We start from the raw sequence: 57,345 nt of genomic DNA, 5'->3' as shown, positions 1-57,345 counted from the left end.
CAGCGCGGGCGCGGCCAGCGCGACGGTCGCGGCGACGCCCGCCAGCAGCGCCACGAGCGGGCGGCGCACGACCGGGCGCAGCAGCGCCGCCCACACGCGCCCTTCGCCGCCCCCGCGACGGCGGCGGGCGAGCCGGCCGCCGTCCGTCCGGTGGCCGAGCGCGGCGAGCAGCGCGGGCAGTACGGTCAGCGAGCCACCGACCGCCACCAGCGTCACGAGGATGGCCCCCGTGGCGATCGACGAGAAGATCACGTCCCCGACGAGGTAGAGCCCCGCGAGGGAGAGCGCCACGGCGAACCCGGAGTCGACGACGGCGCGCCCCGAGGTCGCCGCGGCAAGCTCGACGGCCCGGGCGTGCGAGAGCGTGCCGCCGGAGCGCTCGCGCTCCTCACGGGCCCGCTTGAGATAGAAGAGCGAGTAGTCGACGCCGACCGCCATGCCCATCATGAAGATGACGCTGAGCGCCGCGCCGCCCGCGTCCGGGAAGACCCAGGAGGCGATCCCGTACAGACCGACCGCGCCGGCGAAGGAGAAGAGCGCGAGGAGGACGGGGATTGCGGCGGCGAGGACCGCGCCGAAGACGACCAGGAGGATGAGGAAGGTGGCCGGGAGGCTGATCATCTCGGTCCGCCGGAGCTCCTGGCCCTGCCGGTCGTTGACCGCGACGGACACGGAGGCGCTGCCGGTCTGTTCGATCGTCAGACCGGGGTGGTTGCGCCGGACCTCTGCGGTCTGTGCGAGGAGCGACTCGACGTCCTTCTTCGCGGTCTCCCGGTCGCCGCGCAGGGTGACCGCCACCCGTACCGCCTCGCCGCCGCGCGAGGCGACCGGCGCGTCGACCTTCTCGACGGCCGGGAGCGCCTCCATCCGCCGGCGGATCTCCCCGGCGGCGGCCGAGGGTTCGTCCCCGGCCGTCCGGGCCGTGCGCTCGATCAGCACCTGCTCGACCGGCGGCGGGGTCAGTCCGCTGCCCGAGGCCATCGCCTCCGCCCGGCCCGCCTCACCGATCCAGAAGTCGGCGAACGTCCCCTTGTTCGTGCCCACGACCGCCCCGGCGCCGATGCAGACGGCGAGGAGGAGCACCCAGCCGGCGATCGCCTTCCCCGGGTGCGTCGCACACCACCGGGCGGTCCGGACCGTGACCGGCACCGTGCCGCCCTGGGCCCTCGATGCTGTGGGGGGCTGCTGACCTGTTCTTCTCATGGTGGTCAGCCTCCCGTCGGAGGTGCCGTGCGGTCACTGGTGGACTCCGGTGGACCGCAGGGGGGTTAGCCCCACCCGTAGGGGAATTCCCCACGGACAGCGCGGAGTTCAGGGGCGGAGGAGGTCCGGACGGGCTGCGACCGTCAGCGCACGGAAAGCCGGAAGGACATCTGTCCGAAGCCGACCATGTCCCCGGCACGGACGGCCACCGCACCCGTGACCCGGCGTCCGTTCACGACGGTGCCGTTGGTCGAACCGAGGTCGCGAAGCACCCAGAACCCGTCCTGGAGGGAGAGTTCGGCGTGCATCCGGGAGACCGTCTCGTGGCTGAGCCGGAGCCCGTTCACCGGATCACGGCCGATCCGCAGCGGATACGGACCCGGCTCGGGCAGCAGCAGCTTCGGCAGCCGCTCGGCGTGCCAGGCCCGGCCGAGCCTGGCCGTGAACGCGGACATCTTCTCCACCGCGCCCACCACCCGCCGTGTCCAGCCGGACTCGGTCCTCAGATCGGCCGTGAGGAGGGCGAGTTCGTCCGGGCTCTGGGCGACGAGCGCCCGCTCCATACGGAACACGAAGGTGTCGTGCGAGATCCTGCCCTGGGCGGCACCCTCACGGAGCAGCACCAGCGCACGGTCCCGCTCGGCGTCGGAGAGCCGAGCGGGGTGCGTGGAGAACTCGAAAGGCGTCGTCACACCGTGATTGTCGGTCCGACGGGCCCGAAGTGTCCAGAACGAGGCCACAGCGGGCCGCGGAGGCCCCGCGGACACCCGCCCCACCACGTGTGACCTGGGCCGGACCCGCCCGGAGAAACCTCTTACCGGCCCGGCCGAGATCGCTGCTACGGTCTGCGGACTCGACTCCCGGGGGGAACCACGACGTGACCACGTCATCGACCCGCACGCCCGACGGCGTGACCCTGCGCCCGCTCTCCGGACCGGAGGAGCTGGACCTCTTCCGCCGGCTGAGCTACGTCCTCGACCACGAACTCGAGGACGACCTCGCCACCGGCCGCCGCCTGCCCTCGTGGATGTGGGTCGCCCTGCGCGGCGGCCGCGTCCTGGCCAGGATCGCCTGGTGGACGAAGCAGGAGGGCGGCGAACCTCTCTTCCTCGACTTCTTCGACCTCGACCCCGAGCTGCCCGAGCAGGAGCGCGCCGAGACCGGACTGCGCCTGCTGGAGGCGGCGACCGCGGCGGTCGTCCCGGCGGGGGCGGCCCGCCCGGAGTTCGGCCGTTTCCTGCCGGCGGACTGGCGCGAGGTTCCCGAGACCCGCGCCCGACTGGAGACGCTCTTCGGCGTCCTGGAGGCCTCGGGCGCCCGCCCGCTGGTCGAGCGGCTGCGCCTGGAGTGGCTCCCCGGCACGCCCGTGCCCGAGCAGACGGGCCGGCTGGAGTTCCGGCCGGTGCGGGACCGCGAGGACCTGGTCGCGCTGATGACCCCGGTCATGGAGGGCACGCTCGACGCGCATGGGCAGGCCGACCTCGCGTCCGGTCTCACGCCCCGCGAGGCTGCGGAGCAGCACTACGACGAGGAGTTCGCGCACTACGCCTCGCCCCGGGAGTGGTGGCAGGTCGCCCAGCTGCCGGAGACCGGCGAGCCGGTCGGTTTCGTGGTGCCCGCCCGGAACAACTACAACCACACGATCGCCTACATCGGTGTGCTCCCGGCGCACCGCGGCCAGGGCTACATCGACGACATCCTCGCCGAGGGCACGCGCATCCTGGCCGCCCAGGACGTGCCGCGCATCCGCGCGGCGACCGATCTGGGCAACGTACCCATGGCGAGGGCCTTCGCCCGGACGGGGTACGCGACCTTCCAGCGGGCGATCGACTTCGTCTGGGACACGCCGGGCGCGGCCCCCTCCTGACTGCCAGGATGGACGCCGTAGCCGCTGCGCCAGGGTCGCGGCTCACGTTGCGTGTGGTACCCATCGACGAGGGGATCGGCCGGTGCTGTTCGAGGTGTGGGCCCCAAGGGCCCGTGACCGGGTGACGCTGGAGCTGAACGGAACCGGACATCCGCTGGAGCGGGACGCCGAGCGGGACGGCTGGTGGACGGGAGTCGTAGCGGCCGGGGACGGCGACCGGTACGGCTACTCCCTGGACGGCGGGCCGGTACTCCCCGACCCCCGGTCCCGCCGTCAGCCGGACGGCCCGGACGGTCTCAGCGCGGTCGTCGACCACTCCGCGTACGTCTGGTTCAACGAGGCACCGAGGCTGCGGCTGCGCGCCGCCGTCCTGTACGAGCTGCACGTCGGGACCTTCACCCCGGACGGCACCCTCGACGCGGCGGCGGAGCGGCTCGGGGAGCTGGCGGGGCTGGGGATCACCCATGTGGAGCTGATGCCGCTCTGCCCGTTCCCGGGGCGGCACGGCTGGGGATACGACGGCGTGGCGCCGTGGGCGGTCCACGAACCGTACGGTGGGCCGACTGCGCTGAAGAGGTTCGTCGACACGGCGCACGGGCTCGGGATGTGCGTGCTCCTGGACGTGGTCCACAACCATCTCGGCCCGTCCGGGAACCATCTGCCGTCCTACGGACCGTACTTCACCGACACCCATCACACTCCGTGGGGCGCGGCGGTGAACCTGGACGCGCCGGGCTCGGACGAGGTCCGCCGCTATCTGCTGGACAGCGCGCTCGCCTGGCTCCAGGACTACCGGATCGACGGACTCCGCCTGGACGCCGTGCACGCGCTGGTCGACGACCGGGCGCTGACGTTCCTGGAGGAGCTGAGCGAGGCGGTGGACGAGCTGGCCCGCGAGCAGGGCCGCCAGCACTTCCTGATCGCCGAGTCGGACCTCGCCGACCCGCGGACGACGACCCCGCGCGTCGCGGGAGGGCTGGGCGTCCACGCCCAGTGGAACGACGACTTCCACCACGCGCTGCACACGGCGCTGACCGGCGAGGACCAGGGCTACTACGGCGACTTCGCGCGCGAACCGCTGGCCGCGCTCGCCAAGACGCTGACCCATGTCTTCTTCCACGACGGCACGTACTCGAGTTTCCGGGGCCGCCACCACGGGCGGCCGGTGGACCGGGTCCGCACTCCCGCGCACCGCTTCCTGGGCTACGCCCAGACGCACGACCAGATCGGCAACCGGGCGCAGGGCGACCGGCTCTCGGCGACCCTCTCCCCCGGGCTGCTCGCCTGCGCGGCGACGCTCGTCCTGACCGGGCCCTCGGTGCCGATGCTCTTCATGGGCGAGGAGTGGGGCGCGACCACGCCCTGGCAGTACTTCACCGACCACACCGACCCCGAGCTGGCGGAGGCCGTACGGCAGGGCAGGCGGCGGGAGTTCGCCGAGCACGGCTGGGCGGAGGAGGACATCCCCGACCCGCAGGACCCGGCCACCCGGGACCGCTCGGTCCTCGACCGTACGGAACGCGAGCGGGCGCCGCACAACCGGCTCGCGGCCTGGCACCGTGAGCTGATCGCGCTGCGCCGTACGCTGCCGGACCTGACCGACCCGGACCTGGCCGCGGTGCGGGTCGCCTTCGACGAGGAGGGACGCTGGCTGGCGTTCCGCCGCGGGGTGCTGCGGATCGCGGTCAACCTGGGCAAGGAGCCGGCGGAGATCCCGCTCGGCACGAACGGCCGCGACCGTGTCCTGGCCGCCTGGAGCCCGGTCGACGCCCCGGGCCCCGACGGCCTGCTGCGCCTCCCGGCGGAGTGCGCGGTGGTACTGACGGACGGCTGAGCGGGGGCGGGTGCGCCGGGCGGGGCGGAGACCTCGGCCGGGGGCCGTACTCCCGTGCGACGCAGGCGGTACGCGCACGACCTGACCGCCGGCCCGTGGGACTGGGGACGCGAGCGGTCAGCGCGGCTCCTGGCCGCCGTGTCCCGGCCCCTGGGCGATGAGGCGTTCGAGCAGTTCCTGGAAGTCCTCGCCGACGACGATCCGCAGCTCTCCGCCGTCCTCGTCGTGGTCGCTGAGCTGGGTGAGCCTGCCGCCGCGCCACCAGAAGACGTACGGGCTGATGGCGCCGGGGGTGTCCTCGTAGCCCGAGGCGGCGAACGAGGCCATGGCGCCGAGCGCGGGGACGATCGTGGTGTCCCGGATCGGGTGGAAGGCCAGCTGGTGCCGGAACGGGAGGGCGACCAGAGCTCCGTGCTCGCCGAGCGGCCGCCCGGTCACGCGCCGGACCACGGCATCCAGGTCGAGGACGCGGCTCGCGGTGTAGAAGGAGTCGCCGAGGATCACCTCGAAGCACATGCCGTCGGCGTCCCGTACCGTCTCGTGGCCCTCGACGGGCAGCCCGCGCAGGTTGGCGAGCGCCCGGTCGCGCAGCTCCCCGACATCGCCGAGCGGTTCGAGCGCCTCGTCCGTCAGCATCATGACGCTCTCGGGGAGGTCGAGGGCGAGGATCTCGTACAGTCCGGGCGCGACGCTGCGGGCGTACCCGAAGGTCCCCGGGTCGATGCCTTCGCCGCTGACCACCCGTGGGTACAGCTGGGCCCGGATCTGTTCCGGCCGGAGGGTGTCGAGCGCGGAGGGGCCGTCCATGGTGCGCAGCACCAGGCCGACATGGCGGCGGATCAGCGTGGGCCAGACGCGTGGTCCGCGCCGGTCGTTGTGGCAGACGGCGGCGAGGTTGCCGAGACCGAAGGCACGGCCGTCGGAGTCGCGCACCGAGTCGGCGTAGACGGTGACTTCGAGCCCGAGTTCGGCGAAGGCCTCGCGGACGCGGCTGCGGAAGAGAGCGGCCTCGCGCTGCGAGAAGTACGAGAACTCGGGGTCCCTGGGCGCCTCGTCACCGTCACGCCTGGGTCCTCGCCGGAACAGCCCCACGTCTGCCCGCCTTCCTGCTCGCCGTGGGTCCAGCCTAGGGGGTGTCCGCGGTCATGGGGCGAGCTGTCCGGCCAACTCGGCGGCCGGACCGAAGGGTTCGGGCCCGGTGTGGAGGAGTTCCACGCGGTGGACGAGACGCGGCGCGCTCAGTGGTACGGCGACGGCTCCGGCGATCGTCGCGGCGAGGGAGACGGGGAGCAGGGTCAGCCCGTGTCCGGCGGCGGCCAGCGCGCCGAGGAGTCGTGAGTCGACGCCCTCGTGGCGCAGGGCGGTGCGGAAGCCGTGGCCGGAGGGACCGCCGTGCGCGGAGCGCAGCCGGTCGAGCGGGAGACCCGCGTCGGGGGCGTCGAGCCAGCGGGCGTCGACGAGGTCGGCGAGCCGCAGGCCGGGGCGGCCGGCGAGCGGATGCCCGGCGGGCAGGACCACGGCGACCGGTTCCTCGGCGACGCGGACGGCGGTGAGCGGCGCGACGTCGGGCAGCCGCAACGGGTCGCTGGGGGCGGCGAGTCCGTCGACGAGGCCGAGGTCGGCCGCTCCGGTCGCTACGGCGACGGGCACCTCGTCGCGGGCCAGGGTGCGCAGGGTGACTCCGGCGGCGGGCAGAGCGGCGAGGGTACGGGGGTGCAGGGCGAGCGGGGAGGCGGTGAGGGTCAGCGTCTCGCGGGGCGCGGCGGCGAACCGGGCGAGGTCGGCACGGGCGGCGTCGAGCCGGAGGAGGAGCGAGCCGGCGTGTTCGAGCAGCCGCTCTCCCGCCGCCGTGGGAACGACGGGCCGGCGCCCGAGGAGCGGCCGGCCGAGGTCGTTCTCGAGGGCGGCGATGTGCTGGGAGACGGCGGACTGGGTGTAGCCGAGCGCGCGGGCGGCCTCGGAGAAGGAGGCGAGCCGGACGACGGTGACGAAGGTTCGGAGGTGGTGGGGGTCCATGGGGTTCCGAGCGTAGACGTGCCCGGCGCCGGGAGCCGAACCGCCGGCGGCCGCATCCGCACGCCGCCACCCCTCATAAGCGATCGCGATCGGGAGTGCAGGAATCATCGTTGGACGTGAACCCCCGGCTCCGACCAGCATGGTCGGCATGACGCACACCCCTTGCGTCGCCCTCGTCGGCGACCGTTCTCCCCATGTGAAGTCCCATGTCCGCATTCCCGCCCTGCTCGACGCGCTGGCCGAGCGGGACGGCCTCGTGCTCGACGCGTACTGGATCCCGACGGGCGACGCGGAGGCGCCGGGCGCGGTGAAGGACTTCGACGCGGTTTGGGTGCTGCCGGGGAGTCCGTACGCGAGTGAGGCGGGCGCGCTGGCGGCGATCCGCACCGCCCGTGAGGACGCCATCCCGTTCCTCGGCACCTGCGCCGGATTCCAGCACGCGCTCCTGGAGTTCGCCCGGGACGTCTGCGGTCTGACGGCCGCCGCGCACGCCGAGAACGATCCGGCGGCGGCGGGCGACGACCTGCTGATCGCGCCCCTCGCCTGTTCGCTGGTCGGCCACGAGGGGCCGGTGCGCGTGACGCCGGGATCGCTCGCGGAGTCGGTGCTCGGCGCCGAACGGACGACGGAGCGCTACCACTGCGACTACGGTCCGGACAGCCGGCATCTGCAGACCCTGCACGCCCATGGCCTGCGGTTCACGGGCGAGGACGAGGACGGCCAGGTCCGCATCGCGGAACTGCCCGGCCACCCCTTCTTCCTGGCCACGCTCTTCCAGCCGGAACTGGCGAGCGACGGGACGCAGCCGCACCCGATCGTTCGGGCACTGGCGAGGGCGGCCACGGACCACGCCCGCCGGTCTTCCCGCTAGCTCATGGGGACGAGAAGGTGGGCGCGGCCCCTGCCCCGGGCGACGAGACGGGCGTTTGACTCGTCGGAGTCGCGGACCCAGCGCTCGGCATGGGCGGGGTCCTTGCCGAAGCGGACGTGCCGTTCGACGAGCCGGGGAACCCGGCGGTCGTCGTCGAGCTCCAGGAACCAGGCCTCGTCGAGCAGGGGCAGCACACCGGCCCACGCCCCCTCGTCGTGGAGCAGGTAGTTCCCCTCGGTGACGACGAGCGGGACCTCCGGCGCGACCGGGATCGCTCCGGCGACCGGCTCCTCCAGGGCTCGGTCGAAGGCCGGGGCGTAGACCGTGGTGCCGCGCTCGGGGGTGCGCAGCCGGTGGAGCAGCGCGGCGTACCCGGCGGCGTCGAAGGTGTCCGGCGCCCCCTTGCGCTCCGCGCGGCCGAGCCGCTCCAACTCCCCCTGGGCCAGGTGGAAGCCGTCCATCGGCACGAGGGCGGCGAGCCCGTCGAGCCGGGCGACGAGCCGGGCCGCGAGCGTGGACTTCCCGGCTCCGGGCGCCCCGGCGAGCCCCAGGATCCGCCGCTCGCCGGGGACGGCGAGGAGCAGGGCGCGATCGGTGAGCTCGGCGAGCAGCTGGGCGTCCATGCGGTGCATTGTCGCACCGCGTGGCGCTCCGCTGGTCATACGTATAACCTTGAGGTATGTCCCTCATCGCTCTCGCCACCCTCGTCGTCCGTGACTACGACGAGGCCCTCGCCTTCTACACCGGCCCGCTCGGATTCGACCTCGTCGAGGACACCCCCCGCGACGACGGCTCCCGCTGGATCGTCGTCCGCCCCGCCGGAGCCGCCGCCGGCACGGGCCTGCTCCTGGCCCGCGCGAAGAGCGCGGAGGAGGAGTCCGCCGTGGGCCGCCAGGCGGGCGGCCGGGTCGGCTTCTTCCTCCACACCGACGACTTCGGCCGCGACCACACCCGCATGACCGCCGCCGGCGTCAGCTTCCTGGAGGAACCCCGCCACGAGCCGTACGGCACGGTGGCGGTCTTCGAAGACCTCTACGGCAACCGCTGGGACCTGCTGCAGCCGAAGGGCTGACGAAGCGGGGGGCCCGCCGACCAGGGCCCGCCGACCAGGGTCCGCCGTCCAAGGCCCGTCGGCTAGGCGTTCGTGCGGGCCTTGGTGAGCACCTCCGTCAGGGCCGCGATGCTGTGGTCGCCGTGGCCGGCCTCGACCGCCCGTGTCAGCAGGTCGTGGAAGGGCTTGTGCCACTCCACGTCGAGGCCCGCCTCCTCCCCGAACCGGGCGTCGTCGGCTGCTCCGGCGAGGAAGATGTTCACCGAGGACCCCGATGCCCCATAGTCGCCACGGTCGATCTCGTCGGCGAAGAGGGGCAGCACCGAATTGATCATCTCGAACCACTTGACGCTGAATCTCACCATCGAGGAGACCTCGAGCCCCCGCGCCCGGAGCGCGGCCGCGCCCTGGAAGAATCCGACGAGCGCGGGCAGGAGCGTGCCGCCCACCGCCATCTCGTACAGCGCGGCGAGGTCCGGCTCGGCGCCGAGGTAGACGGTGTCGCCGCCCAGCACCCGCAGGGTCGGCTCGAACTCCTTGAAGACACCGCTGTCGCCGCCGTAGTAGAGGAGGGTTCCCTCCGCCCCGACGGCCGACGGCACGTTCTTGATCGCCCCGTCGAGGTACCGCACCCTGTGGGCCTCGGCCCACGCCGCCGTCCGGCGGGCACCGGCGGGGGAGCCGCTGTTGAGGGTGACCAACGCCCGCCCCCCGAGGACGGCGGTGGCCGGCTCGAGGGCGGCGACGGTGTCCTCGTAGGTCGTCAGGCAGGCGACGACGAGCCGGCTCGCCGCGACCGCCTCCTCGACCGTCCGCGCGTGAACGGCCCCCTTGGCCACGAGCGGTGCGGCCTTCGACGCGGTCCTGTTCCACACGGTCGTCGGGTGCCCGGCATCGACGAACGCGTCGGCGAGCGCGCTGCCCATCGAGCCGAGCCCGACGACGGTCACGGAAGTGGGGTGGTGCTGCCCGGCCATGTGTCGCTCCTGTCCGCGGTGTCGGTGCGACCTCGGTGCGAGGTCCGCTCCATGCTGCGGGGGCGCGAACCGGCGGACAAGTACTGACAATTTTGTCAGGTACCCACAACTTTGTAAGGAACGGCCGCACGGCCGGGGGCGGCAGGAAAGGTCAGCGTCTGCCCCTCCGCAGCCAGTTCTGCACCTTGCCGGGCTCGGGAAGCACCTCGGGGAACCTCGCCGGGCCGCCTGCGCCGTACGACGGCCCGGCGCTGTGCGGCTCAAGATCCTTCAGGCGCGCCTGCCACGGACCGTCCGCCATCATCAGGTGGACGACGACCGGCCCCTCCGGCAGCGGCACCGTCTCCCGCCGCTTGCCGATCTCGTTGACGGAGGACCCCACGTCCGGAAGCGTGGTCGGGTCGTCGTGCCCGGCCAGTTCGTAGAGGTAGATGATGAGGTTCTCGCTGCCGCGGTAGCGGATGGCGAAATCGGCCGTCCCACCGGTGTGCAACAGGACGTCGGGGCCGAAGCCCTCCATGTCCGCCTCCGTCAGACGCCGGGCCGCCGCCAGCGGCTGCACCTGGAGCCGCCAGGGTCCGTCGGCCCTGAGCCTCAGTCTGAGCCGCCCGCTGTCGGGGACCATGGCGATCACCCGGCCCCGGAAGTTGTCCTCGGTGCTGTTGATGAGGCTCGATTCCTCCTTGTTGAACCGAGTGAGGGGCCACAGGCCGGTGTACGCGTCCTTCGCGTCGACGGCCAGGTCGACCACGACCGGGCCCGGCGGGAGCCCGTTCACCGTGATCACCTCGCCGTCCCGGCCGGTCTGCGTGTACGGCTCGAAGACGGGACCGAAGGTCCAGTCCGGCGCGGGAGGCTGAGCCGCGGGCTGCGGCACAGGCTGCGGCGCGGGCTGCGGAATCGCCGCAGCGGGTGCCGGTGCGGGCGCGGGAGGCGGCGTGAAGGCCGGCGGGGCCACGACGGGCGGCACGCCGACCGGCGGTTGGAACGGCACCGGCGCGGAGGGCCCCGGAGACCCAGGATCAGGGGCCTGGAAAGGCACGGGAGCCGGGGCCTGGAAGGGCACGGGAGCCGGGGCCCCCACCGGCGGCTGGAATGGCACCGGAGCCGGAGGGAACGCCTGCGGGGGCTGGGCCTGGGCCGGGGCCGCCGGGGCGTGGTCCGCGACGTCGACGCCGTGGTCCGTCGCCAGGCCCGCCAAACCGTTCACGTAACCCTGGCCCACCGCGCGGAACTTCCAGCCCCCCGCCCGCCGGTACAGCTCCCCCAGGACCATCGCCGTCTCACCGCCGGCGTCCGTCACCTCGTACCGCGCGACCGAGGTGCCGTCCGGAGCGAACGCCTCCACCGACAGCCCCGGCAGGTCCCGCATCGAACCGGTCTCCGTCGACCCGACCACCAGAACCCGGGTGATCTCCCCCTCGACCGCCGTGAGCCCGGCCTCCAGCCAGACCGTGCCGCTCTCCTCCCCCAACAGCCGCACCGCGCCCGAAGGATGGACCGGCGCCCCATGGAACACGATGTCGCCGTCCCCCCGGACCCGGCCCTGCTCCGTCAGCAGCAGGACCGCGACGTCGACCCCGTTCCGCACCGCGATCCGCAGCGGCACCGTCGGAACGAAGGCGTTGCCTCCCTTGATCATTTCCCCTCCCCAAAATGGATCACTCCTGGATCTTGCGGCCATCCTGGCCCACGGGACAAGGCCTGTGGAAAACTCACTGTGGCCGGGAACGCGCGATGTGCCACGATTCCCTGGCCATGGCCTTCCTACGACACGTCCAGTCCGCCGCGCCGGTCTCCGCCGTCGCCGCCGGCTTCCTCGCCGTACTCATCGGCGTCACCAGCTCCGTGGCCGTCGTCTTCACGGCGGCCAAGGCGGCCGGGGCGACGTCCGCCCAGCTCACCTCCTGGGTCTTCGCCCTCGGCATCGGCATGGGCGTCACCTGCATCGGTCTGTCCCTGCGCCATCGGGCTCCGGTCGTGACGGCGTGGTCCACCCCCGGCGCCGCCCTGCTCGCCACCGGGTTGCAGGGCGTGACGATGGCACAGGCGGTCGGGGCGTTCCTGCTGTCCGCCGTCCTCATCGTGATCAGCGGGGTCACCGGCTGGTTCGAGCGGATCATGAACCGGATTCCCGTGCCGCTCGCCTCGGCGCTGCTCGCCGGAGTCCTTCTCCAGTTCGGCACCGAGCTGTTCACGCAGATGGAGAAGGGCGGTGCCATCGCCGTCCCCATGTTCCTGGCGTATCTCGTCGGCCGGCGCTGGTTCCCCCGGTACGCGGTCGTCGCGGCGCTCGCCGCCGGTGTCGCCGCGACGGCGTGGCAGGGGTCCTGGAAGCTGGACGGCTTCGCCCTCACCCTGGCCGAACCGTCCTTCGTGCGCCCCGAGTTCGACTGGCAGGTCCTCGTCGGCGTGGGTCTGCCGCTCTACGCCGTGACGATGGCGTCGCAGAACCTGCCGGGGGTCGCGGTGCTGCGCAACGCCGGCTACTCCACGCCGGTCTCACCGCTGCTGACCTGGACGGGCGCGGTCAACACCGTTCTCGCGCCCTTCGGTTGCTTCGGCCTGAACCTGGCCGCGATCACCGCGGCGATCTGCAGCGGCGAGGCAGCTCACCCCGATCCGCGGAAGCGGTACGTCGCCGGTGTCTGGACGGGCGTCTTCTACCTGCTGGTCGGCCTCTTCGGCGGAACGGTCGGCTGGCTGCTGACCGCGATGCCGCCCGCCCTGGTCCTGGGGATCGCGGGCATCGGCCTGCTGGGCACGATCGGAGGCTCCCTCACCTCCGCCCTGAAGGACGACCGCCTCCGCGAGCCCGCCGTGGTCACCCTGCTCGCGACGGCCTCCGGGTTCACGCTCTTCGGTATCGGCTCGACGTTCTGGGGGCTTCTGGCGGGCGTCCTCACCCTCGCGGTGGCCGATCTCGCCCGGCGCGGGAAGCACCCCGAGGAGCCGCCGCCGGCTGCCGCCGAGGAGGTCGCCGCCACCGAAGAGGCGCCGACGACCGCCAAGACCCGCTGAGGGAGAGAAGGGCGGCGGCAAGGGCAGGATTCGAACCTACGTCCACCCGGAGATCGAGCCGGGCGCTCCTCCACAGAGCTTCCTCGCCGCCTGGGTCCATCCTCATCAGCCGGCACCGCACCGGTCAACTCGATTCCGGCGCCCCACTCCCCGGCCGTGGCCCACTCCCCGGCTGTGCCCCGCTCCCCGGCCCCGGAAGGCCGGGCACCACCGACCTCCCTCAGAGCCACTCCCCCGCCGCCGCGCGCTGGCCCTTGCCCGAGAACACGCCGGCGGACCGCAGGGCGCTCGCCATGAGCGGATCCACGACCTGGACGCCGTGCACCAGCTCCGGTGTACGGCGGTAGCCGACGGGTTCGGCTGCGGGGCGCGGCGCGGTCCAGCCGCCCGCAACCGGATCCACGCCGTGGCGGGCGCAGACCTGTTCGACGAGGGAGCGCGTGCACTCCTCTTCTCCGCGCAGCACCTTCCAGGGCAGCGGAAGCTCCGCCCAGACGTACGTGTCGGGGTGCAGGCCGCCGCCGCTCTTCCGGTGCCAGTAGGCGACGTCGGCCGCCATCAGCCGGGGCACCTTCCCCGGGCAGACGCGGTCGAGGAAGTCCTCCCGCCCCAGCTCGGTGAGGAGCGCGAACCAGTGCGCCCGGGCCGTGCTCCAGGCCTGCGCCGCCTGGTTCCACGTCGACGAGTCGTTCCCCGGCCGGACGATCATGGTCTCGCGTTCCAGGGCGCACCTGTCCCAGGCAGCCTCCAGCAGCTCGGCGACGGTCCGCAGGAAGCGGCTCCAGCACGCGAGCAGGAGCGAGAGCTCCTCGTCGGAGAGGTGTCCGAGGACCTCCGCGGTGGGGTGCGCGTGGGCGACCACGTACCAGTCGGTGCGCTCGGGTTCGGCGCGCAGCCGCTGGAACAGGGCGTCGGCCACCTCGTCGTGCGGCCGGCGCTGCGTGCCGTTGGTGAAGACGCTGCGCATGTATCCGCGCGCGGTGAGGTACGCGACGAAGGCCGCGGTTCCCGCGTCGGTGGCGAACCGCTCGTACGGCAGAGTGTGGGCGATCGCGCCCTTGCCGGTCATGACGACCTCGTAGCGGCGCTGTTCGTGGACGATCCTCGCCAGTTTGGCCTCCATGCGGCGCAACAGCCGGAAGCGCTTGTTGTACTGGCGCTTGGACAGCTCGCCGATGCCCGCGTCGGTGCGCTCGGCCCGGTTGAGCCGGTCCCTGCCGAAGTCGTTCTCGCCGTACGCCCGGCCGATCTCCCGGCCCGCCCGGCGGATCACCGCCTCGATCCGTCCGGGGTCGTCGCCCGCGTCCTCGGGCAGCTCCGGAACGCTCGGGAACAGCGCGGCGGCGCGGCCGAGTTGGCGCTGCGCGCCGACGGGCCGGGCGAACTCCTCCCGCATGGAGGTGTATCCGTGCCAGAGGCTGCGCAGCGAGTTCTCGGTGGCCTTGCCGAGGGCGCGCTCGGTGGCCGGGCCGAGCTCGGCTCCCTGGGCGGTGAACAGGTCGAGCACGAGCTGTGCCACGTCTTCCGGACGCTTCCGCAGTCCCAGCGAGGCGTGCAGCTCCCTCAGGAGCCGCTCGGCGTGGTGCGACGTCATGCGTCACACCCTGTCACCGCCTCGCCGGGACCTCCACCGGTTATCCGGCGGCGCCCGCTCAGCCCTCGTCGGGCGTCAGCTTCAGCGAAATGCTGTTGATGCAGTACCGCTGGTCCGTCGGGGTCGGGTAACCCTCGCCCTCGAAGACATGGCCCAGGTGCGAACCGCAGCGCGCGCAGCGGACCTCGGTGCGGACCATGCCGTACGAGCGGTCCTCGATCAGCTCGACCGCCGCGCTGTCCTTCGGGTCGTAGAAGGACGGCCAGCCGCAGTGGGACTCGAACTTCTCGGTCGACGTGAAGAGCTCGGCGCCGCACGCCCGGCAGGAGTAGACACCCTGGGTCTTCGTGTCCGTGTACTCACCGCGGAACGCGGGTTCCGTGCCCGCCTGCCGCAGCACCTGGTACTCCGCCGGGGTCAGCTCCGCGCGCCACTGCTCGTCAGGCTTCTCGACCTCGTACGCCGTCATCACATGCTCCTCAGCTCGAAAGACGGGCCAGGATCAGAGGACCGAGGTCCGTGACGTCACCCGCGCCCATCGTCAGAACGAGATCACCGGGCCTGGCCATTCCCGCGACGACGTCCGGCACCGAGGCCTTGTCGTGGACCGGCGTGACGTCCGCGCCGGCCGCGCGCGCCGCGTCGATGATCAGCTCGCTGGTGATGCCGGGGATCGGGTCCTCACGCGCCGGGTAGATGTCCAGGACCACGGAGGCGTCGGCGAGGGCCAGGGCGTCGCCCATCTCCGTGCCGAGCTCCTGGGTGCGGGAGAAGAGGTGGGGCTGGAAGACCACGAGGAGGCGGGCGGCACCGGCGGCGCCGCGCATGGCCTCCAGGTCGGCCGTCATCTCGGTGGGGTGGTGGGCGTACGAGTCGATGACCTGGACACCGGCCGCCTCGCCCTTGAGCTGGAGGCGGCGGCCGACACCGGTGTACGCGGTGAGGGCCTGGGCCAGCTCCGCCGGGTCGATGCCCACGCGGGAGCCTGCGGCGAGGGCCGCGGCGGCGTTGTGGGCGTAGTGGCGTCCGGGCACCGAGACCGTGAAGGTGTGCTCGACGCCGTCGAGGACGACGACGACCTCGCTGGTCATGCCGTTCGGGACGATCGAGCGGATCCGGACGTCGGAGGTCTCGGACTCGCCGACGGTGATCACGTGCAGGTCGCGGTTGCCGGAGACGCGGGCGGCCAGCTCACGCGCGCCCGCGTGCTCCCCGACGACGAGGGTGCCGCCGGGGCGGATCTTGGCGGTGAAGGCCTCGAAGGACTCGTAGATCTCGTCCATGGAGGCGTAGTTCGCGTGGTGGTCCAGCTCGACGTTGAGGACGATCGCGACCTCGGGGTCGTACTTCTGGAAGCTGCGGTCGCTCTCGTCGGCCTCGGCCACGAAGACCTGCCCGTCGCCGTGGCGGGCGTTCGTGCCCGGTCCCGCGAGGTCGCCGCCGATGGCGTACGAGGGGTCGAGGCCGAGCTCGGTGAGCGCGACGGCCAGCATGGACGTGGTCGTCGTCTTGCCGTGCGTGCCGGCCACGGCGATCGCCCGCAGGCCGTCCATGAGGGAGGCGAGTGCGTCGGAGCGGTGGACGACGGGGATGCCGAGCTCGGCGGCGCGGGCCAGCTCGGGGTTGTCGGCGCGGATGGCGCTGGAGACGACGACGGCGGAGGCGTCGTCGGCGAGGTGGGCGGCGGCGTGCCCGATGTGCACCGTGACCCCGAGCGCGCGGAGCGCCTCGGCGGTCGCGGACTCCTTCGCGTCGCTGCCGGCGACCTTCGCTCCGCGCTGGGCAAGGATCTTGGCGATGCCCGACATTCCGGCACCGCCGATGCCGATGAAGTGCGGCCGTTCCATGGCGGCAGGGATGGCGGGTGCCATGAGTGTTCTCCCCGGGGGACGACGTACAGGAGGTCCCCAGCCTAGTGGCTCCCTACGACACCTCCGGGCCCCGGCGTGACAGTGTCGGCGCGCATGGTCCGCCCGGGGCCGGCGACGCCACGGCAGGACGCCGACGGCGGGAGGGGGGGGGGGGGCCGGCCGGGGCCCCCCCCCCCCCCCCCCCCCCCCCCCGGGGGCCCCCCCCCGGGGGGGGCCCCCCCGACGCCCCCCCCCCCCCCCCGTGTGGGGGGCCCCCCCTGAGGACGGCGGGTGGGGGCGGCGGCCCGGCCGGGCCGCCGCCCCCTCCCGCCGTCCTCAGGCGGGCTCCGCCTCACTGTGGGCGAACAGCTTCAGGACCGGCACGCCGACCTTGTGGCGGGCCCGCGACGCCCAGTCCCGGTGGAAGAACTCCTCCACGTAGTGCGGTGCCGTCAGGACGATCACCTCGTCCGCTTCGGACTCCTCGACCACCGACTTCATCTTGTTCAGGGGGTGGTCCTCGACCACCTGTCCGACCGCCTCGCAGCCGGCGTTCCGCAGTGCCTGCAGCGAGTACTCCAGGGCCTGCTCGGCGGGGACACGGGCCGCCTTGCCCTCCGGTTCCCCGCCCTCGCGGGTCGCTTCCTTGAGCTCGCCCATGGCGACGTCGTCGATGGCGCGCAGCAGGACATCGGCCTGGTCACCCCGGGGCTGCATCAGCACGATGAACGACACGTTCTCCTCGCCGTGCAGGGTGGTGACGAACTCCACGTCGACGGACGTGAGGGGCTTCTCGATCATCAGAACGCTTGTGAACACCTCAGGAGCCCTTCTGCGGAAACCATCCTTCCCCGTGCCCGCACGGGGTCTACGGGGGTAAGTGTGCCCAGCGGAAGCTAACCGGAACGACAAATTCCGCCGATTGTCAGATCCGACGGTAGCGGGTGAAAAGGAACCCGGCCTCCTCCAGCACGGACGCCACGGCGAACCGTTGCGGCACGGCCACCGAAGGCCCTCCGGCGATGCGCTGCGCGGCGCCCGCCGTCATCGTCGGCGACACCGTCAGACACAGCTCGTCGAGGACCCCGGCCGCCACGAACTGCCCCAGGAGCCGGGGACCGCCCTCGGTCAGCTGACGCCGCAGGCCCCGCTCCGCGAGCGCCGCCACCGCGCGGGCCGGCTCGACCCCGGGCCCGTCCCCCGCGATCACCACCTCCGCCCCCGCCTTCCCCGCCTCGGCCACCCGGTCGGCGGGTGCCACCGCACCGGTCAGGACGAGGGTCGGTACCAGCGGCTCGGTGAACAGCGGCGCGGAGAAGTCCAGGTCGAGCGAGGCGCTGACCACCGCGATCACCGGCGCGGGGCCCTGCCCGGCCGCCTCCCGGCGAGCCGCGAAGGCCTCACGCGCGCGTGCCGGGCGGTACCCCTCCTGCCGTACCGTCTGCGCCCCGACGACGATCACGTCCGCAAGACCCCGCAGCGTGCCGAAGATCCGCATGTCGCTGTCGGAGGAGAGGGGCTGGGAGCGGCCGTCGTGCTGTCCGGCGCCGTCGAGGGAGGAGACCATGTTGGCGCGCAGCCAGGTCTCACCCGGGGCGAGACCGGGGTACGCGTAGGCGTCGGCGAGCTCGTCGAGTGACCACTCACTGTCACCGAGCGCGTGCGGACCGGCGTCGTCGGTGGCTGTCATGTCCGTCACAGGGAACAGGCGTCGCATCCTCGCAGTCTGACACGGCGCATAGAGTGGGGAACTGTGTCGACCCGTGCCTCCCACACCTCCCGCGCCATAGCCGAAGCGGCTTCCACCGAAGCCGCCCCGGTCTCCCTCTGTGCCCGGGAGCCCCGCGTCCCCGCCGACCGCCTCGTCGCGGAGATGGTTCCGCCGCCCCGGTTCGACTCGGTGCGCTTCGACACGTACATCCCGGACCCGAACCAGCCGAGCCAGACCGACGCGGTCAAGGCCCTGAGCTCGTTCGCCGAGGGGCTCGGCGGCGCCCACGCCACCGGCGCCGGCAAGCGCCCGGCCCTGAGCCGCTGGTTCGCGAAGAAGCCGGCCGCCCCCAGCGGGCCGCGCGGCGTCTATCTCGACGGCGGATACGGCGTCGGCAAGACCCACCTGCTCGCCTCTCTCTGGCACGCCACGCCCGCCGAGCCCGGGCTCAAGGCCTTCGGCACCTTCGTGGAGCTGACCAACCTGGTGGGCGCGCTGGGCTTCCAGCAGACCGTGCGCACGCTCAGCGGCCACCGGCTGCTCTGCATCGACGAATTCGAACTGGACGACCCGGGCGACACCGTCCTCGTCTCCTCGCTCCTCAGCCGGCTCGTCGAGGAGGGTGTGGCGCTCGCCGCGACCTCCAACACCCTGCCGGGCAAGCTGGGCGAGGGCCGGTTCGCCGCCGCCGACTTCCTGCGCGAGATCCAGGGCCTCTCGGCCCACTTCCGTCCGCTGCGGATCGACGGCGAGGACTACCGCCACCGCGGGCTGCCCGAGGCGCCCGCCCCGTACTCCGAGGAGCAGGTGACCAAGGCGGCGTACGCGACGCCGGGCGCCTCGCTCGACGACTTCCCGCACCTCCTCGACCACCTGGCCAAGGTCCACCCCAGCCGCTACGGCGCGCTCACCGACGACCTGACGGCGGTCTGCCTCACGGACGTACGGGCGGTCCCGGACCAGTCGACGGCGCTGCGGCTCGTCGTCCTCGCCGACCGTCTGTACGACCGCGAGGTCCCGGTGCTCGCCTCCGGGCTCCCCTTCGACCGTCTGTTCAATGAAGAGATGCTGAAGGGCGGGTACCGCAAGAAGTACTTCCGGGCGATCTCCCGGCTCACGGCCCTGGCACGAGACGCGAAGGCCTTGGTCGAGCAGTAGGTTGGGGGCCATACCCGATCGAAGGGATACACCATGGCCACCGTCCGTCACGCCCACACCATCTGGGAGGGCGACCTCCTCAAGGGCAAGGGCGTCGTCACCCTCGACTCCTCCGGCCTCGGCGAGTACCAGGTCTCCTGGCCTTCCCGCGCCGAGGAGCCGAACGGCAGGACCAGCCCCGAGGAGCTGATCGCGGCCGCGCACTCCTCCTGCTTCTCGATGGCGCTGTCCCACGGCCTGGCCGGCGCGGGCAACCCGCCCACCCGCCTGGAGACCAAGGCCGACGTCACCTTCCAGCCCGGCGAGGGCATCAAGGGCATCCACCTGACCGTGCGCGGCGAGGTCCCCGGCCTGGACGCGGAGCAGTTCAAGGCGGCGGCCGAGGACGCCAAGAAGAACTGCCCGGTGAGCCAGGCGCTCACCGGCACGACGATCACGCTGGACGCCGATCTCGCCTGATCGCGCCCTGCCTGCCCGGGGCTGATCGCACGCCGATCGCACGCCGGCGTCCGACCGGTCGCAGACCGGTCGGACGCTGATCACCCGCGCCACATGAGGCCGTTGTGGCCCGCATGGTTCTCCTGTCACCACCTTGCGTGGTACACACATGCGGGTCACACGTCACAGCACACACCTGTCCGCCAACAGGAACAGTGGGTTGCCTCATGTCCGCAACACGACGTCAGATCCTGTCCCGCACCGGCGCGTCCGTCGCCGGCATCGCCTTCGCGGGCTCCTTCACCGAACTCTTCGCCGGTACGTCGGCCGCTCGCGGTCACTCCGGCTACGGTCCGCTGGTCCCCGACCCCGACGGCCTCCTCGACCTCCCCGAGGGCTTCCGCTACACCGTCCTCTCCCGCGAGGGCGACCTCCTCCGCTCCGGCGAGGGCCCCGTCCCGAGCAACTTCGACGGCATGAGCGCCTTCGCCGGCCGCCGCGGGCGGGTCCATCTGGTCCGCAACCACGAGAACCGGGCGACCGGCCGCATCGGGGTACCGACCGTCGCCGGGCTGACGTACGACCCCGCGGGAAAGGGCGGCTGTACGGCGCTCACGCTCGACGGCCGCGGCAACGTCCTCGGCGAGCGCGTCGCGATCGCGGGCACCGCGGTCAACTGCGCCGGCGGGCCCACCCCTTGGGGCACCTGGCTCACCTGCGAGGAGACCGAGGACAGGGCCGGGACCAACGGGTACACCAAGGACCACGGCTTCATCTTCGAGGTCGACGGAGCCGACCCGCACCGCACCGGAGCCGTACCGCTCACGGCCATGGGCCGCTTCCAGCACGAGGCGATCGCCGTCGACCCGCACAGCGGGATCGTGTACGAGACGGAGGACGCGTTCGAGCGGCCCTTCGGGCTCTTCTACCGCTTCCTGCCCGAGGTGCCGATGGGCGGCCACGGTTCGCTGCGCGCGGGCGGGGAGCTGCAGGCGATGCGGGTGCCGGGAGTGCCCGACCTCTCCGTGATCCAGGAGACCGGGGCGAGCTTCGAACGCGTCGAGTGGGTGCCGGTGCCGGACCCCCTGGCCGTCGAGACCGCCATCAGACACCAGGACTTCGGGCCGAAGGGCATCACCCACGCGCAGAAGCTGGAGGGCTGTTACTGGGGCGGGCGGTCCGTCTACTTCGTCTCGTCCTTCGCCCGCACCGGCGACGGATCCGGCGGGACCCACTTCGGCCAGGTGTGGAAGTACGAGCCGCACCGGCGCCGTCTGACGCTCGTCGTCGTCTTCGGCCCGAGCACCGACATCCAGCTGCCCGGCGAGTCGCCGGACAACATCTGTCTCGCCCCGAGCGGCGGGCTGATGGTCTGCGAGGACGGCAACGGAGCCCAGCACGTCTACGGGCTGAGCCGCCGGGGCGAGGTGTACGCGGTGGCACGCGGGGCGCAGAACATCGGCAGCCCTGAGGCGCCGGAGTGGGGCGAGTTCGCGGGCGTCACCTTCTCCCCGGACGGCCGGACGATGTACGTCAACTGCTACACACCCGGCACGACGTTCGCGGTGACCGGCCCGTGGTGCTGACGTAGCCACGGGCCAGCGGTCGCGCGTCCCCCCGTTCCGTCGCAGGATCGGGGGGAAGGCGCGGGGTGGACGGGAAGGGTGGCGAGGTGGCGAAGAAGGACCGGAAGCAGGAGAAGGAGCCCGGCGAGAAGCGGAAGAGCCGGGCCAAGAAGGACGGGTCGAAGAAGGACGGGTCGAAGAAGGACGGGTCGAAGAAGGACGGGTCGAAGAAGGACGGGTCGAAGAAGAGCGCGTCGAGGACGGACGGGTCGAGGAACGGCGCGTCGGAGCACGGATCCGGACAGCTCCGGCCGCAGAAGCAGCCGGTCCTGCGTGACCTCCTGCGCGTGCCCGTCGGGAAGCACGTCGACCTCTCCGCGTACTCCGCCTCGCGCATCCCCGCCGGACCGGCGGGGAAGGCGGCGGGGATCGAGGCGACCGCCCTGCTCGCACCCCGCCTCGCCTCGTACCAGGAGCGTCTGTACGCGGCGAGCACGGCCGGCGACCGCCGCCGGCTGCTGCTCGTTCTCCAGGGCATGGACACCAGCGGCAAGGGCGGCACGGTCAAGCATGTGATCGGCCACTTCAACCCCTCCGGCTGCCGCATCCGCGCGTTCAAGGCGCCTACGGCGGAGGAGCGCGGCCACCCGTTCCTCTGGCGGATCGCGCGGGCCCTGCCGGTGCCGGGCGAGATCGGCATCTTCGACCGCTCGCACTACGAGGACGTCCTCATCGCCCGCGTCCGCGAGCTGGTGCCGCGCCGTGACCTCGGCCGCCGCTACGGCCAGATCAACCGCTGGGAGGAGTCCCTCGTCGACGACGGCGTGACGGTCGTCAAGGTCTTCCTGCACATCTCGTACGAGGAGCAGCGCACCCGGCTCCTGGAGCGCCTCGACAACCCCGAGAAGCACTGGAAGTTCAACAGGGGCGACATCGAGGAGCGCGCGCTGTGGCCCGCGTACCAGGAGGCGTACGAACTGGCCCTGGAACGCTGCTCGACCGAGGCGGCACCCTGGTACGTGGTCCCGGCCGACCGCAAGTGGTACCGCAACTGGGCCATCAGCGCGCTGCTCCTGGAACACCTGGAGGCCCTCGACCCCCGTTACCCGCCGGGCGACTTCGACGTGTCGGAGAGCCGGAGGCTGCTGCTCGCGAGCTGAGCTTCCGCTCGCGGTGGACTCGTGCCCGGTTGGTGTCGAGCCGTCGGCGTTGAGCCCGGGCGATCGGATAACTTCCGTTCGTGACCACTTCTGTACGAAAAATGTCGACACTTGCTGTGCTGGGGGCCGTACTCGTCGGCTGCGGCGGGGGCGCGGCCGACACGGCGGCGGCTCCCGACCGCCCGTCCGCCTCACCGTCGAGCTCGTCGTCCGGGGCGAGCCCGAGCCCGAGCGCGAGCGCCGGTGCCGCTCCCGGGCAGCCGGCCGTCGCGCGCAAGGCGCCGCCGACGATGGCGCCGGGGCCGGGAGGGCTCACCCCGGTATTCGAGCGGGCCCCCAGAACCGGAGGCGACAGCACGGACAAGGTCGTCGCGCTCACCTTCGACGCCGACATGACGGCCGACCAGGGGCCGCGGGCGGCGGGCGGCGAGCGCTTCGACAATCCGCAGCTGATCGAGACCCTGCGGAGGCTGAAGGTCGACTCGACGGTCTTCATGACCGGCCGGTGGGCCGAGGAGTACCCGGACCAGGCCCGGTCCATCGGCACCGACCCCCGATTCGAGATCGCCAACCACTCGTACAGCCACTACGCCTTCGCCGCACCCTGCTACGGCCTGCCGACGGTGGCGAAGCAGGACATGGCCGCCGATGTGAAGCGGGCCTTCGTGGCGTTCCGGAAGGCCGGGGCGCGCAACGTCGTCCCGTACTTCCGCTTCCCGGGCGGCTGCTACGACGACCGGGCGCTGCGCGCGCTCGCGCCCGCGAAGGTCACGGCCGTTCAGTGGGACGTGGTCAGCGGCGACGCCTTCGCGAAGGACGGCGACGCGGTGGCCGAGCAGGTCCTCGACGGGGTGAGACCGGGCTCGCTGGTGGTCATGCACTGCACCCGCAGCGCGGCCCCCGTCACGGAACAGGCCATCCGCCGGATCGTCCCCGCACTCCGGGCCAAGGGCTACCGCTTCGTGAAGGTCTCCGAGCTGATGGCGGAACGGGAGTCCTAGGCGGGCGGGCTCACCCTGCGGACCGGCCTCGTCCGCGTCGTCGAACGCTCATTCCCGCCACGCCGTGGCTCTGGTGCTCACGGCCGCCGCAGCAGCGGCGAGGGCCAGGGCGGCCGCGAGGGCGGGCCACGGGAGCGGGACGGTCGCGGTGCGGGAGCCGGTGACCAGGGCCGTCACCGCGTGGCGCGCCGGTGAGCCGGGCGTCACGAGCGCGAGGAGCGAGCCGAGGACCAGGGCGGTCAGGGACCAGCCGCGGGAGCGGACGAGCGGCCGGGTGGTCAGGGCGCCCACGGCGGCGCCCGTCAGGACGCAGACCGTGGTGGCGAGGAGACCGGCGGTCCCGGCCCGGACCGGGTCGACGCGGCGGAGGTCGCTCACCGCGGTCACGCCGAGGACGGCGACGAAGCCGAGCAGCGCCGCGCAGGCCACGGCGGCCAGGACCGACGCGAGATGGGCCCGTTCACGTCCGGCCGCGGCGGCCACCACGTGGCGGGCGGCGGACGGTTCCTGACCGAGACAGATCCGTACGAGCCAGGCCGTCACGGGGAGCAGCGCGGCGGCCGTGTAGCCGAGGGCGCCGAGCACGGGCTCCCCGGCCTGGACGCCGACGCCGAGGAACACCGCGTACAGCAGCACGGGCGCGAGCCAGCGCTGGGAGCGGATGAGCAGGTCGGTCCGGTAGCGCAGGAGTGCGGTCATACCCGTCCCGACCGGAGGGCTTCGGTGGTCGCCAGTTCGTGGATGTGCCAGGAGGCTTCGAGCAGGGCCCGCAGCGTCGTGTCGGAGTGCGCCGCGTCGACCGCGTACACCGTCGTGCCGTCGGGTCCGGGCTCGTACGAGGGCGAGCCGGGCAGTCCGTCGGGGAGCGGGCGCCCGCCGGAGGCCACGATCCGCGCCCGGGTCCGCGGGCCCTCGTCGTGTCGCGGGGTCCCGGGTCGTACCCGTCCCGCCTCCACCGTGAACGCGGCGTCGGCCTCCCCCGCGAGCCTTCTCGGGTCGTGGTCGACGAAGACGACCGTCCCGCCCGCCGTGACCCGCTCGCGGACGGCACGGTCCAACTGCTCCCGCGCGCCCGTGTCGAGGCCGGTCCACGCCTCGTCGAGGACCAGGAGGCCGGGGCCGGCGAGCAGGGCCTGGGCGACGGCGACCTTCTGGCTGCTGCCCTTGGAGAGTTCGGCGAGCGGGGTGTCGGCGAAACGGGCCGCGCCGAACCGCTCCAGCCACTCCCCCGCCCTCCCGGCCGCCTCCGTCCTGCCGAGCCCCTGGACGCGCCCGAGGTGGGTCAGAAAACCGCGCGCGGTGAAGGGCAGGGTGGCCGGGAAGCGCTCGGGAACGTACGCCGTGCGTCGCGGCCTGCCAATGATCCGGCCCTCCGTCGGCGCGTCGATGCCCGCGACGAGCCGGAGCAGCGTCGACTTGCCGGTGCCGTTGGTGCCCGTGATCCTGACGAGGCTGCCCGCGGACAGGCCGAGTTCGACCTCGCGCAGTACCCACGGGCCGCGCAGGCCGTACCGGCGTCCCACCCGCGCCAGGTTCAGTTCGACGTCTTCTGCGGGGTGAGCTCGCTGGGCCGGACGATGACGAAGCCCTCGCCCTCCAGCTTCAGCTGGACGGCCTCGCCCGAACCGCCGCGGATCATCGAGCCGACGGACTGCGAGCGGTGCAGCGAGGTCTGCAGCTGGTGGCTCCAGCCGACGACGGCGTCGGTGTCCACGAAGACCGGGAACTGCGACGTGACGGGAATGACGATCGGGTTGCCCTCACAGATCAGGGCGATCTTGCCGTAGCCGGTGAAGACGCTGTTGAAGAGTCCGCCGCCGGTCATGCCGGCGCCCTTCACCGTCTTGATCTCGTAGCTGAGGGTGGAGTCGAAGCAGAGGACGTTGCGGCCGTTCACGGTGAACGCGTCGTTCTGCTCGATGTCGACGATGAAGCAGTTCTGCGCCTCGTGCGCGAACCAGGCCTCGCCCTGACCGCGCACGGCCATGAGCGCCAGGCCCTCGCCGGTGACGGCGCGCTTGAGCATCCCGCCGATGCCCTGGCCCTTGCGCTCGAACTGGAGGTTGCCGCGGAAGGCGATCATCGAGCCTTGCCGCGCCTGCATCTCGCCGTTGACGGCGTACTTGACACACTTGGCGTTCTGCAGGGTCATACCGGGGAACGTGGCGGTCTCGGCAAGGTTCTCGCCGGCGAAAAGGTCGCTCTTCATGGGGGCATCCTGTCCCGGAACCGTCCATTCCTCCAAGAAGCGTCTCTGCGGACGGTGGCAGACTTGCCAGGTGAGCAGCGAAGAGACCGACATCCGCGACGAGAAGCCCCAGTTCGTCCTCCCCCTGGTGGTACGGATCGAGCGGGCCGAGCCCCCGGCCCGTACCGACGCCCTGGAGACGGCCGCCCGCGCCGTCCTGGAGATCCTCGCCGACGAGCGCTCGTCCGGAGACGGCGTGTGGGCACGGATCATGACCGACTGGCAGGACGCCCGCATCCGCAAGGTCGTGCGCCGGGCGCGCGGCGCGGAGTGGCGGCGCGCGGAGGCGCTCCCGGGCATCACGGTGACGGGTGAGGCCGCGGAGGTACGGGTGTTCCCGCCGGTCCCGCTGGACGGCTGGCCCAAGGAACTGGCCAAGCTCCAGGTGTCGGGCACCGATCTGGAGGACCCGGCCGCCCCGGGTGCCCCGCGCCCGGGCGCGGCGCTGCTCCGGCTCAACCCGGAACTGGACATGTCCGCCGGCAAGGCCATGGCCCAGGCGGGGCACGGCGCGCAGTTGCTGTGGTGGGAGATGTCCGAGTCCGACCGCAAGGCGTGGCGCGAGGCCGGGTTCCCGCTGGCCGTGCGCACGGCCGATCCGGCGCGCTGGGCGGAGCTGACCGCGAGCGGTCTGCCGGTGGTGCGGGACGCCGGATTCACGGAGATCGCTCCCGGTTCGTGCACGGTCGTGTCCGAATTCCCCGCGCTCGGTTCGCTCGGCGACTGAACACGCCCGTCCCGTAGTACGTATCTCCCGATACCGCCAAGGGGGTTGAACGGAACCCTCGTTGCCGGTTCAGTTCCGGTGACCGATATTTCGAACGTACGGGAGAGACACCTTGTCGCTACGCGTCAATGGGACGGCACTCATCATCGCGGCGCTGGTCGCGACGGTCGGCGCGCTCGCCTTCCCCGTCTGGTCCTACGCCGACCGCTCCGGAACCGGCCAGGCGAACCTCAACGCGTCGAGCGTCGCCACGCAGTGGGGGCCGCTGTCGGCCACGGACCGCGACTTCCTGGTCAAGGTGCGGCTGGCCGGCCTCTGGGAGCTCCCGGCCGGCCAGCAGGCCATTCAGCGCGCCCCGAGCAAGGCGATGGTGGACTGCGGCGACCATCTCGTCGTCGGCCACACCGACCTGGACCGGCGGGCCCGCACCGTGGCGGCGAAGCTGGGCGTCGAGCTGCCGAACCAGCCGACCGAACAGCAGCAGGGGTGGCTGGACGAGCTGACGGCGGCGAGCGGCCAGGAGTACGAGCGGAAGTTCGCGAACCTCCTGCGCAACGCGCACGGCAAGGTGTTCGCGCTGATCGCGGAGGTCCGGCACACCACACGCAACACGCTCATCCGCCAGCTGGCGAGCGACGCGAACCAGACGGTCCTCGACCACATCACCATGCTGGAGGCCACCGGGATGGTCGACCACGACGCGCTGGCGAACGAGGCGGCCGGCCGGAAGACGGCGCCGCCCACGGGCCCGCCGGTCGTGTCCTCGCCCGCGACCCCCTCGCCGGTCGGGCCGTCCGGGACCGACCAGTCGTTCACCTCACGTCCGGTGCCGGAGGGCGGGCTCGTGACGCCGCACTCGGAGCCGTAGCGCCGCCGAAACCTCAAATCAACCTCTGAACGTCCCCCTGACTGGATTCGAACGTGCCCGGCGGGGCCATCACGTGGGGGACTGAAGGAGGGGGACATGACGGAACTCGGCATCGGCATCGGCTGGCGGCCGGAGATCGCGGAAGCGGTCGAGGCGCTCCCGGGCGTCGACTGGGTGGAGGTCGTGGCGGAGAACGTCTGCCCGGGCCATCTGCCCGACTCGCTGACGCGGCTCCGCTCGCGCGGGGTCACGGTCGTCCCGCACGGCGTCTCGCTGGGCCTCGGCGGCGCGGACCGGCCGGACGCGGGACGGCTCGCCGATCTGGCGGCGACGGCGACGGCGCTGGGGGCGCCGCTGGTCACGGAGCACATCGCGTTCGTCCGGGGCGGGGGCGCGCTCACCGCGACGCCGGCCTTGGAGGCGGGCCACCTGCTGCCCGTGCCGCGCACACGGGACGCGCTGGACGTGCTGTGCGAGAACGTCCGGATCGCCCAGGACGCGCTGCCGGTCCCGCTGGCCCTGGAGAACATCGCGGCGCTGATCTCCTGGCCGGGGGAGGAGCTGACCGAGGGCCGGTTCCTGGCGGAGCTGGTGGAGCGTACGGGGGTACGGCTCCTGATCGACGTGGCCAACCTGCACACGAACCACGTCAACCGGGGCGAGTCCCCGTCGAAGGCGCTCTCGGAGCTCCCGGTGGAGGCGATCGCGTACGTCCACGTGGCGGGCGGCCTCATGCGCGACGGCGTCTGGCACGACACCCACGCCCACCCGGTTCCGGAGCCCGTCCTGGACATCCTGGCGGAACTGGCGTCCCGGGTCTCCCCGCCGGGCGTCCTGCTGGAACGGGACGACAACTTCCCCGCGTCCGAGGAGCTGGCGTCGGAGCTGACGACGATCAGGGATCGGCTCTCCCTGGCCGGGACCGCCGGCGCCGAGGCGGCGACGGCCGCTACCGCACCCGCGCCCGAGCACGCGCTGCTGATCGGCGCGGGCGCCCGGGTCTCGGGCGGTCCGATGCCGCAGCCGTCGAGTGGTCAGCTGCCGCGGTCGTCGGGCGCGCCGCTGCCGCAGCCCCGGCCTGCGGAGTCCGCGTCGGCGGCATCCGCGGCCGCGGGGTCCGCAGTCACTGGGTCCGTGGTCGCTGGGTCTGCGGTCGCGGCACGCGGAGGCGTGGCACCCGGGGGCGCCGACAGGCGGCCCGCCGCCGTCGAGCCCGGAGCGGTCCGCGTCACCGCACCGGCCGAGAGTCCCGGCAGCCCGCGCGGCGCGGGCGCACGGGAACGGGTCGCCGTGGCGCAGGCCGCGCTGCTGTCCGCGCTCGTCGCCGGGACGCCCGTGCCCGAGGGGTTCGACCCGGTGCGGGTAGGGGTGCAGAGCCGGGCCCTCGTAGGGAAGCGGGCCGACGTGATCGCCAAGATCGCGCCCGAGCTCCCCGGGATCCTCGGCGACGACTACCGGCCCTGGTTCCGCGCGTACGCCAGGTCCCGCCCCATGACCGGCGGCTACCGCCGTGACGCGCTCGCCTTCGTCGAGCACCTGCTCGTCGCCGGACGCCCCGAGGACCCGGACGCCCGGCGCCGCCTCACCCGCTGGTGGCAGGAGCGCACCGACACGCGCCCGCCCGGCCCCGCCACCCGACTCATCCGCGCTGCCCGCGCCGCACTCGTACGGAGGTGACGCCCTCATGAACCTGATCGCACTGATCTTCTGGGCCACCGTGATCACCGGCTGCACCCTGCTCATCGTCAGCCTCCGGTCCGCCCGCGCGGACCGCGGCGGTTCCGTCCACGACGCCGCCGAGGCGGCGTTCCTGGCCGGCGGCCCGCCCCGGGTCGTGGACATGGCCCTGGCGACCCTGCACGCCGAGGGGCTGATCGGGGTCGGGGGCCCCGGCCTCGTCGTCGTCCTCCGTCCCGACCTGCGGGCCCGGGACCATGTCGGCCGTGCCGTACTGGAGCAGCTCGCGGCCGCTCCCAGCGGCGCCCTGCACGAGCTGCGCCTCGCGGTGATGCGCAGCCCCGCCGTCCAGGAGATCGGCGACGGCCTCGCCGCGCGGGGTCTGATGGTGGCCCCGGACGCCCGGCGCGCCGGCGGGCGCGCGTGCCTCGCCCTCGGCATCGGGTCGCTCGCGCTGCTCGTCACCTCGATCATCCTGACCGCGAGCGCCGACCGAGAGGCGTTCGAGGTGCCGTTCTTCGTCAAGGTGATCTTCGTCCTCTTCGCAGGCATCGTCACTGCCCTGGTCTGCGCCGCGTACAACGCCAACCGCGCCACCCGAGGCGGCCGGCGGGCGTCGGCCGAGTACCACCGGGACCACGTGTACGACGCCGACGCCGGGCACCAGGTGGCGCTGCGCGGACTGCGCGGGGTGCAGGATGCCGAGCTGCGGACCCAGCTGATCGCGGCGGCCCGTATGCCCGTCGCCAGGACCCGGCCCGCCACCGCGCCCGGCGCGTCGCGCCCGCACGGCACGCACCACGCGCACGGCACGTCCGGCGGGGACGCGGTCCTGATCCCGGTGCTCTGGTGCGCGGGCACTCCGGGCAGCCCGGGCGGCTGCGGCGGCGCTTCCGGCAACACGGGAGGCTCCGGCGGCGGAGGCGGGACGGACAGCGGGTTCGGCGGCGGCTGTTCCGCGAACGCCTGCTCCGGCGGCTCGTCGGGCGGGTCGAGCTGTTCGAGCTCCGGCGGCGGCAGCTCGTGTTCCGGCTCCAGCGGTTCGAGCTGTTCCAGTTCCAGTGGTTCGAGCTGCTCGAGCTCCAGCGGTTCCAGCTGTTCCAGCTCCAGCGGCTGACCGGGTCGACTCCCGCGACACCGGCCCGAGAAGCTTTACAACGGGGTGGCGGCCGTGCCCACGATCCTGCCGTGAAAGCCCTCGCGTTGACCGGAACCGTCGGGTCGTTGCTGCTGACCTCCCTCACCGCCGCACCCGCCCCCGCCCTGGACGCCCCGCCCGCCGAGACCGGCGGCACCGTGGCCGCCGCCCGCCGCGCGGCCGCCGAAGGAATCCGCTTCGGCGGCTGCCCGGCGGCCGAGAAGCTGCCGCCGTCCGTCCGGTGCGGCACCGTCCGGGTCCCCCTCGACTACGCGGACCCCGACGGTGTCCGGATTCCGCTCACCGTCAGCCGGCTCAGGGCCTCGGGGCCGTCCGCCGACCGGCAGGGCACGCTCGTCTTCAACCCGGGCGGCCCCGGCGCCTCGTCGACGTACTTCCCCCTGGTCGCCGAACTCCCGGCCTGGAAGCGGATCGCCGCCGCGTACGACCTGGTCGGCTACGCCCCGCGCGGCGTGGGCGCCTCCGCCCCGGTCTCCTGCCAGGACCCCGCCGACCGTCCCAAGGGCCCCACCCCGGCGCCCACCCACCCCTCCGAGGTCTACAAGCGGGAGCGGATCGCCCGCGCGAAGACGTACGCGCAGGGCTGCGCGAACCGCACCGGCGCTGCGCTGCGGCACTACCACTCGCTCAACAACGCCCGTGACCTGGAGGTGCTGCGCGCCGCGCTCGGCGAGCCCAAACTCACGTACATGGGCGCCTCCTACGGCACGTACTTCGGCGCGCTGTACGCGACGCTCTTCCCGCACCGGGTGCGCCGCATGGTCTTCGACGCTCCGGTCCACCCCGCGCCGGGGAAGATCTGGTACGCCAACAACCTCGACCAGTCACGCGCGTTCGAGGCCCGCTGGACCGACTTCCGCAGATGGGTCGCCCGGCACGACAAGGTGTACGGCCTGGGCGCCACCGTCGAGGAGGTCCAGCAGAGTTACGAGAAGGTCCGCGCCGAACTCGCGGCACGGCCGGCCGGCGGGCGCGTCGGGCCGGGGCAGCTGCACGGGGCGATGCTCCAGGCCGGGTACCACGACGGTTTCTGGCCGCTGCGGGCCACGGCGCTCGCCCGGTATCTGAAGGGCGACCCGAAGCCGCTGATCGAGCAGGCCGCGCCGAGCGAGAAGGTCACGCAGTCCACGGGCAACGGGGCGGCCGTCTACACGGCGGTGGAGTGCAACGACGCGCCGTGGCCGGAGGACTTCGCCGTCTGGGACCGGGACAACACCCGGCTGGCGAGGGTCGCGCCGTTCGAGACCTGGGACAACGTCTGGGCCAACCTGCCCTGCGCGTACTGGAAGGCGCCCCGGCAGAGGCCGCTGGACGTGCGGACCGGTCCCGGGGTGCTGCCGCCGGTGCTGATCCTGGCCGCCGAGCGGGACGCGGCCACACCGTACGCAGGGGCCCTCGAACTGCAGCGCAGGCTGGCGGGTTCGGCGCTGGTGACCGAGCGGGAGGCCGGTACGCACGGGATCGGGGGCGGGGCGAACGCCTGCGTCAACGGGTACCTGGAGAGCTATCTGCTGACGGGGGCCGTGCCGGAGACCGCCGGAGGGACGCCGGTGCGGCGCGCGTCGTGCGCGCCGCACCCGGAGCCGGACCCGGTGTCGCTGGAGCGGCGTACGGAACTCCGTCCGCCGTCTGATCTTCCGGGTCGAGAGGCGACGGCCCGGCAGGCAGCCGGGCCGTCACCGAGTCGGTAGGGCGGCCGTCAGGCCAGGCCCGCCACCAGGTCCGCCACGGAACGGCGGCGGCCGGTGTAGAACGGCACCTCCTCGCGGACGTGCATCCGCGCCTCGGAGGCCCGCAGGTGGCGCATGAGGTCGACGATGCGGTGCAGCTCGTCGGCCTCGAAGGCCAGGATCCACTCGTAGTCGCCGAGCGAGAACGAGGCGACCGTGTTGGCGCGGACGTCGGGGAAGCCCCGGGCCATCTTGCCGTGGTCCGCGAGCATCCGGCGGCGGTCCTCGTCCGGCAGCAGGTACCAGTCGTAGGAGCGCACGAAGGGGTAGACGCTCACGTAGTCGCGGGGCGTCTCGTCGGCCAGGAAGGCCGGGATGTGCGACTTGTTGAACTCGGCGGGGCGGTGCAGCGCCATGTTCGACCAGACCGGCTCCAGCGCGCGGCCCAGCCTGGTGCGGCGGAAGAGGTTGTACGCGTCCTGGAGCTCGTCGCTGGTCTCGGCGTGCCACCAGATCATGACGTCCGCGTCGGCGCGCAGACCGGAGAGGTCGTACGTGCCGCGGACGGTGATGTCCTTGGCCGCGAGCTGGTCGAACAGCTCCTGGACCTCGTCGGCGTAGCCGGCGCGGTCCTCGGGCAGGTTGTCGCGCAGCTTGAACACAGACCACAGGGTGTAGCGGATGACCTCGTTGAGGTCCTTCGCCTTCTTACCGGCGTTCGGGATCTTTTCGGGCGCACTCATACGCCTATTCTCGCCCGTCACGGACAGTGCCCTGCACCAGGGTGGGTGGTTGAGGACGTGGCGATGATCTCGTCGGCGAGACCGGCTGCGATCTCGTCGGCGGCGCGGGTGCCCGAGGCGATGCAGGCGGGGATGCCGACGCCGTCGTACACGGCCCCCGCCACACGCAGTCCGGGGACGCGGGCGACGGACTCGCGGATGCGGGCGACGCGGGCGAGATGGCCGACGGGGTACTGCGGCAGGCCGCCGGTCCAGCGGGTGACGGTGGTGTCGACGGGCCGCGCGGTCAGCCCGGCGGCCGCGGCGAGGTCCTTCAGGGAGGCCTCGACGAGGTCGGCGTCGTCGCGGAAGACCTGCTCCTCCTCGCCGTAGCGGCCGACGGAGGTGCGGAGGAGGAAGAGGTCGGGCGCGCCGTCGGCGACCCACTGCCACTTCTGGCTGGAGAAGGTGGACGCCTTGATGGTGTGTCCGTCGACGGGCGGCACGAGGAAGCCGGAGCCGGGCAGCGCGTGCACGTCCTGCCGCCGGAAGGCGAGGGTCACGAGCGCCATCGAGGCGTACTCGACGGCCCCGAGTTCGCCGGCGGCGACGGGCGCCTCGGTCGCGAGGAGTTCGGCGGCGGCCCAGGCGGGAGCGGCGAGGACGACCGCGTCGGCGAGGAACTCCCGGCCGCCGGCGTCGACCCGCCATGCTCCGCCGTCCGCCACGCGGCGCAGGCCGGTCACGGGCATGAGGGTCAGGATCTCGCCACCCGCCGCGCGGACCGCTCCGGCGACGGCCTCGGGGAGGGTGCCGATGCCGCCCTCGATGCCGAGGAAGGCGGAGCCGCCGAGGCCGGTGGCCGCGCCCGCGGCGTCGGACGGCGTCGCGGCGCCCGCGCGCTGGACGGCCCGGACGGCGTCGGTGAGCGTGGGGTGGGTGCGGGCGGCGGCGAAGAGCGCGGGGACGGCGGCCCGCATCGAGATGCGGTAGGCGTCCCCGGCGTACACCCCGCCGAGCAGCGGTTCGACGAGCCGGTCGACGACCTCGTGGCCCATCCGCTCGGCGACGTACGCGCCGATGGCGATGTCCTCGCCGATCTCGGCGGGCGGCAGGTCGCGCTCGTGCGCGACCCGGCGCAGGCCCTCGTCGGAGAGGAGTCCGGTGAGCGCGGCGGGATCGCCCGGGACGCCCATGACGTGGCCCTTGGGCATCGGACGCAGGGTGCCGCGGGTCCAGACGGACGCGGTGGTCGTGGCGGGCGGCCGGAGCCGGTCGCCGAGGCCGACGGCACGGGCGAGCGCGATCGCCTCGGGCCGGCGGGCGAGCAGGGACTCGGCACCGAGGTCGACGGGGGCGCCGGCGATCTCCCCGGCGAGCAGCTTGCCGCCGAGCCGGTCGGCGCCTTCGAGCAGCGTCACCCGGATCCCGGCCGAGACCAGCCGGTGGGCCGCCGCGAGACCGGCGATACCGCCTCCGACGACGACGACATGCCTGGTCCTGGTGTCCGCGTTCATGGCTCCACTCTCTCAAACCCGTTCCGAGGCCGGAACGTGACCGCATCGCTACCGCCCGGGCGAAACCCGGGCGCCCCTCCCCCACGTCGAACCGGCGACATTCGCCACCGTCCCAGGGGGGATTCCATGAGTGGAGCACGAAGAGCGGCCGTGGCGCTGCTGACGGTCTCGTTGGCGCTGACCGGCTGCGCCGCGGGCGCGTCGGACAGCGGCGCGGACAGCAAGGGGCTGAGCGCGGCGAAGCCCGCCGAGGGCGCCGAGGGCGCGGGCGCCGCCGACCGGGGCTACGAGGCGGACAAGGGGGCCGCGACCACGGAGAAGCCGGCCCCCGCGCTCCAGCGCCAGCACGTCATCCGTACCGCCGAGCTGGCCGTGGAGGTCGAGGACGCGGCCGGGGCGCTGGCCACCGCCCGCCGGGTGACCGAGGGTGCGGGCGGTCATGTCGCCAACGAGTCGACCGAGCGGATCGACGAGACGCACATGACCTCGCGGGTCGTGCTGCGCGTGCCGCAGGACGCGTACGACGCGGTGCTCGGGGAGCTCGCCGGCGCGGGCCGGCTGCTGTCCAGGAAGGCGGACGCGAAGGACGTCACCGAGCAGGTGGTGGACGTGGAGAGCCGGATCGCCACGCAGCGGGCGAGCGTCGACCGGGTGCGCGGGCTGATGGACCGGGCGACGCGGCTGAGCGACGTGGTCACCCTGGAGGGCGAGCTGAGCCGCCGTCAGGCCGACCTGGAGTCGCTGCTCGCCCAGCAGGCCTCGCTGAAGGACCGTACGACCATGGCCACGATCACCCTCGAACTCATGGAGGAGACGGAGCGGGCGCCGGACTCCGAGGACCGGCCGGGCTTCGGAGACGCTCTCGCGGGTGGCTGGAACGCGCTCGTGGCGGCACTGGCCTGGGCCGGGATCGTCCTGGCGGCAGCGGCTCCCTGGCTCGCGGTGGCCCTCCTCGGATATCTGGTGTGGCGCCTGCTCGTGCGCTCGCGGGCGCGCCGGGCGGAACGCTCCCCCGCCCCGGAGCCCGAGGTGCCTGGCGAGCCGGTCGGGCGCCAAGCCCCCGGAGCCGGGGCGGGCGCTGAAGAATAGAGGCATGAGCGAACGACTGGTGGTCATCGGCGGCGACGCGGCGGGCATGTCCGCCGCGTCGCAGGCACGCAGGCTCAAGGGCCCCGAGGAGCTGGAGATCGTCGCCTTCGAGCGCGGGCACTTCTCCTCGTACTCGGCCTGCGGCATCCCCTACTGGGTCGGCGGCGACGTCGACGAGCGCGACGAGCTGATCGCGCGTACCCCGGAGGAGCACCGGGCGCGGGACATCGATCTGCGGATGCGCACGGAGGTCGTCGAACTGGACGTGCCGGGGCAGAGGGTGCGCACGCGGGATCTGGAGTCGGGCGCCGAGGAGTGGACGGGATTCGACAAGCTGGTGATCGCGACCGGCGCGCGCCCGCTGCGGCCGCAGCTGCCGGGGATCGACGCCCCGGGTGTGCACGGTGTGCAGACGCTGGACGACGGGCAGGCCCTGATCGACTCGCTGGAGCGCACGGAGGGCCGGCGCGCGGTGGTCGTGGGCGCCGGGTACATCGGCGTGGAGATGGCCGAGGCGCTCCTGAAACGGGGCTACGAGGTGACCGTCCTCAACCGCGGCGAACAGCCGATGGCGACGCTCGACCCGGACATGGGCCGCCTCGTCCACCGGGTGATGGACGGCCTCGGGATCAGGACGGTGGGCTCGGCGGCGGTCACCAAGATCCTCACGGGGGACGACGGCCGGGTCAGGGCGGTGGCGACGGACGACGCCGAGTACCCGGCGGACGTGGTCGTCCTCGGGATGGGGGTGGTGCCGGAGACCCGCCTCGCGGAAGCGGCCGGGCTGCCGCTGGGCGTGCACGGCGGGCTGCTCACCGATCTCGCGATGCGGGTGCGGGGCCACGAGAACATCTGGGCGGGCGGTGACTGCGTGGAGGTGCTGGACCTGGTCTCGGGCCGGGAGCGGCACATCGCGCTCGGCACGCACGCCAACAAGCACGGCCAGGTCATCGGTTCGAACGTGGGCGGGGGCTATGCCACGTTCCCCGGCGTGGTCGGGACCGCGGTGTCCAAGGTGTGCGACCTGGAGATCGCGCGGACGGGTCTGCGCGAGAAGGAGGCCCGGGAGGTGGGCCTGCGGTACGTCACGGTGACGGTGGAGTCGACGAGCCGGGCGGGGTACTACCCGGGGGCGGCTCCCATGACGGTGAAGATGATCGCGGAGCGGCGTACGGGCCGGCTCCTCGGCGTGCAGATCGTGGGCCGTGAGGGCGCGGGCAAGCGGGTGGACATCGCGGCGGTGGCGCTGACGGCCGGGATGTCGGTGGAGCAGATCACGGCACTGGACCTGGGGTACGCGCCGCCGTTCTCGCCCGTGTGGGACCCGGTCCTGGTCGCGGCGCGCAAGGCGGTCGCGGCGGTACGCGCGGCGGGCTGAGAGCGCGAACGGCCCGGGGCGCCGACGGCCCGGGCGCGCCGACGACGAAAGGCGCCGTCGTCCCCCGGGCGGGGGACGACGGCGCCGTCACATCGAGACGTCCGGCGTCCGCTCAGACGGCCGTCTTCGTGTGGACGTACTCGACCAGGCGCGTCAGCGCGTCGGGGTCGGTCGTCGGCAGCACTCCGTGGCCCAGGTTGAAGACGTGCCCCTCGAGACCCTCGGCGGCGGCCAGGACCTCGTCCGTCTTGGCCTCGACGGCCTCGCGGGTGGAGAACAGCACGGCCGGGTCCAGGTTGCCCTGGAGGGCCTTGCCGGGGCCCACGCGCCGGGCGGCCTCGTCGAGCGAGACCCGGTAGTCGACGCCCATGACGTCCGCGCCTGCCTCGCCCATGAGGCCGAGCAGCTCACCCGTGCCCACACCGAAGTGGATGCGCGGGACGCCGTACGAGGCGACGGACTCCAGGACCTTCGCGGAGGCGGGCATCACGGAGCGGCGGTAGTCCGCGGGGGCCAGGGCGCCGACCCAGGAGTCGAAGAGCTGGACGGCGGAGGCGCCGGCCTCGATCTGGACCTTGAGGAAGGCCGAGGTGATCTCGGCGAGGCGGTCGAGCAGATCGGCCCACAGCTGCGGGTCGCCGTACATGAGCGCCTTGGTGTGCTCGTGGTTGCGGGACGGACCGCCCTCGACGAGGTAGCTCGCAAGAGTGAAAGGCGCGCCCGCGAATCCGATGAGCGGGGTGGAGCCCAGCTCTTCGGTGAGCATCCCGATGGCCTCGGTGACGTAGTGGACGTCCTCGGGGGTGAGGTCGCGCAGCCGGTCGAGGTCGGCGCGGGTACGGATCGGGTCGGCGACGACCGGGCCGACGCCGGGCTTGATGTCGAGGTCGATGCCGATGGCCTTGAGCGGGACCACGATGTCGCTGAAGTAGATCGCCGCGTCCACCTTGTGGCGGCGCACGGGCTGCAGCGTGATCTCGGTGACCAGCTCGGGCCGCATGCAGGACTCGAGCATCGGGATGCCCTCGCGGACCTTCAGGTACTCGGGAAGCGAGCGCCCGGCCTGCCGCATGAACCAGACCGGCGTGTGCGGCACCGGCTCCCGTCGGCACGCCTTGAGGAACGCGGAGTCGTGCGTCCGCGACTGCTGCTTCGTCTGCTGGCCCACGGGGCTTTCATTGGCACTCACGACCAGAATCTTCGCATGTGGCGGGAAGCCGCTCGCCCGGGCCGGGTGTCCCTCCCTGCGCGAGGCCCCCGTTCCGCCTACTCTTCCCCGCATGGCTGCGGCTCAGGGACATTTTTCCGATCATTCCGACGGTGACGGAGGTACGGGCGACACGGAGGCGAACGCGGTGCCCCCCGCATTCCGGCGGGCGGTCGACGCCCTGCGGGCGGCTCGGCTGCGGCCGGAGCTGGAGATCGACCCGACCAGGCCGCCGCAGCGCCTGGCCCCGTACGCGTACGCGCTGGAGGCGGCCGTCGTCGAGGGCGAGGACGATCTGGCCGACGGGCGGCTCGTGCTGCTGCACGACCCGGCCGGGCACGACGCCTGGAAGGGCACGTTCAGGCTGGTGACGCTCGTACGGGCGGAGCTGGAGCCCGAGATGGCGGCGGACCCGCTGCTGCCGGAGGTCTGCTGGTCGTGGCTGACCGGTGCGCTGGAGGCGCGGGGCCTCGCGTACGGGGAGGCGAGCGGCACGGTCACCCAGGCGGGCTCGCACTACTTCGGCGGGCTCGCCGAGCGCCGTCCGGCCACCCAGATCGAGATCCGGGCCTCCTGGACACCGCAGGACGCCCTGGGCGGCGCGCCGGACACCGCGGCGCATCTGGCGGCCTGGTCGGACCTGCTCTGCCAGATCGCGGGGCTCCCGCCGTCGCTCCCCGACCCGGGGGCGGGCACGATCTCGGGCGCGGGGGTCGTCTCCCTCCCCCAGCGCAGAGGCCCGCAGCAGGCGTGAGGGCGGCTCCGGCACGGGCCCGGCGGGGCCCCGGCCAGGGGCTTTCGGCGGCGGCCGGCGGAGGCTCACTCGTAGGATGATCGATCACGCGTCCGAATTGCCCCAATTGTTACTCACCAAATCGTGATCTTTCCCTAAAGGCGGGCGGCCCAGCTGCCGAAGAGGTCAATGACCCCTTCACCCCACGGGTTCGCCCCCGGCTTCTTCCCCGAGCCGGCTCCGTCCCGCATCTCCCCAGGAGGCCGTGTGTCCGTTCTCCTCGAGCAGCCCGCAAGCCTGGTCGCCTACCGCCCGAACAAGCCGACGGCCATGGTCGTCGTGGCCGACCCGCGCGTCCGCTCCACCGTCACCCGCCACCTGTGGGCCCTCGGCGTACGCGACGTGATCGAGGCGTCGTCCATCGCCGAGGCCCGTCCTCGCGTCGGCAACCCCCGCGACATCTGCGTGGCTGACGTCCACCTCCCGGACGGCAGCGGCCTGACGCTGCTCTCCGAGACCCGCGCGGCGGGCTGGCCCAACGGCCTCGCCCTCTCCGCGGCCGACGACATCGGCGCGGTGCGCAACGCACTGGCCGGCGGCGTCAAGGGCTACGTCGTCACCGGTACGCGTACCAACATCGGGCACCCCTCCCGCCCCGGGGCCGCCCCCATCGGCGCCGCGGCGGCCCGCCTCGGCCACCGCCGCCCCCCGGGTGCCCCGAGCCACCCGGGCGGCTACCGCGAGCTCTCCGGCCGTGAGGTCGAGGTGCTCCGGCTGGTGGCCGAAGGCCAGTCGAACAAGGCGATCGGCGTGTCCATGGGCCTCTCCGCCCTGACCGTCAAGAGCCACCTGGCCCGCATCGCGCGCAAGCTGGGCACGGGCGACCGGGCCGGCATGGTCGCGGTGGCGCTGCGCACCGGAATCATCCACTGAGTCCAACGAGTCCCCGAACGGGCATCCCGCGCGGTTGACGAAAGATCGGCGCCTGTCGACGGAACGTTCCGGCGTTCTGTCGACAGGCATTTGCCGATTCACAGATACCCTTGACACGTGACCGACGCCCAAGAGACCGCAGCAGACACAGCACTGCGAACCACCGGGGGCGCTCCCCCGGACGACGACGTCCCTGCGAATGGGCTGCCGATCCCCTTGCTGGAGCCCCGTGAGGGCATTCCGCCCGTCGTGACCACCGCCGAGGGGCTCGCCGAGGTGATCGCCGCGTTCGCCGCAGGCCACGGCCCTGTCGCCGTCGACGCCGAGCGCGCCTCCGGATACCGCTACGGCCAGCGCGCCTACCTCGTCCAGCTCCGCCGCGCGGGCGCGGGTACCGCGCTCGTCGACCCGGTGGGCTGCCCCGATCTGTCCGGCCTCGGCGAGGCGCTCACGGGGACGGAGTGGATCCTCCACGCCGCGACCCAGGACCTGCCGTGCCTGCGGGACATAGGCATGACGCCGACCACGCTGTTCGACACCGAGCTGGCCGGCCGGCTCGCGGGCTTCCCGCGGGTGGGGCTCGGGGCCATGGTCGAGTCCGTACTCGGCTACGCCCTGGAGAAGGGGCACTCCGCGGTGGACTGGTCCACCCGCCCGCTGCCCGAGCCCTGGCTCCGGTACGCCGCGCTGGACGTCGAGCTTCTCGTCGACCTGCGTGACGCACTGGAGAAGGAGCTGGACCGGCAGGGCAAGCTGGAGTGGGCGCTGCAGGAGTTCGACGCGATCGCCTCGGCCCCGCCCGCCCCGCCGCGCAAGGATCCGTGGCGGCGGACGTCCGGCATGCACAAGGTGCGGCGCCGGCGCCAGATGGCCGTCGTACGGGAGCTGTGGACGGCCCGGGACCGGATCGCCCAGCGGCGGGACGTCTCGCCGGGCAAGGTGCTGAGCGACGCGGCCATCGTGGAGGCCTCGCTCGCGCTGCCGGCGAACGTGGCCGCCCTCACCCTGCTGCCGGGCTTCGGCCACCGCATGGGCCGACGCCAGCTGGAGCAGTGGCAGGCGGCCGTGGACCGGGCGAAGGCGCTCCCGGACAGCGAGCTCCCGCAGCCCGGCCAGACGGTCGCGGGCCCGCCCCCGCCGCGCGCCTGGGCGGACAAGGACCCGGCGGCGGCCGCCCGGCTCTCGGCCGCCCGTACCGCGGTCTCGGCCCTCGCGGAGGAGCTGAACCTCCCCCAGGAGAACCTGATCACCCCGGACACCGTCCGCCGCGTCTGCTGGGAGCCACCCGCCGGATCGACGGCCGACTCGGTGGCCGCCGCACTCGCCGGGTACGGAGCGCGCCCCTGGCAGATCGAGCTGGTGACGCCGCTGCTGGTGACGGCCCTGGCGGGCGCCGAGCAGTGACCCGTAGCCCCCGGCCGTGTGCGGCCGGGGGCTACGCCGTCCTACGGGACCGGACTGAGGACACCGTCGACGGCCATGTCGAAGACGCCCTGGGTCTTGCCGTCGACCTTGAGGTGCTTGAGCCAGTGCTTCGAGAGCGCGTGCACGTTCTTGTGCTGCTGCTCCCACACCACCGAATGGCCCGCGCAGGCCAGCTTGACCATGAGCTTGTGGGCACCCGTGACGGCGTCGTAGAGCGCGGGAACCGAGAAGTTGAGCTCCGGGTTCGTGCTGGGCGGGGACGTGTTGACCTGCGTGTCGGCATCCCCGTACACGATCAGTACGGGCACGCTGCCGCCGAGGACACCGCCCTGCGCCGCCTTCGTCCGGTTCCAGCCCCATCGGACGAAGTTCCGGATCCGGTTGAGCCCCTCCGGCGGTCCCCAGGTCCTGCCCACCGGGTCGTTGTCCATGATCGCGGCCCAGGCCCTCTCGACCATGCCGGGTTCACGCTGGTCCGGGCAGCGCAGTTCCGCGTTCCACCCCGACTCCACGCCCCATCTCGTGCTCAGGGACATGGGGAAGCCGGGCTGTGGCAGCGTGCTCGGCGGGGTCGACGTGCCGTCGGGCGGGAAGATCGGCGCCAGCAGGAAGAGGCTCTCCACCTTGTTGGGGTTGTTCACCGCGTACGGCCCCATGGTGAACGCCGCCGCGGACCAGCCGATGAAGGCGACCTTGTCCACCTTGCGCTCCTTGCGGATCCACTCCACGACGGTGTGCAGCTCGTCGCGGTCGCTGTCCGAGTTGTTCAGCTGGAACGCGTAGTTCACCGGGCCGGGGGTGAATCCCGGTGGTCGCGGCTTCAGGAGGCTCTGGTTGGCCGGGTTGACGTTCCGCGGGTCGTCCATCTTCGGGCGCGGCGACCGCCCCGAGCCCTGGAGGTCCATCATGAAGACGTCGTGGCCGGCCTTCGCCAGTGCCTCGGCCCAGCTGTACGAGGCGTGCTGGAGATCGCAGCCCGCGAGTACCGGGACGCTCCGGCCGTGCAGCATGAGGACGGCCTTGCGCTCCGGGCCGTGCCCCGGTGACGTGTCGACCTTCTCCCGTACGAAGAGGTTGACCATCTCGCCCTTGTTCGCGGGGACGCTGGACTCGTGGGGAACCGCGTGGTCCTTGTTGACGATGGGCATGGAGTTCCGTTCTGTGGTCGCGCCCGGGACGGTCGCCCGGGTGCGAGCAGCGTCCGCCCGGAACCGCACCCCGGATGGTTGACGTGACCGTCTCGACCTCGCCGTCAACACGATCGGGTAGCCATGGCACTCCGATCGGACGGGCGTGCGCCGGGCGCACACATGCGCCCCTTCACCTCGCCGGGGGCTTCGGCGCGCCCCTCCCGCCAGTGTGACCTTCGCCGCTCCGGCCCCCGGGACTGGGCAGCCCGGTTACCCGCAAGTAGCATGGGGGGAGCAAGCGCGCGCTTAGCCGCGTGCCGCAGCAGTGCCATCCCGCACCCTGGAGGAGAGCCATCGTGCCTCGTACCGTCAGGGACGTCGTCTTCGTCGACGGCGTCCGCACCCCGTTCGGCAAGGCGGGCCCGAAGGGCATCTACCACGAGACCCGCGCCGACGATCTCGTCGTGAAGGCCATCCGGGAGCTGCTGCGCCGCAACCCCGGCCTCGACCCCGCGAAGATCGACGAGGTCGCCATCGCCGCCACCACGCAGATCGGTGACCAGGGTCTGACCCTCGGCCGCACCGCCGGCATCCTCGCCGGGCTGCCGCAGTCCGTCCCGGGCTACTCCATCGACCGCATGTGCGCCGGTGCCCTCACCGCCGTCACCTCGGTCGCCGGCTCCATCGCCTTCGGGGCGTACGACGCCGTCATCGCCGGTGGCGTCGAGCACATGGGCCGTCACCCCATGGGCGAGGGCGTCGACCCGAACCCGCGGTTCGTCAGCGAGAAGCTGGTCGACGAGTCCGCCCTGTTCATGGGCATGACCGCCGAGAACCTGCACGACCGGTACCCGAGCATCACCAAGCAGCGCGCCGACGAGTACGCGGTGCGCTCGCAGGAGAAGGCCGCCAAGGCGTACGCCGATGGCAAGATCCAGCAGGACCTGGTGCCGATCTCGGTCCGCCGCACCAACGCCGAGGCCGGCGAGACCGGCTGGGGCCTGGTCACCGCCGACGAGCCGATGCGCCCGGGCACCACCCTGGAGTCGCTGGCCAACCTGAAGACGCCGTTCCGCGTCCACGGCAACGTCACCGCCGGTAACGCGGCCGGTCTCAACGACGGCGCCACCGCCTCGATCATCGCCTCCGAGGACTTCGCCCGCGAGAACGACCTCCCGGTGAAGATGCGCCTCGTCTCGTACGCCTTCGCCGGCGTCGAGCCCGAGGTCATGGGCTACGGCCCGATCCCGGCCACCGAGAAGGCCCTCGCCCAGGCGGGTCTGTCCATCGAGGACATCGGCCTCTTCGAGATCAACGAGGCCTTCGCCGTCCAGGTCCTGGCCTTCCTCGAGCACTACGGCATCGCCGACGACGACGCCCGGGTCAACCAGTACGGCGGCGCCATCGCCTACGGTCACCCGCTCGCCTCCTCCGGCGTCCGCCTCATGACGCAGCTGGCCCGCCAGTTCGAGGAGAACCCGCAGGTCCGTTACGGCCTCAACACGATGTGCGTCGGCTTCGGCATGGGCGCCACCGTCATCTGGGAGAACCCCCACTGGGAGGGCAAGTGAGCACCACCGCCGAGCTTCTGAAGGGTGCGGCCGAGCTGTTCCCGGACGAGGTCGTCACCAGCGCCCACGTACGGCACTTCGAACTGCCCGCGGGCGCGGGCCGGTTCGCGCTGATCACGCTGGACAACGGCTTCGACCACACCAAGCCGACCACCTTCGGTCCGCAGTCGCTGGCCAACCTCAACACCGCGATCGACCAGGTCGAGGCCGAGGCCGCCAACGGTGAGATCGTCGGCGTCGGCATCACCGGCAAGCCGTTCATCTTCGCGGTGGGCGCCGACCTCAAGGGCGTCGAGCTGCTCAAGCAGCACTCGGACGCGCTGGCCATCGGCAAGGGCGGCCACGACGTCTTCAAGCGTCTGTCCGCGCTGGCCGTGCCGACCTTCGCGTACTACAACGGCGCGGCGATGGGCGGCGGTGTCGAGGTCGGTCTGCACTGCACCTACCGCACCGTCTCCAAGGCGCTGCCCGCCTTCTCGCTGCCCGAGGTCTTCCTCGGTCTGGTCCCCGGCTGGGGCGGCTGCACGATCCTGCCGAACCTGATCGGCGCGGAGAAGGCCGTCTCGGTCATCATCGAGAACTCGCTGAACCAGAACCGTCAGCTCAAGGGCAAGCAGGTCTTCGAGCTCGGCATCGCCGACGCGCTCTTCGAGGGCGCGGACTTCCTGGAGCAGTCGCTGATCTGGACCGCCTCGGTCCTCAACGGCTCGGTCACGGTGGAGCGTCCGGCGATCGACCGCGGTGAGGGCTGGGACCAGGCCGTCGCCAAGGGCCGGTTCATCGCCGACTCCAAGGTGCACGGCGCGGCCCCGGCCGCGTACCGCGCCCTGGACATCATCGCCGCCTCCAAGGACGGCGACCTGCAGGCCGGTTTCGACGCCGAGGACCAGGCCCTCGCGGACCTGATCATGGGTGGCGAGCTCCGCTCCGGCATCTACGCCTTCAACCTGGTGCAGAAGCGAGCCAAGCGCCCGGCCGGTGCCCCGGACAAGTCGCTGGCCCGCCCGGTCACCAAGGTCGGTGTCGTCGGCGCCGGTCTGATGGCCTCCCAGCTCGCGCTGCTCTTCCTGCGCCGCCTCGAGGTGCCGGTCGTCCTGACCGACATCGACCAGGAGCGCGTCGACAAGGGTGTGGGCTACGTCCACGCCGAGATCGAGAAGCTGCTCGGCAAGGGCCGGATCAACCAGGACAAGGCCAACCGTCTCAAGGGCCTGGTCTCCGGTGTCCTGGACAAGGCCGAGGGCTTCGCGGACGCGGACTTCATCATCGAGGCCGTGTTCGAGGAGATGTCCGTCAAGCAGAAGGTGTTCGCGGAGGTCGAGGCGGTCGCTCCTGCGCACGCGATCCTCGCCACCAACACCTCCTCGCTGTCGGTCTCGGAGATGGCCTCCAAGCTCCAGCACCCGGAGCGCGTGGTCGGTTTCCACTTCTTCAACCCGGTCGCGATCCTCCCGCTCCTGGAGATCGTCCGCGGCGAGAAGACGGACGACGCCTCCCTCGCCACCGCGTTCGGTGTCGCGAAGAAGCTGAAGAAGACCGCGGTCCTCACCAAGGACGCCCCGGCGTTCGTCGTGAACCGCATCCTGACCCGCTTCATGGGCGAGATCCAGAACGTCATCGACGAGGGCACCTCGGTCGAGACGGCGGAGAAGGCCATCGAGCCGCTCGGTCTGCCGATGTCCCCGCTGGTACTTCTGGAGCTCGTCGGCCCGGCCATCGGTCTGCACGTCTCCGAGACCCTGAACCGCGCCTTCCCGGAGCGCTTCACCGTCTCCCCGAACCTGGCGGCCGTGGTCAAGGCCGGCAAGCGCGGCTTCTACGTCTACGACTCCGGCAAGCCGGAGCTGGACCCCGAGGTCGCCGCGCTGCTCGAGCAGGGCGATGTCGTCCTGACCGAGGAGCAGGTCCGCGACCGCGTCCTGGACGCGGTGGCGCAGGAGATCGGCCTGATGCTGGAGGAGGGTGTCGTCGCCGAGGCGCAGGACATCGACCTCTGCCTGATCACGGGCGCCGGCTGGCCCTTCCACCTGGGCGGCATCACGCCGTACCTGGACCGTGAGGGTGTCTCCCAGCGGGTGAACGGCAAGCCGTTCCTCGCGCAGGGCGTGGCGAGCGTCCCGGCGTAGTGCCGAGTACACGAGCGGCCCCGGCACCTTCTGGTGCCGGGGCCGCTCGTGCTTCGCGGTGGCGAGGATCAGACCACCGAGTGCCAGGCGCCCAGCTGGAAGCCTTCGGACGCCGCCTTCTGACGCATGGTGAGCAGGACCGGTCCGTCGGCCACCGTCATGGCCACGAGGCCGCCGTCCAGGGCCTGGGTGAGGGTGGTCGCGAGCGGGCCCTGCGGGGCGCCGGTCTCCGTCCACTTGGCTCCGGCCGTCTCCTGCTCGGCGGGGTACGCGGCGAGCGCGAGCCGCCCGTCGGCGGACTGCTGGGCGAGCACCGTGCAGTCGAAGCCGTCGATCCGGCAGGAGGAGGCCGCGAGCGGTCCCGTCCCCACGGCGTCGACGAACTGCGTCGCCTCGGGCGAGCGTCCCGGGGACCAGACGCAGACGTGCCCGTCCTTGTCGAGGTAGAAGAGCGTGACGTGCCCCGAGGGCCCGGTCACCGCGGCCAGCGTGCCGAGGGTCACCTCGGCGGGCACCACGTCCTGCCGCACCGGCTTGCCGCCGGGCTCCTCCTGGACGTACCGCAGCAGTCCCTTGGCGGTGGCCGTGTACAGCTCGACGAGGCCCTCGCCGTTGGTGACGGCGACCGGCGAGGGGTCGGTGCCGCTGCCCATCAGGTCCCACCAGGGGTGCCAGCCGCCGCCCTGCTTCTGGGCCCGGACGCTGAGTCCGCCGCCGCCGTTGCGGGTGAAGACGTACGCGCGTCCCTCGGCGTCGACCGCGATGCTCGGGTTGCCGGTCCGCTTGAAGCTCTTGCCGTTGGAGTGCTGGATGGAGCGCCACTCCACCGCCGGACGCCCCGTCTGGAACTGGGTGCTGTGCACCAGCTCGACGTGGTCCTCGGTGTCGGGAACGGGACGCAGCCCGACAAGGTGGACATAGCGGTCGGCGCCCTGTCCGACGGCGAGCACCGGCAGAAGTCCGCCGCCGCCGAGGGAGACCGCGTCGCTCCAGCGGCCGTCGGTTCCCTCGGTCCAGCGCACCACCTCGCCGTCCCTGAGCAGGTACGCGCTGAAGCGGCCCTCCGTGCCACGGGTGAGCCAGCCCCCGTTCAGTGTCGGGACGCTGAACGGCCCCTTCGGACGGCGGGTCGGGTCCTCGGATCGATATGCCATGGGGTCCAGCGCTCCGGTCGACAGGTCAGCATCGGAATGAGCAGGTCCGCTCGGACTGCTGTTCGTCGACTTTAGTGGGTGCCGGGAGTGCCTGATGCCGCCGCTCCGCCACCGGCGGCCGACGCAGCGGCACACAGGACGTGCGGAAGGGGTGCGAACCGTCTCTCGCCGGTTCGCACCCCTTCCGCCGTCACGGCGCTTCGGTGCGGCGTCTCAGTACTGCGCGCTCTGTCCCGCCTTGCCCAGACGGCTGTGGGAGCGGCCGTACAGGAAGTACACGACGATGCCGATGACCATCCAGACCGCGAAGCGGAACCAGGTCTCGCCCGGCAGGTTGAGCATCAGCCAGACCGAGGCGGCGATCGAGAGGATGGGCAGGAACGGCACCCACGGCGTACGGAAGGCGCGGTGCAGGTCGGGGCGCGTGCGGCGGAGCACCATCACACCGATGGCGACGACGACGAAGGCGAAGAGCGTGCCGATGTTCACCAGGGTCGCGAGCTCGTTGATGCTGGTGAAGCCGGCCACGATCGCGATGACGACGCCGAGCAGGATGGTCGGGCGGTACGGGGTCCGGAACCGCGGGTGCGTGACGGAGAAGAAGCGCGGCAGCAGGCCGTCGCGGCTCATCGCGAAGAACACCCGGGTCTGGCCGAGCAGCAGGATCAGGCAGACGGTCGTGAGACCGACGGCGGCGCCGAAGCTGATCACACCTGCGTAGAACGGGTGCCCGACCGCCTTGAAGGCGTCCGCGAGCGGGGCGCTGACGGAGAGTTCCGTGTAGTTCTGCATGCCGGTCACGACCAGGGCCACGGCCACGTAGAGCACGGTGCAGATCAACAGCGAGCCCAGGATGCCGCGCGGCATGTCGCGCTGCGGAAGCTTGGTCTCCTCGGCGGCGGTGGCGACCACGTCGAAGCCGATGAAGGCGAAGAAGACGACGGACGCGGCGGTGAAGATGCCCATGACGCCGAAGTTGGTGGCGTCGTAGCCGAAGATCGTCTGGACCAGCGGGGCGTCCCAGGCGGAGCCGCCGCCCTCCGGGGTGACCGCGGGAGGGATGAACGGGTCGTAGTTGTCGCCCACGATGAAGAAGAGACCCGCGATGATCACGATCATGACGACCGTGACCTTGATGGCCACGACGAGCGCGGTGATGCGGGCGGAGAGCTTCATGCCGAGGACGAGGACCACGGTCAGCACCAGGACCAGCAGGAAGGCCAGGATGTCGAAGGTGCCGCCCGGCACGTCGGGCCCTTCCAGCGCGGCCGGTAGATGCCAGTCCACGTTGTCCATCAGGGACCGTACGTAGCCGGACCAGCCCACCGCGACGACGGCCGTGCCGAGCGCGAACTCCAGGACGAGGTCCCAGCCGATGATCCAGGCCGGCAGTTCGCCGATCGAGGCGTACGCGAAGGTGTACGCCGATCCGGCGACGGGCACCGTCGAGGCGAACTCGGCGTAGCACAGGGCCGCGAGCGCGCAGACGATGCCCGCGGCGACGAAGGCCAGGGCCGTGGCGGGGCCGGCGTTCTCCTTGGCCACCTTGCCGGTGAGCACGAAGATGCCGGTGCCGATGATGACGCCGACGCCGAAGACCATCAGGTCCCAGGCAGAGAGCGATTTCTTGAGCGCGTGCTCGGGCTCTTCGGTGTCCCGGATCGACTGCTCGACCGTCTTCGTCCGGAACATCCCGGAGCTCGCTCGTGGTTGTTGCTGGTCCGTACTCACCGTCGTACCTCCGTACCGTCGGTCCCGACACCCATGATCGAGACCCCGAAGGGGTAGCGCCTGTCGAAGCAACAGGTTTCACACGAATGGGCCGGTCGGCAACCCCACGGGGTGGTCCGACCGGCCCAATGTCGACGGTGCGACGGCGTCAGTCGCGGGCGGGCTCCACGGCTCGGCCGCTCTCCTCGTACCTGCCGTCCAGACGTGAGACGAGGCCGGTGACCTGACGGGCGATGTCCGGGGCCGTCAGACCGATCTCGGCCATCACCTCGGCGCGGGAGGCGTGGTCGAGGAAGCGCGGCGGGATGCCGAAGTCGCGCAGCGGTACGTCCACGCCGGCGTCGCGCAGGGCCTGCGAGACGGCCGAGCCGACACCGCCCACCCGGCTGTTGTCCTCGACGGTGACGACGACCCGGTGCCGCTCGGCGAGCGGGGCGAGCGCCTCGTCGACCGGCTTGACCCATCGGGGGTCGACGACGGTCGTGGAGATGCCCTGCTTGTCCAGCAGGCCGGCGATCTCCAGGCACATCGGCGCGAGCGCCCCCACGGAGACCAGGAGGACGTCGGGCGTGTCGGTGCCCGGCTCGCGGAGCACGTCCATGCCGCCGACGCGGCGCAGAGCCGGTACGGCGGGGCCGACGGCGCCCTTGGAGAAGCGGACGACGGTCGGCGCGTCGGTGACGGCGACGGCCTCGCGCAGCTGGGCGCGGACCTGGTCGGCGTCGCGCGGCGCGGCGAGCCGCAGACCGGGGACGACCTGGAGGATCGACATGTCCCACATGCCGTTGTGGGAGGCGCCGTCGGTGCCGGTGATGCCGGCCCGGTCCAGGACGAACGTGACACCGCACTTGTGCAGGGCCACATCCATGAGCACCTGGTCGAAGGCGCGGTTGAGGAAGGTCGCGTAGACCGCGAAGACGGGGTGGAGGCCGCCGGTGGCGAGGCCGGCCGCGGAGACCGCGCCGTGCTGCTCGGCGATGCCGACGTCGTACACCCGCTCGGGGAAGGCCTTGGCGAACTTGTCGAGGCCGACGGGCTGGAGCATGGCCGCGGTGATCGCGACGATGTCCTCGCGCTCCTTGCCGAGCTCGACCATCTCCTGGGCGAAGACGCCGGTCCAGTCGGCGCCGGAGGAGGCGATCGGCAGACCGGTGTCGGGGTGGATCTTGCCGACGGCGTGGAAGCGGTCGGCCTCGTCCTGGAGCGCGGGCTGGTAGCCGCGGCCCTTCTCGGTGAGGCAGTGGACGATGACCGGGCCGCCGAAGCGCTTGGCGCGCGTCAGCGCGGACTCCAGCGCCTCGATGTCGTGGCCGTCGATGGGGCCGACGTACTTCAGGCCGAGGTCCTCGAACATGCCCTGCGGGGCGATGAAGTCCTTCAGGCCCTTCTTGGCACCGTGCAGCGTCTCGTAGAGCGGCTTCCCGACCACGGGGGTGCGCTCCAGGATGTCCTTGCCGCGGGCGAGGAATCGCTCGTAGCCGTCGGTCGTACGGAGCGTGGCCAGGTGGTTGGCGAGTCCGCCGATCGTGGGCGCGTACGAGCGCTCGTTGTCGTTGACGACGATGACGAGCGGGCGGTCCTTGGCGGCGGCGATGTTGTTCAGCGCCTCCCAGGCCATGCCGCCGGTGAGGGCTCCGTCACCGATGACGGCGACGACGTGGTCGTCCTTCTTCAGGACCTCGTTCGCCTTGGCCAGGCCGTCGGCCCAGCCGAGGACCGTGGAGGCGTGCGAGTTCTCGATCACGTCGTGCTCGGACTCGGCCTGCGAGGGGTAGCCGGAAAGGCCGCCCTTCATCTTCAGCTTCGAGAAGTCCTGACGGCCGGTGAGCAGCTTGTGGACGTAGCTCTGGTGGCCGGTGTCGAAGAGGACCTTGTCCTTCGGGGAGTCGAAGACTCGGTGCAGGGCGATGGTCAGCTCGACCACGCCGAGGTTCGGGCCGAGGTGGCCGCCGGTCTTGGAGACGGCGTCCACGAGAAACGTCCGGATCTCCTCGGCCAGCTGGTCCAGCTGTTCCGGGGAGAGCCGGTCCAGATCGCGCGGTCCCCTGATACGGGTCAGCAATGCCACCCGTGCCTCCTTGCCATTGAGCTGGTCGAGCTTGCCGATTTGTCGAGTCTAATGTTCCGCCCCCGGCCTTGGTCATCGGGCGGCGGGTTGTGCGTCACGCTGATGGCCGACACACCGCTGAGCCTACGGGCGGTGCACAGGGCCAGACGCAGCAGTGCCCGGCACCGGTTCTCCGGCGCCGGACACTGTGGGCTTGGTAACGCCGAAACGTTACGCGCGGCCTGCGGTCTTCTGCGTGCGACGCGAGACCGAGTCGATCACGACGGCGGCGAGGAGCACCGCACCGGTGATCATGTACTGGATCTCGTTGGCCATGCCGATCATGTTCAGGCCCTGCTGGATCGACTGGATCACGATCATTCCAAGGAGTGCCGACCAGACCTTGCCGCGGCCGCCGAAGAGGCTGGTGCCGCCGATCACGGCCGCCGCGATGACGAGCATCAGGGTGTTGCCGCTGCCGAGGCTCTTGGTGGCGCCGCCCGAGAGGCTGGCGACGAAGAGACCGCCGAAGGCGGCGAGCATGCCGGACACGCCGAAGACGACGATCCGGATCCGGTCGACGTTGATGCCGGCGCGGCGGGCGGCCTCGGCGTTGCCGCCGACCGCGAAGACCTTGCGGCCGAACCGCGTGCGGCGGGCGACGAAGTCGGCGGTCACGAGGACGGCCAGGAAGAGGACCAGGGCCAGCGGCAGGCCGCGGGCGCCCTCGGGCTCGTTCAGGACGTAGGCCACGACGAAGCACAGGACGGCGACGACGGCCGTACGCAGCACGATCTCGCTGACCGGGCGTGCGGGCAGGGCGGCGGCCTTGCGGCGCTTGCGGTCGAGCAGCAGGGAGACGGCGTAGGCGAGGACCGCGACGAGGGCCAGGCCGTACGCGGCGGCCTTGTCCTCGAAGTAGTACGCGGTGAGGTTCTCGACGAACGAGCCGGAGGGCGCGTTGATCGAGCCCTCCTTGCCCATCAGCCAGATCTGCAGGCCGCTCCAGCCGAGGAAGCCGGCGAGGGTGACCACGAAGGCCGGGACGCCGATCTTGGCGAAGAAGAAGCCGTGCAGCAGACCGATGCCGAGGCCGGAGAGGACGGCGATGCCGACGGCCAGCAGGTCGTTCATGCCGTTGCTGACGTTGAGCACCGCCCAGACGGCGGCGCCGACGCCCGCGACCGAGCCCATCGACAGGTCGATCTCGCCCAGGATGAGGACGAAGACGATGCCGACGGCCATGATGCCGAGGCCGGAGGAGTACACCGCGATGTTGGCGACCGAGCTCGCGGAGAGGAAGTTGCTGTTCTGGGCCTGGAAGACGATCGCGATGACGATCAGGCCGAGGACGACGGGCAGGGAGCCGAGCTCGCCGCCGCGGATCTTGCGGTTGAACTCGGTCCAGTAGCCCTTGAGGCCCTGCTCGCGGACCAGCAGGCGCGGGTCGACGGCGGGGATGGGGGCGGCGGTGGTCGCCGGGGCCTCGGGGGAACGGGGCTGGGGGGTCTTGGCGAGGTCGCTCACTTCGCGTCCTCCTTCGTGGCCTGGCGCGCCTGGCGACGGGTCACGGCGTTGTCCGTGGCGCCCGTGATGGCCGCGATGATCGTCTCGTGGCTGGTCTCGGCGACGGGGAAGTCACCGTTGTTGCGGCCCAGGCGCAGGACCGCGACGCGGTCCGCGACGGCGCGGACGTCGGCCATGTTGTGGCTGATGAGGATGACTCCGTGGCCGCGCTCGCGCAGCCGCTCCACGAGGTCGAGCACCTGTGCGGTCTGCTCGACGCCGAGGGCGGCGGTGGGCTCGTCCAGGATGACGATCTTCGGGTCGCCGATCAGGGCGCGGGCGATGGCCACCACCTGGCGCTGACCGCCGGAGAGCGCCGCGACCGGGATGCGTACGCTCGGGATCCGGATGGACAGCGTGTCCAGGAGCTCCTTGGCGCGCTTCTCCATGGCGATCTCGTCGAGGACGGAGCCGGAGCTCAGCTCGTTGCCGAGGAAGAGGTTGGCGACGACGTCGAGGTTGTCGCAGAGCGCCAGGTCCTGGTAGACGGTCGCGACCCCGAGGTTCTGGGCGTCCTGCGGCTTGGTGATCTGGACGGGGCGGCCGTCCCACTCGATGACGCCCTCGTCGATCGGGTGAACACCCGAGATCGTCTTGACGAGGGTCGACTTGCCGGCGCCGTTGTCGCCGACCAGGGCGACGACCTCACCGGCGTGGATCTCCAGTTCTACGTCGGTGAGCACCTGGACGGCGCCGAACCGCTTGGAGATTCCGCGCAACGCCAGCACGGGCGTAGCGGACACGTGAATCATCTCCTTCGCCGCCTGACCGGCGGGGATGGTGGGTGGTGCGAGAGAGCACAGAGGGGGGCTGTGAGGGGCTGTGAGAGAGTCCGGCGCCCCCCGCCCCCGCTTGCGGGGCGTTGAACGGGGCGGGGGGCGCCGGACCGGACCGGGGGCCGTTCGGAAGGGGTCAGCGGGTCCGAAGGGCGTTCCGGCAGCGGGTGTTACTTGATGCCCGCCGCGTCGCAGGCCGCCTTGTACTCGCCGGCGCAGATGGCCGCGGCCTCGTAGACGCCGTCGGCGACGATCGTGGAGCCGATGTTCTCCTTGGTCACGACCTGCGCGTCGTACAGCTTCGCCGGGATGTCCTTGAACTCACCGGTGAGGCTGGTGACCTTGGTGGGAACCAGGTCGTCGATCTTCTCGCCCTTGAGCAGACGGACGGCGATCTCGGCGGTGGTCTCGGCCTCGGGCTTGATCTGCTTGTAGATCGTGAAGGCCTGGTCGCCCTTCAGGATGCGCTGCAGACCGGCGAGTTCGGCGTCCTGACCGCCGACCGGGACCTTGATGCCCTGCTTGGAGAGGGCGGTGATGATGCCGCCGGCCATGCCGTCGTTGGCCGAGTAGACGCCCTGGAAGCCGTCCTTGCCCAGCGAGTCGATGGCGGCACCCATCTTCTTGTTGGCCTCGTCGGGGGACCAGTCCGGGATGTCCTGCTCGTAGACGACCTTCTTGACGGCCGAGTCGAGGACGCTGTGGGCGCCCTTCTTGAAGAGCGGGGCGTTCGGGTCGGTCGGCGAGCCGTTGATCATGACAACGTTGGCTTCCTTGGCCTTGTCGCCGAGCGCCTTGACCAGGCCCTCGCCCTGCAGACGGCCGATCTTCTCGTTGTCGTAGCTGACGTACGCGGAGATCGGGCCCTCGGCCAGACGGTCGTACGCGACGACCGCGACGCCCTGCTCCTTGGCCTGCTGGACCCAGGACTTGGTGGCCTTGTAGTCGACCGAGTCCAGGATGATGACCTTCACGCCCTGCGTGACCAGCGCGTCGAACTGCTTCTTCTGCGTCTCGGTGTCCTGCGCGGCGTTGTTGTACTTGACCTCGCAGTCCGAGCAGAGGGCCTTGATCTTCGCCTCGATGATCGGGCGGTCGAAGGTCTCGTAACGCGTGGTCTTGTTCTCCGGCAGCAGCAGACCGATGGTCTTGCCGTCGCCGCCCTTCCCACCGGTGCTGCCGTCCGAGCCGGAGCCGCTGTCGCCCGCCTTGCCACAGGCGGCGAGGGAGAGGGCCATGGAAACCGCGGCCGTGCCTATGACGACGCGTCGCGTCACTGCGTTCATGTGGGTGTGCCTCCCTGACGAGGCCGCGACGTTGCGGCCGAGGTGGCTGGAAGTCAACTCGGCCGCCGGGTCGCCGTCAAGGAGTAAATCCTTAACGAGATGACAACGGTGCCATCCGTTATCTAAGTGAAGGCAGGCGCGGAGACCTGCGCGGCACCCGGCAGGGCACTCTCAAGAAGGGTCGAATCGCCCATCTCGCTCAGGGCGAGAGCCAGCGCGCCGAGCACCTCGGCGCGCCCGCCGAGCGCCCCGGGGGCGAGCGAGAGCTGGCGGGCGGCGCTGGGGATGGCGTACCGCGAGACGGAGTCGCGGATGGGGGCGAGCACGAGCTCGCCCGCCTCGGCCAGGTCACCGCCGAGGACCACCCGGCTGGGGTTGAGCAGGTTGCAGAGGTTGGCGATACCGCTGCCGATGTGGCGGCCGACGTCGGCGATGACCCGCCGGCAGCCCGGGTCGCCCTCGCGGGCGAGCTGGACGACCCGTTCCATGGTCAGATCGGGGCCGTGGCCGGGCTGGAGCAGCGGCAGGACGTACCGGGCCGCCGTGAAGGTCTCCAGGCAGCCGCGGTTGCCGCAGCGGCAGACGGGGCCGGACTCGTCGAGCGTGATGTGGCCGATCTCGCCGGCGGTGCCGCCCGGCCCGCGGTAGACCCGTCCGTCGATGACCAGGCCCGCGCCGACGCCGCTGGCGACCTTGATGTAGGCGAGGTCCTTGACCCCGCGGCCGCTGCCCCAGACGAGTTCGCCGAGCGCGCCGAGGTTGGCGTCGTTGTCGACGTACACGGGGACGCCGAGACGGCCCGAGAGCTCCTCGGCCGGGTTGATGCCGCTCCAGCCCGGGAGGATCGAGGTGGAGCCGAGCGTGCCCGAGGAGACGTCGATCGGCCCCGGGACGCCGAGGCCGACGCCGACGACCTTGTCGCGGCTGATGCCGGTGGCCTCGATCAGCCGCATGACCAGGCGTTCCGCCCGGTCGAAGCCCTCGGCGGCGGAGGCGTCGACGTCCAGCGGCTCGGACTCCTCGGCGAGCACCTGATGGGCGAGGTTGCCCACGGCGACCCGGAGGTGGGTGTGGCCGAAGTCGACGCCGATGACGATGCCGGCGTCGCCGGAGAGCGAGACGCTGCGGGCCCTTCGGCCCCCCGCGGAGGTGGGCGTGACCTCGACGGTTCCGCCGTCCTTCAGCTCCCGCACGATGTTGGAGACCGTGGCGGCGGACAGCCCGGTGGACCGGGCGATCTCCGCCTGGGTGAGCGAGCCCGCCATGCGTACCGCACGGACGACCCGTTCGAGATTGGCCTTGTGCAGAGATGTCTGCGACCCCGGAGTCTCCATCGACTCATCCACTCCCGCCTGCGCCGGACGGTGCGATCACCGCCCCCGGGCCGGGGTCGCGGCTGTGAGACCCCGGCTTGTTCTCCAACTTGTGAACTCTAAGCTGAGCCTTTGGGGTTGTCCCCCGTCAAGACCTTGAGCCAGAGCAGGCTCAGATGAGCTCGACGGCGACAGGGGGCCCGGCCCGGCCGGAAACGGGCGGGAACAGGCGCTTCCGGTGACGCCTCGGGCCACCCGGCTTCGGGGTGAACATACAGGTCGGAGCGGGTACGGGCGGTGTCCGCGAGGGCTGTGTCCCGGCCCTCGGCGGGGTCTCGGGCCGGGGCGGGCCCGCGTCCGGTTCGTGCCGGGTTCGAGACGTCGCCGTGACACCGGCCGCCCGCCCTGCGTGTCGGAGCCCGGCGGAGGGCGACTCCAGGACCCGGACACGGCGGAGGGCGGCCCCCCGGCGGCAGGCACGGCGGATGGCGACCGACCCTGGCCAGGCACGGCGGAGGGCGGCCCCCCTGTGCGGGGGCCGCCCTCCGGAGGGTCCGGCGCCGCTACTTCACCGCGCCGGCCGTGAGGCCGGCCACCACCTGACGCTGGAAGATGATGTACGCGGCGAGGACGGGGAGCATCGCCATGACCAGACCGGCGAACAGGCCCGACCAGTCGCCCTTGTAACCCTGACTGACGGCGAGCTGGACCAGGCCCTGGGAGAGCACCTTCTGGTCCTGCTCGGTGTTGAGCACGGTGGGCAGCAGGTACTGGTTCCACTGGCCCAGGAAGTTGAAGATGCCCACGCTGATCAGGCCGGGCTTGGCCATCGGCAGCATCACCTGGAAGAAGGTCCGGGTGTGCGAGGCGCCGTCCATGAAGGCCGCTTCCGCCACCGAGGTCGGCAGCGTGCGGAAGAAGGCGGTGAGGAAGAAGACCGTGAACGGCAGCGAGTACGCGATGTAGACCAGGATCAGGCCGTGCAGCGTGTTGAGCAGGGCCATGTTCTGCAGCACGTAGAAGAGCGGTACGAGCGCCAGGATGATCGGGAAGCTCATTCCTCCGATGAAGAGGAAGTAGATGAAGCGGTTGCCCGGGAAGTCGAACCGGGCCAGCACGTAGGCCGCCATCGAACCGAAGAGCAGCGTGCCGATCAGCGAGCCGCCCACCACCAGAATGGTGTTCAGGAAGTAGTCGCTCATGTGCGCCTCGGTCCAGGCGCGCGACCAGTTCTCGAAGTGCAGCTTGTCGGGCAGCGACCAGGGCGAGGTGAAGATCGCCCGGTCGGTCTTGAACGAGGTCATGACCGCCCACAGCAGCGGCATGACCACCATGATCGCCCAGATGATCAGGATGCCGTGGGAGAAGACGTTGAGGGTCGCTCCCTCGGACTTGCTCTCCTTGCGGGTGACGGGAGGCGCGCTCTTCGTCACCTGGGCGGCGCCGGGCTCGGGCGGCTCGGGGAGCGCCGCGCCGGCGGGAGGGGTGTCGATGGCTTTCACCGGAGGTCACCTCGTGCTGTCGTGCCGGCCACCGCGACCGAGCTGGTTTCCTGCTGGGGGTCCGGGAGCTGTCCCCCGGGAAGACACAGCATCAGTACTCCAGCCGCTCGCGCCGTCCGAGCCGCATCACGACCGCCGCGAAGAGCAGCGTGACGACGAGCAGCGCGACACCGATCGTGGTCGCGTAGGCGGCCTGACCGTCGCGGAACGCCTTCTGGTACACGTACAGCGGCATCACGATGGTGGAGTAGTCCGGCCCGCCGCCGTTGGGGCCGACCGTCATGATCTGGACCACCGCGAAGGACTCGGCGCCGAGCGCCAGGATGCCCATATAGATCCAGCCGGACTGCACGGTGTCCCAGAGCAGCGGCAGGGTGATCTTGAAGAAGGTGGTGAACCGGTTGGCGCCGTCGAGCAGCGCCGCCTCGTAGAAGTCCTTCGGGATGGAGGCCATGCCCGCCGAGAAGAGGACG

At 72.1% G+C, this 57,345-nt stretch carries 50 protein-coding genes and 1 tRNA gene (2 of these 51 only partly in view); 22 read left to right on the top strand and 29 right to left on the bottom strand.

The features are described 5' to 3' along the window. Together ACF1G2_RS32525 and ACF1G2_RS32520 are read right to left on the bottom strand one after the other, a co-directional pair. A protein-coding gene (locus ACF1G2_RS32525) for an MMPL family transporter (RefSeq protein ID WP_391801747.1) crosses the window boundary here: on the bottom strand, window positions 1-1,203 show its 5' portion. The gene continues 1,050 nt to the left of window position 1, outside the view; 1,203 of the gene's 2,253 nt are visible here — the first part of the coding sequence; the start codon lies at window positions 1,201-1,203; its stop codon lies off the left edge, out of view. Window positions 1,204-1,346: 143 nt separating this feature from the next. Then, on the bottom strand, window positions 1,347-1,895 hold the full coding sequence (locus ACF1G2_RS32520; RefSeq protein WP_391801746.1) for a DUF1707 and FHA domain-containing protein: 549 nt from the start codon (window positions 1,893-1,895) through the stop codon (window positions 1,347-1,349). A 185-nt stretch (window positions 1,896-2,080) separates the two neighbouring features. Between ACF1G2_RS32520 and ACF1G2_RS32515 the strand changes: the two genes are divergently transcribed. Both ACF1G2_RS32515 and treZ read left to right on the top strand, forming a co-directional pair. Further along, a complete protein-coding gene (locus tag ACF1G2_RS32515) occupies window positions 2,081-3,070 on the top strand; it encodes a GNAT family N-acetyltransferase (RefSeq protein ID WP_391801745.1) in 990 nt (329 codons plus the stop codon). An 82-nt stretch (window positions 3,071-3,152) separates the two neighbouring features. Further along, the gene (gene treZ, locus ACF1G2_RS32510; protein ID WP_391801744.1) at window positions 3,153-4,904 is read left to right on the top strand and encodes a malto-oligosyltrehalose trehalohydrolase; all 1,752 of its coding nucleotides are present in this window, start codon (window positions 3,153-3,155) and stop codon (window positions 4,902-4,904) included. Window positions 4,905-5,021: 117 nt separating this feature from the next. On the opposite strand, the gene ACF1G2_RS32505 is transcribed toward treZ, so the two are convergent. Then, window positions 5,022-5,996, bottom strand: a complete 975-nt coding sequence (locus ACF1G2_RS32505; protein ID WP_391801743.1) for a hypothetical protein — start codon at window positions 5,994-5,996, stop codon at window positions 5,022-5,024. Between the two features lie 51 nt (window positions 5,997-6,047). Continuing rightward, window positions 6,048-6,920, bottom strand: coding sequence for a LysR family transcriptional regulator (locus tag ACF1G2_RS32500; RefSeq protein WP_391801742.1), 873 nt, complete (start codon window positions 6,918-6,920; stop codon window positions 6,048-6,050). A gap of 148 nt (window positions 6,921-7,068) precedes the next feature. Between ACF1G2_RS32500 and ACF1G2_RS32495 the strand changes: the two genes are divergently transcribed. Then, on the top strand, window positions 7,069-7,791 hold the full coding sequence (locus ACF1G2_RS32495; RefSeq protein WP_391801741.1) for a hypothetical protein: 723 nt from the start codon (window positions 7,069-7,071) through the stop codon (window positions 7,789-7,791). On the opposite strand, the gene ACF1G2_RS32490 is transcribed toward ACF1G2_RS32495, so the two are convergent. Then, window positions 7,788-8,423: a nucleoside/nucleotide kinase family protein gene (locus ACF1G2_RS32490; protein WP_391801771.1), complete on the bottom strand. Its 636-nt coding sequence runs from the start codon at window positions 8,421-8,423 to the stop codon at window positions 7,788-7,790. The genes ACF1G2_RS32495 and ACF1G2_RS32490 overlap by 4 nt on opposite strands. Window positions 8,424-8,470: 47 nt before the next feature. Here ACF1G2_RS32490 and ACF1G2_RS32485 point away from each other — a divergent pair, with 47 nt between their 5' ends. Continuing rightward, a complete protein-coding gene (locus ACF1G2_RS32485) occupies window positions 8,471-8,863 on the top strand; it encodes a VOC family protein (RefSeq protein WP_391801740.1) in 393 nt (130 codons plus the stop codon). 62 nt (window positions 8,864-8,925) lie between these two features. Here the strand turns inward: ACF1G2_RS32485 and ACF1G2_RS32480 are convergent, their stop codons facing one another. Then, window positions 8,926-9,909 carry an NAD(P)-dependent oxidoreductase gene (locus tag ACF1G2_RS32480; RefSeq protein WP_391801739.1) on the bottom strand — a complete coding sequence of 328 codons (984 nt, stop codon included), beginning with the start codon at window positions 9,907-9,909 and terminating at the stop codon, window positions 8,926-8,928. A 61-nt stretch (window positions 9,910-9,970) separates the two neighbouring features. Continuing rightward, the gene (locus tag ACF1G2_RS32475; RefSeq protein ID WP_391801738.1) at window positions 9,971-11,461 is read right to left on the bottom strand and encodes a TerD family protein; all 1,491 of its coding nucleotides are present in this window, start codon (window positions 11,459-11,461) and stop codon (window positions 9,971-9,973) included. Window positions 11,462-11,577: 116 nt separating this feature from the next. Between ACF1G2_RS32475 and ACF1G2_RS32470 the strand changes: the two genes are divergently transcribed. After that, window positions 11,578-12,840 (top strand): benzoate/H(+) symporter BenE family transporter, encoded by a 1,263-nt coding sequence (locus tag ACF1G2_RS32470; protein WP_391801737.1) that lies wholly within the window; start codon window positions 11,578-11,580, stop codon window positions 12,838-12,840. 15 nt (window positions 12,841-12,855) lie between these two features. On the opposite strand, the gene ACF1G2_RS32465 is transcribed toward ACF1G2_RS32470, so the two are convergent. From ACF1G2_RS32465 to ACF1G2_RS32440, 6 genes are all read right to left on the bottom strand, one after another. After that, a tRNA-Ser gene (locus ACF1G2_RS32465) sits at window positions 12,856-12,928 on the bottom strand. 132 nt (window positions 12,929-13,060) lie between these two features. Beyond that, complete coding sequence (locus tag ACF1G2_RS32460; RefSeq protein WP_391801736.1) at window positions 13,061-14,434, bottom strand: hypothetical protein; 1,374 nt, start codon at window positions 14,432-14,434, stop codon at window positions 13,061-13,063. Between the two features lie 58 nt (window positions 14,435-14,492). Further along, complete coding sequence (gene msrB, locus ACF1G2_RS32455; RefSeq protein WP_391801735.1) at window positions 14,493-14,903, bottom strand: peptide-methionine (R)-S-oxide reductase MsrB; 411 nt, start codon at window positions 14,901-14,903, stop codon at window positions 14,493-14,495. Window positions 14,904-14,913: 10 nt separating this feature from the next. Continuing rightward, a complete protein-coding gene (gene murC, locus ACF1G2_RS32450; protein WP_391801734.1) occupies window positions 14,914-16,305 on the bottom strand; it encodes a UDP-N-acetylmuramate--L-alanine ligase in 1,392 nt (463 codons plus the stop codon). 315 nt (window positions 16,306-16,620) lie between these two features. Further along, window positions 16,621-17,103 (bottom strand): indole-3-glycerol phosphate synthase, encoded by a 483-nt coding sequence (locus tag ACF1G2_RS32445; protein WP_391801733.1) that lies wholly within the window; start codon window positions 17,101-17,103, stop codon window positions 16,621-16,623. 106 nt (window positions 17,104-17,209) lie between these two features. Next, window positions 17,210-18,001, bottom strand: a complete 792-nt coding sequence (locus ACF1G2_RS32440) for a pyrimidine reductase family protein (RefSeq protein ID WP_391801732.1) — start codon at window positions 17,999-18,001, stop codon at window positions 17,210-17,212. 36 nt (window positions 18,002-18,037) lie between these two features. Between ACF1G2_RS32440 and zapE the strand changes: the two genes are divergently transcribed. The 5 genes from zapE to ACF1G2_RS32415 all read left to right on the top strand — a co-directional run bounded on the left by zapE (window position 18,038) and on the right by ACF1G2_RS32415 (window position 23,317). After that, the gene (gene zapE, locus ACF1G2_RS32435) at window positions 18,038-19,153 is read left to right on the top strand and encodes a cell division protein ZapE (protein ID WP_391801731.1); all 1,116 of its coding nucleotides are present in this window, start codon (window positions 18,038-18,040) and stop codon (window positions 19,151-19,153) included. A gap of 33 nt (window positions 19,154-19,186) precedes the next feature. Further along, a complete protein-coding gene (locus tag ACF1G2_RS32430; protein ID WP_391801730.1) occupies window positions 19,187-19,612 on the top strand; it encodes an OsmC family protein in 426 nt (141 codons plus the stop codon). A 206-nt stretch (window positions 19,613-19,818) separates the two neighbouring features. Next, on the top strand, window positions 19,819-21,177 hold the full coding sequence (locus ACF1G2_RS32425; protein WP_391801729.1) for an alkaline phosphatase PhoX: 1,359 nt from the start codon (window positions 19,819-19,821) through the stop codon (window positions 21,175-21,177). A 308-nt stretch (window positions 21,178-21,485) separates the two neighbouring features. Further along, window positions 21,486-22,316: a PPK2 family polyphosphate kinase gene (locus ACF1G2_RS32420; RefSeq protein ID WP_391801770.1), complete on the top strand. Its 831-nt coding sequence runs from the start codon at window positions 21,486-21,488 to the stop codon at window positions 22,314-22,316. A gap of 101 nt (window positions 22,317-22,417) precedes the next feature. Then, the gene (locus ACF1G2_RS32415; protein ID WP_391801728.1) at window positions 22,418-23,317 is read left to right on the top strand and encodes a polysaccharide deacetylase family protein; all 900 of its coding nucleotides are present in this window, start codon (window positions 22,418-22,420) and stop codon (window positions 23,315-23,317) included. A gap of 48 nt (window positions 23,318-23,365) precedes the next feature. On the opposite strand, the gene ACF1G2_RS32410 is transcribed toward ACF1G2_RS32415, so the two are convergent. Genes ACF1G2_RS32410 through ACF1G2_RS32400 form a run of 3 tightly spaced genes read right to left on the bottom strand, consistent with a single transcriptional unit; the run spans window position 23,366 to window position 25,526 of the window. Beyond that, entirely contained in the window at window positions 23,366-24,016 is a 651-nt protein-coding gene (locus ACF1G2_RS32410; RefSeq protein ID WP_391801727.1) for an ABC transporter, read from the bottom strand. After that, on the bottom strand, window positions 24,013-24,855 hold the full coding sequence (locus ACF1G2_RS32405; protein WP_391801769.1) for an ATP-binding cassette domain-containing protein: 843 nt from the start codon (window positions 24,853-24,855) through the stop codon (window positions 24,013-24,015). The genes ACF1G2_RS32410 and ACF1G2_RS32405 overlap by 4 nt, the downstream gene beginning before the upstream one ends. Next, a complete protein-coding gene (locus ACF1G2_RS32400; protein WP_391801726.1) occupies window positions 24,852-25,526 on the bottom strand; it encodes an AIM24 family protein in 675 nt (224 codons plus the stop codon). The genes ACF1G2_RS32405 and ACF1G2_RS32400 overlap by 4 nt, the downstream gene beginning before the upstream one ends. 70 nt (window positions 25,527-25,596) lie before the next feature. Here ACF1G2_RS32400 and ACF1G2_RS32395 point away from each other — a divergent pair, with 70 nt between their 5' ends. From ACF1G2_RS32395 to ACF1G2_RS32375, 5 genes are all read left to right on the top strand, one after another. Continuing rightward, window positions 25,597-26,292, top strand: a complete 696-nt coding sequence (locus tag ACF1G2_RS32395) for a peptidyl-tRNA hydrolase (RefSeq protein ID WP_391801725.1) — start codon at window positions 25,597-25,599, stop codon at window positions 26,290-26,292. A gap of 112 nt (window positions 26,293-26,404) precedes the next feature. After that, window positions 26,405-27,160, top strand: a complete 756-nt coding sequence (locus ACF1G2_RS32390; protein ID WP_391801724.1) for a DUF4142 domain-containing protein — start codon at window positions 26,405-26,407, stop codon at window positions 27,158-27,160. Between the two features lie 96 nt (window positions 27,161-27,256). Further along, window positions 27,257-28,837 carry a DUF692 domain-containing protein gene (locus ACF1G2_RS32385; RefSeq protein ID WP_391801723.1) on the top strand — a complete coding sequence of 527 codons (1,581 nt, stop codon included), beginning with the start codon at window positions 27,257-27,259 and terminating at the stop codon, window positions 28,835-28,837. A gap of 7 nt (window positions 28,838-28,844) precedes the next feature. Then, window positions 28,845-29,954, top strand: a complete 1,110-nt coding sequence (locus ACF1G2_RS32380) for a TIGR04222 domain-containing membrane protein (RefSeq protein ID WP_391801722.1) — start codon at window positions 28,845-28,847, stop codon at window positions 29,952-29,954. 71 nt (window positions 29,955-30,025) lie between these two features. Further along, complete coding sequence (locus ACF1G2_RS32375) at window positions 30,026-31,687, top strand: alpha/beta hydrolase (RefSeq protein ID WP_391801768.1); 1,662 nt, start codon at window positions 30,026-30,028, stop codon at window positions 31,685-31,687. 8 nt (window positions 31,688-31,695) lie between these two features. Here ACF1G2_RS32375 and hemQ read toward each other — a convergent pair whose 3' ends face one another. Both hemQ and hemG read right to left on the bottom strand, forming a co-directional pair. Next, window positions 31,696-32,409: a hydrogen peroxide-dependent heme synthase gene (gene hemQ, locus ACF1G2_RS32370; protein ID WP_361674538.1), complete on the bottom strand. Its 714-nt coding sequence runs from the start codon at window positions 32,407-32,409 to the stop codon at window positions 31,696-31,698. A gap of 17 nt (window positions 32,410-32,426) precedes the next feature. Further along, window positions 32,427-33,905: a protoporphyrinogen oxidase gene (hemG, locus tag ACF1G2_RS32365; RefSeq protein ID WP_391801721.1), complete on the bottom strand. Its 1,479-nt coding sequence runs from the start codon at window positions 33,903-33,905 to the stop codon at window positions 32,427-32,429. 126 nt (window positions 33,906-34,031) lie between these two features. Here hemG and ACF1G2_RS32360 point away from each other — a divergent pair, with 126 nt between their 5' ends. Further along, window positions 34,032-34,994: a DUF4349 domain-containing protein gene (locus ACF1G2_RS32360; RefSeq protein ID WP_391801720.1), complete on the top strand. Its 963-nt coding sequence runs from the start codon at window positions 34,032-34,034 to the stop codon at window positions 34,992-34,994. Window positions 34,995-34,998: 4 nt separating this feature from the next. Next, window positions 34,999-36,372 (top strand): FAD-dependent oxidoreductase, encoded by a 1,374-nt coding sequence (locus ACF1G2_RS32355; RefSeq protein WP_391801719.1) that lies wholly within the window; start codon window positions 34,999-35,001, stop codon window positions 36,370-36,372. Window positions 36,373-36,484: 112 nt separating this feature from the next. On the opposite strand, the gene hemE is transcribed toward ACF1G2_RS32355, so the two are convergent. Beyond that, window positions 36,485-37,561 (bottom strand): uroporphyrinogen decarboxylase, encoded by a 1,077-nt coding sequence (hemE, locus tag ACF1G2_RS32350; RefSeq protein ID WP_391801718.1) that lies wholly within the window; start codon window positions 37,559-37,561, stop codon window positions 36,485-36,487. Between the two features lie 91 nt (window positions 37,562-37,652). On the opposite strand from hemE, the gene ACF1G2_RS32345 reads away from it, so the two are divergent. The 3 genes from ACF1G2_RS32345 (at window position 37,653) to ACF1G2_RS32335 (ending at window position 40,649) form a co-directional block, all read left to right on the top strand. Beyond that, complete coding sequence (locus ACF1G2_RS32345) at window positions 37,653-38,333, top strand: DUF3000 domain-containing protein (RefSeq protein WP_391801717.1); 681 nt, start codon at window positions 37,653-37,655, stop codon at window positions 38,331-38,333. A 246-nt stretch (window positions 38,334-38,579) separates the two neighbouring features. Continuing rightward, entirely contained in the window at window positions 38,580-39,245 is a 666-nt protein-coding gene (locus ACF1G2_RS32340; protein WP_352186942.1) for a response regulator transcription factor, read from the top strand. A 117-nt stretch (window positions 39,246-39,362) separates the two neighbouring features. Then, on the top strand, window positions 39,363-40,649 hold the full coding sequence (locus ACF1G2_RS32335) for a ribonuclease D (RefSeq protein WP_391801716.1): 1,287 nt from the start codon (window positions 39,363-39,365) through the stop codon (window positions 40,647-40,649). 41 nt (window positions 40,650-40,690) lie between these two features. Here the strand turns inward: ACF1G2_RS32335 and ACF1G2_RS32330 are convergent, their stop codons facing one another. Next, window positions 40,691-41,818 (bottom strand): alpha/beta fold hydrolase, encoded by a 1,128-nt coding sequence (locus ACF1G2_RS32330; RefSeq protein ID WP_391801715.1) that lies wholly within the window; start codon window positions 41,816-41,818, stop codon window positions 40,691-40,693. A gap of 338 nt (window positions 41,819-42,156) precedes the next feature. On the opposite strand from ACF1G2_RS32330, the gene ACF1G2_RS32325 reads away from it, so the two are divergent. Next, window positions 42,157-43,371, top strand: coding sequence for an acetyl-CoA C-acyltransferase (locus tag ACF1G2_RS32325; protein WP_361674554.1), 1,215 nt, complete (start codon window positions 42,157-42,159; stop codon window positions 43,369-43,371). Further along, window positions 43,368-45,497, top strand: a complete 2,130-nt coding sequence (locus ACF1G2_RS32320; protein ID WP_391801714.1) for a 3-hydroxyacyl-CoA dehydrogenase NAD-binding domain-containing protein — start codon at window positions 43,368-43,370, stop codon at window positions 45,495-45,497. The genes ACF1G2_RS32325 and ACF1G2_RS32320 overlap by 4 nt, the downstream gene beginning before the upstream one ends. 68 nt (window positions 45,498-45,565) lie before the next feature. Here the strand turns inward: ACF1G2_RS32320 and ACF1G2_RS32315 are convergent, their stop codons facing one another. From ACF1G2_RS32315 to ACF1G2_RS32275, 9 genes are all read right to left on the bottom strand, one after another. Beyond that, window positions 45,566-46,651, bottom strand: a complete 1,086-nt coding sequence (locus ACF1G2_RS32315) for a hypothetical protein (RefSeq protein WP_391801713.1) — start codon at window positions 46,649-46,651, stop codon at window positions 45,566-45,568. A 213-nt stretch (window positions 46,652-46,864) separates the two neighbouring features. Next, window positions 46,865-48,343: an amino acid permease gene (locus ACF1G2_RS32310; protein ID WP_391801767.1), complete on the bottom strand. Its 1,479-nt coding sequence runs from the start codon at window positions 48,341-48,343 to the stop codon at window positions 46,865-46,867. Window positions 48,344-48,530: 187 nt separating this feature from the next. Further along, window positions 48,531-50,450 (bottom strand): 1-deoxy-D-xylulose-5-phosphate synthase, encoded by a 1,920-nt coding sequence (gene dxs / locus ACF1G2_RS32305; RefSeq protein WP_391801712.1) that lies wholly within the window; start codon window positions 50,448-50,450, stop codon window positions 48,531-48,533. Between the two features lie 210 nt (window positions 50,451-50,660). Continuing rightward, window positions 50,661-51,956 (bottom strand): sugar ABC transporter permease, encoded by a 1,296-nt coding sequence (locus ACF1G2_RS32300; RefSeq protein WP_391801711.1) that lies wholly within the window; start codon window positions 51,954-51,956, stop codon window positions 50,661-50,663. Then, window positions 51,953-52,747 (bottom strand): ATP-binding cassette domain-containing protein, encoded by a 795-nt coding sequence (locus tag ACF1G2_RS32295; RefSeq protein WP_391801710.1) that lies wholly within the window; start codon window positions 52,745-52,747, stop codon window positions 51,953-51,955. The genes ACF1G2_RS32300 and ACF1G2_RS32295 overlap by 4 nt, the downstream gene beginning before the upstream one ends. Before the next feature lie 194 nt (window positions 52,748-52,941). Further along, window positions 52,942-54,057, bottom strand: coding sequence for a substrate-binding domain-containing protein (locus ACF1G2_RS32290; RefSeq protein ID WP_391801709.1), 1,116 nt, complete (start codon window positions 54,055-54,057; stop codon window positions 52,942-52,944). 122 nt (window positions 54,058-54,179) lie between these two features. After that, complete coding sequence (locus ACF1G2_RS32285; protein WP_391801708.1) at window positions 54,180-55,391, bottom strand: ROK family protein; 1,212 nt, start codon at window positions 55,389-55,391, stop codon at window positions 54,180-54,182. A 542-nt stretch (window positions 55,392-55,933) separates the two neighbouring features. Beyond that, a complete protein-coding gene (locus tag ACF1G2_RS32280; protein ID WP_391801707.1) occupies window positions 55,934-56,872 on the bottom strand; it encodes a carbohydrate ABC transporter permease in 939 nt (312 codons plus the stop codon). Window positions 56,873-56,963: 91 nt separating this feature from the next. After that, window positions 56,964-57,345 carry the final stretch of a sugar ABC transporter permease gene (locus ACF1G2_RS32275; protein WP_352186952.1) on the bottom strand. Its footprint extends 548 nt past the window's final position, so only the last 382 of its 930 coding nucleotides appear in the window; the start codon falls outside the window, past its right edge; the stop codon is at window positions 56,964-56,966.

This window comes from Streptomyces sp. NPDC013457 (assembly GCF_043089925.1).
Lineage (GTDB): Bacteria > Actinomycetota > Actinomycetes > Streptomycetales > Streptomycetaceae > Streptomyces.
Note: the sequence above shows the minus strand (reverse complement) of the source record. Positions and strands in the feature narration are given on the sequence as shown.

Coding starts and splice junctions, on each gene's coding strand:
- ACF1G2_RS32415 (WP_391801728.1), top strand. CDS start 22,418: ATGTCGACACTTGCTGTGCTGGGGGCCGTACTCGTCGGCTGCGGCGGG.
- ACF1G2_RS32425 (WP_391801729.1), top strand. CDS start 19,819: ATGTCCGCAACACGACGTCAGATCCTGTCCCGCACCGGCGCGTCCGTC.
- ACF1G2_RS32290 (WP_391801709.1), bottom strand. CDS start 54,057: ATGAACGCAGTGACGCGACGCGTCGTCATAGGCACGGCCGCGGTTTCC.
- ACF1G2_RS32380 (WP_391801722.1), top strand. CDS start 28,845: ATGAACCTGATCGCACTGATCTTCTGGGCCACCGTGATCACCGGCTGC.
- ACF1G2_RS32430 (WP_391801730.1), top strand. CDS start 19,187: ATGGCCACCGTCCGTCACGCCCACACCATCTGGGAGGGCGACCTCCTC.
- ACF1G2_RS32285 (WP_391801708.1), bottom strand. CDS start 55,391: ATGGAGACTCCGGGGTCGCAGACATCTCTGCACAAGGCCAATCTCGAA.
- ACF1G2_RS32495 (WP_391801741.1), top strand. CDS start 7,069: ATGACGCACACCCCTTGCGTCGCCCTCGTCGGCGACCGTTCTCCCCAT.
- ACF1G2_RS32500 (WP_391801742.1), bottom strand. CDS start 6,920: ATGGACCCCCACCACCTCCGAACCTTCGTCACCGTCGTCCGGCTCGCC.
- ACF1G2_RS32470 (WP_391801737.1), top strand. CDS start 11,578: ATGGCCTTCCTACGACACGTCCAGTCCGCCGCGCCGGTCTCCGCCGTC.
- hemG (WP_391801721.1), bottom strand. CDS start 33,905: ATGAACGCGGACACCAGGACCAGGCATGTCGTCGTCGTCGGAGGCGGT.
- ACF1G2_RS32315 (WP_391801713.1), bottom strand. CDS start 46,651: ATGGCATATCGATCCGAGGACCCGACCCGCCGTCCGAAGGGGCCGTTC.
- ACF1G2_RS32330 (WP_391801715.1), bottom strand. CDS start 41,818: ATGCCCATCGTCAACAAGGACCACGCGGTTCCCCACGAGTCCAGCGTC.
- ACF1G2_RS32410 (WP_391801727.1), bottom strand. CDS start 24,016: ATGACCGCACTCCTGCGCTACCGGACCGACCTGCTCATCCGCTCCCAG.
- msrB (WP_391801735.1), bottom strand. CDS start 14,903: ATGACGGCGTACGAGGTCGAGAAGCCTGACGAGCAGTGGCGCGCGGAG.
- ACF1G2_RS32345 (WP_391801717.1), top strand. CDS start 37,653: ATGGCTGCGGCTCAGGGACATTTTTCCGATCATTCCGACGGTGACGGA.
- ACF1G2_RS32490 (WP_391801771.1), bottom strand. CDS start 8,423: ATGCACCGCATGGACGCCCAGCTGCTCGCCGAGCTCACCGATCGCGCC.
- ACF1G2_RS32460 (WP_391801736.1), bottom strand. CDS start 14,434: ATGACGTCGCACCACGCCGAGCGGCTCCTGAGGGAGCTGCACGCCTCG.
- ACF1G2_RS32385 (WP_391801723.1), top strand. CDS start 27,257: ATGACGGAACTCGGCATCGGCATCGGCTGGCGGCCGGAGATCGCGGAA.
- ACF1G2_RS32475 (WP_391801738.1), bottom strand. CDS start 11,461: ATGATCAAGGGAGGCAACGCCTTCGTTCCGACGGTGCCGCTGCGGATC.
- hemQ (WP_361674538.1), bottom strand. CDS start 32,409: ATGAGTGCGCCCGAAAAGATCCCGAACGCCGGTAAGAAGGCGAAGGAC.
- ACF1G2_RS32295 (WP_391801710.1), bottom strand. CDS start 52,747: ATGATTCACGTGTCCGCTACGCCCGTGCTGGCGTTGCGCGGAATCTCC.
- ACF1G2_RS32485 (WP_391801740.1), top strand. CDS start 8,471: ATGTCCCTCATCGCTCTCGCCACCCTCGTCGTCCGTGACTACGACGAG.
- ACF1G2_RS32355 (WP_391801719.1), top strand. CDS start 34,999: ATGAGCGAACGACTGGTGGTCATCGGCGGCGACGCGGCGGGCATGTCC.
- ACF1G2_RS32440 (WP_391801732.1), bottom strand. CDS start 18,001: ATGCGACGCCTGTTCCCTGTGACGGACATGACAGCCACCGACGACGCC.
- ACF1G2_RS32360 (WP_391801720.1), top strand. CDS start 34,032: ATGAGTGGAGCACGAAGAGCGGCCGTGGCGCTGCTGACGGTCTCGTTG.
- murC (WP_391801734.1), bottom strand. CDS start 16,305: ATGGCACCCGCCATCCCTGCCGCCATGGAACGGCCGCACTTCATCGGC.
- ACF1G2_RS32400 (WP_391801726.1), bottom strand. CDS start 25,526: ATGAAGAGCGACCTTTTCGCCGGCGAGAACCTTGCCGAGACCGCCACG.
- ACF1G2_RS32310 (WP_391801767.1), bottom strand. CDS start 48,343: ATGTTCCGGACGAAGACGGTCGAGCAGTCGATCCGGGACACCGAAGAG.